At 68.0% G+C, this 55850-nt stretch carries 56 protein-coding genes (2 of these 56 cut by a window edge); 26 read left to right on the forward strand and 30 right to left on the reverse strand.

The window, feature by feature from the left end; genetic code table 11:
* Positions 1-1369: the beginning of a LuxR C-terminal-related transcriptional regulator gene (locus AB0F51_RS18180; protein WP_360281195.1), read on the reverse strand. 1409 nt of this gene lie to the left of the window's left edge; 1369 of the gene's 2778 nt are visible here — the first part of the coding sequence; the start codon lies at positions 1367-1369; its stop codon lies beyond the left edge, outside the window.
* Between the two features lie 183 nt (positions 1370-1552).
* Here AB0F51_RS18180 and AB0F51_RS18185 point away from each other — a divergent pair, with 183 nt between their 5' ends.
* From AB0F51_RS18185 to AB0F51_RS18195, 3 genes are read left to right on the forward strand one after another with little or no spacing between them, the layout of a single operon-like run.
* On the forward strand, positions 1553-1924 hold the full coding sequence (locus AB0F51_RS18185) for a VOC family protein (protein WP_360281197.1): 372 nt from the start codon (positions 1553-1555) through the stop codon (positions 1922-1924).
* A 46-nt stretch (positions 1925-1970) separates the two neighbouring features.
* Entirely contained in the window at positions 1971-2582 is a 612-nt protein-coding gene (locus AB0F51_RS18190) for a glyoxalase (protein ID WP_360281199.1), read from the forward strand.
* A 50-nt stretch (positions 2583-2632) separates the two neighbouring features.
* Positions 2633-3085, forward strand: a complete 453-nt coding sequence (locus AB0F51_RS18195) for a DUF1801 domain-containing protein (protein WP_360281201.1) — start codon at positions 2633-2635, stop codon at positions 3083-3085.
* 28 nt (positions 3086-3113) lie between these two features.
* Here the strand turns inward: AB0F51_RS18195 and AB0F51_RS18200 are convergent, their stop codons facing one another.
* Positions 3114-3812, reverse strand: coding sequence for a hypothetical protein (locus AB0F51_RS18200; protein ID WP_360281203.1), 699 nt, complete (start codon positions 3810-3812; stop codon positions 3114-3116).
* 162 nt (positions 3813-3974) lie between these two features.
* Here AB0F51_RS18200 and AB0F51_RS18205 point away from each other — a divergent pair, with 162 nt between their 5' ends.
* The 3 genes from AB0F51_RS18205 (at position 3975) to AB0F51_RS18215 (ending at position 7627) form a co-directional block, all read left to right on the forward strand.
* Entirely contained in the window at positions 3975-4511 is a 537-nt protein-coding gene (locus AB0F51_RS18205) for a PEP/pyruvate-binding domain-containing protein (RefSeq protein WP_360281205.1), read from the forward strand.
* A gap of 46 nt (positions 4512-4557) precedes the next feature.
* Positions 4558-4848, forward strand: a complete 291-nt coding sequence (locus tag AB0F51_RS18210) for a glutaredoxin domain-containing protein (RefSeq protein WP_360281207.1) — start codon at positions 4558-4560, stop codon at positions 4846-4848.
* Positions 4849-5113: 265 nt separating this feature from the next.
* A complete protein-coding gene (locus tag AB0F51_RS18215; protein ID WP_360281209.1) occupies positions 5114-7627 on the forward strand; it encodes a X2-like carbohydrate binding domain-containing protein in 2514 nt (837 codons plus the stop codon).
* Here AB0F51_RS18215 and AB0F51_RS18220 read toward each other — a convergent pair.
* Genes AB0F51_RS18220 through AB0F51_RS18240 form a run of 5 tightly spaced genes read right to left on the reverse strand, consistent with a single transcriptional unit; the run spans position 7592 to position 13874 of the window.
* Complete coding sequence (locus tag AB0F51_RS18220) at positions 7592-8662, reverse strand: ABC transporter ATP-binding protein (protein WP_360281211.1); 1071 nt, start codon at positions 8660-8662, stop codon at positions 7592-7594. The two genes, AB0F51_RS18215 and AB0F51_RS18220, sit on opposite strands and share 36 nt — an antisense overlap.
* Positions 8659-10254, reverse strand: a complete 1596-nt coding sequence (locus tag AB0F51_RS18225; RefSeq protein WP_360281213.1) for an iron ABC transporter permease — start codon at positions 10252-10254, stop codon at positions 8659-8661. Before AB0F51_RS18225 ends, AB0F51_RS18220 begins: the two co-directional genes overlap by 4 nt.
* Positions 10238-11266: an iron ABC transporter substrate-binding protein gene (locus AB0F51_RS18230; protein WP_360281215.1), complete on the reverse strand. Its 1029-nt coding sequence runs from the start codon at positions 11264-11266 to the stop codon at positions 10238-10240. Before AB0F51_RS18230 ends, AB0F51_RS18225 begins: the two co-directional genes overlap by 17 nt.
* Positions 11245-12171 carry a hypothetical protein gene (locus AB0F51_RS18235; protein WP_360281217.1) on the reverse strand — a complete coding sequence of 309 codons (927 nt, stop codon included), beginning with the start codon at positions 12169-12171 and terminating at the stop codon, positions 11245-11247. The genes AB0F51_RS18230 and AB0F51_RS18235 overlap by 22 nt, the downstream gene beginning before the upstream one ends.
* A 20-nt stretch (positions 12172-12191) precedes the next feature.
* Positions 12192-13874, reverse strand: coding sequence for an AMP-binding protein (locus AB0F51_RS18240; protein ID WP_360281219.1), 1683 nt, complete (start codon positions 13872-13874; stop codon positions 12192-12194).
* A 210-nt stretch (positions 13875-14084) separates the two neighbouring features.
* On the opposite strand from AB0F51_RS18240, the gene AB0F51_RS18245 reads away from it, so the two are divergent.
* Positions 14085-18149, forward strand: a complete 4065-nt coding sequence (locus tag AB0F51_RS18245; RefSeq protein WP_360281221.1) for a family 43 glycosylhydrolase — start codon at positions 14085-14087, stop codon at positions 18147-18149.
* Between the two features lie 64 nt (positions 18150-18213).
* Here the strand turns inward: AB0F51_RS18245 and AB0F51_RS18250 are convergent, their stop codons facing one another.
* Both AB0F51_RS18250 and AB0F51_RS18255 read right to left on the reverse strand, forming a co-directional pair.
* The gene (locus AB0F51_RS18250; protein ID WP_360281223.1) at positions 18214-19614 is read right to left on the reverse strand and encodes a BNR repeat-containing protein; all 1401 of its coding nucleotides are present in this window, start codon (positions 19612-19614) and stop codon (positions 18214-18216) included.
* Complete coding sequence (locus AB0F51_RS18255) at positions 19611-21086, reverse strand: glycoside hydrolase (protein WP_360281225.1); 1476 nt, start codon at positions 21084-21086, stop codon at positions 19611-19613. The genes AB0F51_RS18250 and AB0F51_RS18255 overlap by 4 nt, the downstream gene beginning before the upstream one ends.
* 195 nt (positions 21087-21281) lie before the next feature.
* Between AB0F51_RS18255 and AB0F51_RS18260 the strand changes: the two genes are divergently transcribed.
* The gene (locus AB0F51_RS18260) at positions 21282-21827 is read left to right on the forward strand and encodes a sugar O-acetyltransferase (RefSeq protein WP_360281227.1); all 546 of its coding nucleotides are present in this window, start codon (positions 21282-21284) and stop codon (positions 21825-21827) included.
* 77 nt (positions 21828-21904) lie between these two features.
* Positions 21905-22897: a winged helix-turn-helix domain-containing protein gene (locus tag AB0F51_RS18265; RefSeq protein ID WP_360281229.1), complete on the forward strand. Its 993-nt coding sequence runs from the start codon at positions 21905-21907 to the stop codon at positions 22895-22897.
* On the opposite strand, the gene AB0F51_RS18270 is transcribed toward AB0F51_RS18265, so the two are convergent.
* Positions 22861-23865 (reverse strand): ABC transporter permease, encoded by a 1005-nt coding sequence (locus AB0F51_RS18270; RefSeq protein ID WP_360281231.1) that lies wholly within the window; start codon positions 23863-23865, stop codon positions 22861-22863. The two genes, AB0F51_RS18265 and AB0F51_RS18270, sit on opposite strands and share 37 nt — an antisense overlap.
* A 175-nt stretch (positions 23866-24040) precedes the next feature.
* On the opposite strand from AB0F51_RS18270, the gene AB0F51_RS18275 reads away from it, so the two are divergent.
* A complete protein-coding gene (locus tag AB0F51_RS18275) occupies positions 24041-24574 on the forward strand; it encodes an EF-hand domain-containing protein (RefSeq protein WP_360281233.1) in 534 nt (177 codons plus the stop codon).
* Between the two features lie 47 nt (positions 24575-24621).
* Here the strand turns inward: AB0F51_RS18275 and AB0F51_RS18280 are convergent, their stop codons facing one another.
* Positions 24622-26220, reverse strand: coding sequence for a DHA2 family efflux MFS transporter permease subunit (locus AB0F51_RS18280; protein ID WP_360281235.1), 1599 nt, complete (start codon positions 26218-26220; stop codon positions 24622-24624).
* Positions 26221-26536: 316 nt separating this feature from the next.
* On the opposite strand from AB0F51_RS18280, the gene AB0F51_RS18285 reads away from it, so the two are divergent.
* Complete coding sequence (locus AB0F51_RS18285) at positions 26537-27298, forward strand: hypothetical protein (RefSeq protein WP_360281237.1); 762 nt, start codon at positions 26537-26539, stop codon at positions 27296-27298.
* A 10-nt stretch (positions 27299-27308) separates the two neighbouring features.
* Positions 27309-27761 (forward strand): cupin domain-containing protein, encoded by a 453-nt coding sequence (locus AB0F51_RS18290; protein ID WP_360281239.1) that lies wholly within the window; start codon positions 27309-27311, stop codon positions 27759-27761.
* On the opposite strand, the gene AB0F51_RS18295 is transcribed toward AB0F51_RS18290, so the two are convergent.
* Positions 27758-27880 (reverse strand): hypothetical protein, encoded by a 123-nt coding sequence (locus AB0F51_RS18295; RefSeq protein ID WP_360281241.1) that lies wholly within the window; start codon positions 27878-27880, stop codon positions 27758-27760. The genes AB0F51_RS18290 and AB0F51_RS18295 overlap by 4 nt on opposite strands.
* Before the next feature lie 145 nt (positions 27881-28025).
* Here AB0F51_RS18295 and AB0F51_RS18300 point away from each other — a divergent pair, with 145 nt between their 5' ends.
* A complete protein-coding gene (locus AB0F51_RS18300) occupies positions 28026-28985 on the forward strand; it encodes an RNA polymerase subunit sigma-70 (RefSeq protein ID WP_360281243.1) in 960 nt (319 codons plus the stop codon).
* On the opposite strand, the gene AB0F51_RS18305 is transcribed toward AB0F51_RS18300, so the two are convergent.
* The 6 genes from AB0F51_RS18305 to AB0F51_RS18330 all read right to left on the reverse strand — a co-directional run bounded on the left by AB0F51_RS18305 (position 28982) and on the right by AB0F51_RS18330 (position 33736).
* Entirely contained in the window at positions 28982-29923 is a 942-nt protein-coding gene (locus AB0F51_RS18305) for a TIGR03560 family F420-dependent LLM class oxidoreductase (RefSeq protein ID WP_360281245.1), read from the reverse strand. The genes AB0F51_RS18300 and AB0F51_RS18305 overlap by 4 nt on opposite strands.
* 117 nt (positions 29924-30040) lie before the next feature.
* A complete protein-coding gene (gene infA, locus AB0F51_RS18310; protein ID WP_360281247.1) occupies positions 30041-30265 on the reverse strand; it encodes a translation initiation factor IF-1 in 225 nt (74 codons plus the stop codon).
* Positions 30266-30267: 2 nt separating this feature from the next.
* Complete coding sequence (locus AB0F51_RS18315; protein WP_360281249.1) at positions 30268-31065, reverse strand: GNAT family N-acetyltransferase; 798 nt, start codon at positions 31063-31065, stop codon at positions 30268-30270.
* 221 nt (positions 31066-31286) lie between these two features.
* Positions 31287-31886 (reverse strand): hypothetical protein, encoded by a 600-nt coding sequence (locus tag AB0F51_RS18320; RefSeq protein ID WP_360281251.1) that lies wholly within the window; start codon positions 31884-31886, stop codon positions 31287-31289.
* 45 nt (positions 31887-31931) lie between these two features.
* Entirely contained in the window at positions 31932-32975 is a 1044-nt protein-coding gene (locus AB0F51_RS18325) for a YihY/virulence factor BrkB family protein (RefSeq protein WP_360281253.1), read from the reverse strand.
* Between the two features lie 119 nt (positions 32976-33094).
* Positions 33095-33736, reverse strand: a complete 642-nt coding sequence (locus AB0F51_RS18330) for a dihydrofolate reductase family protein (protein ID WP_360281255.1) — start codon at positions 33734-33736, stop codon at positions 33095-33097.
* Positions 33737-33825: 89 nt separating this feature from the next.
* Here AB0F51_RS18330 and AB0F51_RS18335 point away from each other — a divergent pair, with 89 nt between their 5' ends.
* Both AB0F51_RS18335 and AB0F51_RS18340 read left to right on the forward strand, forming a co-directional pair.
* Positions 33826-34611: an alpha/beta hydrolase gene (locus AB0F51_RS18335; RefSeq protein ID WP_360281257.1), complete on the forward strand. Its 786-nt coding sequence runs from the start codon at positions 33826-33828 to the stop codon at positions 34609-34611.
* A gap of 305 nt (positions 34612-34916) precedes the next feature.
* Positions 34917-35549, forward strand: a complete 633-nt coding sequence (locus AB0F51_RS18340) for a DUF2461 family protein (protein ID WP_360281259.1) — start codon at positions 34917-34919, stop codon at positions 35547-35549.
* Here AB0F51_RS18340 and AB0F51_RS18345 read toward each other — a convergent pair.
* A complete protein-coding gene (locus tag AB0F51_RS18345) occupies positions 35538-35906 on the reverse strand; it encodes a MerR family transcriptional regulator (RefSeq protein WP_360281261.1) in 369 nt (122 codons plus the stop codon). The genes AB0F51_RS18340 and AB0F51_RS18345 overlap by 12 nt on opposite strands.
* Positions 35907-35964: 58 nt before the next feature.
* Here AB0F51_RS18345 and AB0F51_RS18350 point away from each other — a divergent pair, with 58 nt between their 5' ends.
* The gene (locus AB0F51_RS18350; protein WP_360281263.1) at positions 35965-36816 is read left to right on the forward strand and encodes a polysaccharide deacetylase family protein; all 852 of its coding nucleotides are present in this window, start codon (positions 35965-35967) and stop codon (positions 36814-36816) included.
* Here AB0F51_RS18350 and AB0F51_RS18355 read toward each other — a convergent pair.
* The 3 genes from AB0F51_RS18355 to AB0F51_RS18365 form a co-directional block, all read right to left on the reverse strand.
* Positions 36803-37897, reverse strand: a complete 1095-nt coding sequence (locus AB0F51_RS18355; protein ID WP_360281265.1) for a winged helix DNA-binding domain-containing protein — start codon at positions 37895-37897, stop codon at positions 36803-36805. The two genes, AB0F51_RS18350 and AB0F51_RS18355, sit on opposite strands and share 14 nt — an antisense overlap.
* Positions 37898-37941: 44 nt before the next feature.
* Positions 37942-38184 (reverse strand): response regulator transcription factor, encoded by a 243-nt coding sequence (locus AB0F51_RS18360; RefSeq protein ID WP_360281267.1) that lies wholly within the window; start codon positions 38182-38184, stop codon positions 37942-37944.
* A gap of 206 nt (positions 38185-38390) precedes the next feature.
* On the reverse strand, positions 38391-41720 hold the full coding sequence (locus AB0F51_RS18365; RefSeq protein ID WP_360281269.1) for a S8 family serine peptidase: 3330 nt from the start codon (positions 41718-41720) through the stop codon (positions 38391-38393).
* 323 nt (positions 41721-42043) lie between these two features.
* Between AB0F51_RS18365 and AB0F51_RS18370 the strand changes: the two genes are divergently transcribed.
* The 5 genes from AB0F51_RS18370 to AB0F51_RS18390 all read left to right on the forward strand — a co-directional run bounded on the left by AB0F51_RS18370 (position 42044) and on the right by AB0F51_RS18390 (position 44534).
* Complete coding sequence (locus tag AB0F51_RS18370) at positions 42044-42523, forward strand: HNH endonuclease domain-containing protein (RefSeq protein WP_360281271.1); 480 nt, start codon at positions 42044-42046, stop codon at positions 42521-42523.
* 3 nt (positions 42524-42526) lie between these two features.
* On the forward strand, positions 42527-42778 hold the full coding sequence (locus AB0F51_RS18375) for a DUF1524 domain-containing protein (protein ID WP_360281273.1): 252 nt from the start codon (positions 42527-42529) through the stop codon (positions 42776-42778).
* Between the two features lie 29 nt (positions 42779-42807).
* Positions 42808-43287, forward strand: a complete 480-nt coding sequence (locus AB0F51_RS18380) for a ribonuclease H (protein WP_360281275.1) — start codon at positions 42808-42810, stop codon at positions 43285-43287.
* Positions 43288-43400: 113 nt separating this feature from the next.
* On the forward strand, positions 43401-44132 hold the full coding sequence (locus tag AB0F51_RS18385) for an FHA domain-containing protein (protein WP_360281277.1): 732 nt from the start codon (positions 43401-43403) through the stop codon (positions 44130-44132).
* 6 nt (positions 44133-44138) lie between these two features.
* A complete protein-coding gene (locus AB0F51_RS18390; RefSeq protein WP_360281279.1) occupies positions 44139-44534 on the forward strand; it encodes a hypothetical protein in 396 nt (131 codons plus the stop codon).
* A 22-nt stretch (positions 44535-44556) separates the two neighbouring features.
* Here the strand turns inward: AB0F51_RS18390 and AB0F51_RS18395 are convergent, their stop codons facing one another.
* Together AB0F51_RS18395 and AB0F51_RS18400 are read right to left on the reverse strand one after the other, a co-directional pair.
* Entirely contained in the window at positions 44557-45465 is a 909-nt protein-coding gene (locus AB0F51_RS18395; protein WP_360281281.1) for a pseudouridine-5'-phosphate glycosidase, read from the reverse strand.
* Complete coding sequence (locus AB0F51_RS18400; protein WP_360281283.1) at positions 45455-46351, reverse strand: carbohydrate kinase family protein; 897 nt, start codon at positions 46349-46351, stop codon at positions 45455-45457. The genes AB0F51_RS18395 and AB0F51_RS18400 overlap by 11 nt, the downstream gene beginning before the upstream one ends.
* A 47-nt stretch (positions 46352-46398) precedes the next feature.
* Here AB0F51_RS18400 and AB0F51_RS18405 point away from each other — a divergent pair, with 47 nt between their 5' ends.
* The 5 genes from AB0F51_RS18405 to AB0F51_RS18425 all read left to right on the forward strand — a co-directional run bounded on the left by AB0F51_RS18405 (position 46399) and on the right by AB0F51_RS18425 (position 51284).
* Complete coding sequence (locus AB0F51_RS18405) at positions 46399-46770, forward strand: VOC family protein (protein WP_360281285.1); 372 nt, start codon at positions 46399-46401, stop codon at positions 46768-46770.
* 101 nt (positions 46771-46871) lie between these two features.
* Complete coding sequence (locus tag AB0F51_RS18410) at positions 46872-47558, forward strand: CatB-related O-acetyltransferase (protein ID WP_360281287.1); 687 nt, start codon at positions 46872-46874, stop codon at positions 47556-47558.
* A gap of 5 nt (positions 47559-47563) precedes the next feature.
* A complete protein-coding gene (locus tag AB0F51_RS18415) occupies positions 47564-48313 on the forward strand; it encodes an SRPBCC family protein (protein WP_360281566.1) in 750 nt (249 codons plus the stop codon).
* A gap of 74 nt (positions 48314-48387) precedes the next feature.
* A complete protein-coding gene (locus AB0F51_RS18420) occupies positions 48388-50556 on the forward strand; it encodes an MMPL family transporter (protein ID WP_360281289.1) in 2169 nt (722 codons plus the stop codon).
* Positions 50553-51284: a GDSL-type esterase/lipase family protein gene (locus AB0F51_RS18425; RefSeq protein ID WP_360281291.1), complete on the forward strand. Its 732-nt coding sequence runs from the start codon at positions 50553-50555 to the stop codon at positions 51282-51284. Before AB0F51_RS18420 ends, AB0F51_RS18425 begins: the two co-directional genes overlap by 4 nt.
* Here the strand turns inward: AB0F51_RS18425 and AB0F51_RS18430 are convergent.
* The 6 genes in view from AB0F51_RS18430 to AB0F51_RS18455 are tightly spaced (at most 53 nt apart) and all read right to left on the reverse strand, a layout consistent with a single transcriptional unit that may run on beyond the window.
* Complete coding sequence (locus AB0F51_RS18430) at positions 51281-51814, reverse strand: PadR family transcriptional regulator (protein ID WP_360281293.1); 534 nt, start codon at positions 51812-51814, stop codon at positions 51281-51283. The genes AB0F51_RS18425 and AB0F51_RS18430 overlap by 4 nt on opposite strands.
* Positions 51815-51827: 13 nt before the next feature.
* Positions 51828-52256 (reverse strand): hypothetical protein, encoded by a 429-nt coding sequence (locus AB0F51_RS18435; RefSeq protein WP_360281295.1) that lies wholly within the window; start codon positions 52254-52256, stop codon positions 51828-51830.
* A gap of 53 nt (positions 52257-52309) precedes the next feature.
* Positions 52310-52996 (reverse strand): type 1 glutamine amidotransferase domain-containing protein, encoded by a 687-nt coding sequence (locus AB0F51_RS18440; protein WP_360281297.1) that lies wholly within the window; start codon positions 52994-52996, stop codon positions 52310-52312.
* Complete coding sequence (locus AB0F51_RS18445; protein ID WP_360281299.1) at positions 52993-53427, reverse strand: SRPBCC family protein; 435 nt, start codon at positions 53425-53427, stop codon at positions 52993-52995. Before AB0F51_RS18445 ends, AB0F51_RS18440 begins: the two co-directional genes overlap by 4 nt.
* Positions 53428-53430: 3 nt before the next feature.
* Positions 53431-54765: a cytochrome P450 gene (locus tag AB0F51_RS18450; protein WP_360281301.1), complete on the reverse strand. Its 1335-nt coding sequence runs from the start codon at positions 54763-54765 to the stop codon at positions 53431-53433.
* Positions 54762-55850: the 3' portion of an FAD-binding oxidoreductase gene (locus tag AB0F51_RS18455; RefSeq protein ID WP_360281303.1), read on the reverse strand. Its footprint extends 318 nt past the window's final position; 1089 of the gene's 1407 nt are visible here — the last part of the coding sequence; its start codon lies off the right edge, out of view; the stop codon is at positions 54762-54764. Before AB0F51_RS18455 ends, AB0F51_RS18450 begins: the two co-directional genes overlap by 4 nt.

Consider the following 55850-nt stretch of genomic DNA (forward strand, 5'->3'; position numbering starts at 1 on the left):
CCGGCTCCTGCGCTGCCCAGGCTAAGGCGGCTCGCAGGTCGTCGGCGATCGCGTCGAACGCGGCCCGCCAGTCCCGGCGTACAGCTTCAAGACCGGCGGCCTTGGCCAGGCACCATTGAACGTGCAGGGCCCGTACTGCGGCCAGCTCACCTGCCTCGGTCAGCTGCTCGGTCCCGTACTGGCGAATGGTCTCCAGAGCCCGGTACTCCGTTCCGCCTGGCGCAGATGTCACTACGAGCAGGCTCTGGTCGGCCAGCCGGGACAGGCCGTCGGCAACCAGGTACTCCTCAGACTCAGCGATCTCCGCCGCCGCAGCCGCCGTGAACGGCGCCACGAACACCGAGACCCGGCGCAGCAACTCCCGATCGGCCGGCTCCAGCAGTGCATGGCTCCAGTCGAGCGCTGCCCGCACCGAGCGGTGGCGCTCATCGGCACGGAAGCCGCCGGTGAGCATGCGCAGCGGGTGAGACAGAGCCGCCGTGATGCCATCCAGCCCGAGCGTGTGATACCTGGCGGCGGCCAACTCGATCGCCAGCGCCATGCCGTCCAGCCGCTCACAGATGGCGGCGATCTGGTCGCGCCGCGGCGAATCCAGCGGCCGCCCGACCGCGGCTGCCCGCTCCAGGAACAGCGCGACCGCGTCAGACTCGCCGCCGGCGGGCAGCGACAGCGGCGGCACTGGGTAGACCTGCTCGAACGGCACCATCAGCCGCGCCCGGCTGGTCGCCAGCACGCCTACCCGGGGACAGGCCGCGAGCAGCCGCTCGATGAACAGTGCGACCGCGTCCAGTACCTGCTCGCAGTTGTCCAGGACGAGCAGGGCGTGCCGGTCGGCCAGTGCGGCGACCACGGACTCGGTCATGTCGCGCCCAGGCTGCTCACCGAGGCCGAGGGTCCCCGCGACGGCGGTCGCGATCATGCCCGGGTCGGTCACCGGTACGAGGTCGACGAACCAGACGCCATCGGAGTACTCGCTGACCGCCTCGGCGGCCACCGCCAACGCGAGCCGGGTCTTGCCCACCCCGCCGGGACCGACGGCCGTCACCTCGCGGTGCGCCTTGATCAACGCGGTCAGCTCGGCCTGCTCGGTCGCCCGGCCGACGAACGAGGTCAGCGGGGCCGGCAGAACGGTGACGGGGTGAGACGGATCGGCTCCGGCCGGTTCCGGTGCACGCTGGGCGAGCGCCCGCCGATCCGGTACCTCGAGCTTGCGCAGCAGTGAGGAGACGTGGCTCTCCACGGTCCGCACGGAGATGTGCAGCCGGGCCGCGATCTCGGCGTTGCTGAACCGCGCACCGACCAGTTCCAGTACGTCGCGTTCGCGCGGCGAGATCTCGACTGCTGCTATCACCGCACCATCTTCCCTCATGCCTCCGTACTGACGCCGGGACGGCCACTGAGCGGCCTCGGTGCCTGGTCCGTGCCGGCGATCAGTGGAGCGGCCACGTACTGAAGTTCCGTGGTTTGCACGGATGTGGGCCGGACGGGTCCGGCGACAAGCTGTGACTACGCAAACAGCGCAACGCAAAACACCGAGACCACAGGAGCGACCGTGACCAGCCCAGAGGGAACGACCACCGTCACCGAGGGAATCAAGACCGTCCTGCACCCGGTGTCCGACCTGGCGAAAGCCAAGGCGGTCTACGCGGCCCTGCTCGGGGTCCCGCCGCAGACCGATTCGCCGTACTACGTCGGCTTCGTGGCCGAGGGGCAGCACATCGGTCTGGTACCGGACGGAGGCCCGCAAGGCATGACGTCGCCGGTCGCCTACTGGCACGTGCCGGACATCGAGGCGAAGGTCGCAGAGCTGACCGCCGCCGGCGCCACCGTGAAGGAGGCCCCGCACGAGGTCGGCGGCGGCCGCCAGGTGGCCACCGTCGTCGATCCCGACGGCAACGTCCTCGGCCTCATCCAGGACCGCTGAACCACCCGCCCATCCCACCGAACCGCAACTGTGAAAGGACCCCGTCATGACCTCCTTCGAATCCCTCACCCTGGAAGTTTCCGACCTCGAAACCGCCGGCACCTTCTACCAGGCCGTCGGCCTGAGCCCCTACCTGAACCTCCGCGCCACCGACGCGACGACGACCGGCTTCCGCGGCTTCGCGCTCTCCCTGGTGGTGTCCCAGCCGGGTGACGTCGACGCGATCATCAGCGCCGGGCTCGAGGCCGGCGGCACCACCCTCAAGGCGGCCGAGAAGAGCTTCTGGGGGTACGGCGGCGTCGTGCTCGCCCCGGACGGAACGATCATCAAGGTCGCGACCTCGAAGAAGAAGGACAGCGGCCCGGTCAGCAAGAACATCGACCAGGTCGCCCTCCTGCTGGGCGTCGCGGACGTCAAGGCGAGCAAGCGGTTCTACGTCGCGCGCGGCCTGACCGTGGCGAAGAGCTTCGGCGGCAAGTACGTCGAGTTCGCGACGCCCGCGTCGGCCGTCACGCTCGCGCTCTACCCGCGCCGTGCCCTGGCCAAGGACACCGGCCTCCCCGAGGAAGGCACCGGCTCCCGCCGGATCGTGATCGGCAGCGACGCCGGTTCGCTGACCGACCCCGACGGGTTCGTCTGGGAGACCGCGGCCGCCTGACCCCGCAGTACCGGCAGATCCATCCATTCAGAGTTTGAAGGAGAACTGACATGAGCACCACGTACGAGGGATTCACCGCCGAAGAGCGCGCCGCGATGAAGGAGCACGCCCAGGACCAGAAGAAGGCAGCGCGTCGCGCGGGCAAGGCGGACAAGGCAGCCGAGGCGGCGCGGGACGTGATCGCGAAGATCGCCGAGATGAAGGACTCGGACCGGGTGATGGCCGAGCGGGTCCACGCCGTCATCACCACCAGCGTGCCGGCCATCGCGCCGAAGCTCTGGTACGGGATGCCCGCCTACTCGCTGGACGGCAAGATGATCTGCTACTTCCAGAGCGCGGAGAAGTTCAAGGCGCGCTACGCGACGCTCGGCTTCAGCGACGCGGCGGCACTGGACGACGGCGCGATGTGGCCGGCCTCCTTCGCCCTGACCGAGGTGACGCCTCAGGTGGAGGCCCGGATCGTCGCCCTGGTCCAGCAGGCGGTCGGCGCGGGCGGCTCCTGAACGAGTCGTCGGGAGCAGGGCCTCCGGCTCAGCGGATCGCCTGACCGAAATCCTCGAGGACGAAGCGGGGGATCAGGTCGGCGATACCGCTGAGGACCGGGAGCGTGGCGAGGGCCTGCCGCACGGTCCAGGGCGTGGGGGAGTAGGTGACGAGCAGGCTGCCGGAGATCCGGAAGTTCAGCTCATGAGCGAGCAGCCACTCCATCATCCGGGGATGCACCATCGCCGAGCAGAAGCGCTGGTTGTCGCAGGCCACGGTGTACTTCTCGTTGAAGACTCCGCTCTCGGCGTCGAACCTGTACATCGGGTCGAACAGGACTTCTCGGCTGACCACCAGGTCGGGCAGGCGAACGGGCAGCTCGATCGCGATCAGGTGGTTGACGCTCGTCGACGGCAGTTTCTCCCGGGTGAGGTAGAGGAACTCGGCCATCCGGATCCGGCGGCCAAGGTGCTCGCCGACCATGATCAGGCGCAGGTCCCCGCGATGGCCGAAGCACTGGTACCCGGCGGTGGCCAGCGTCCCGTCGGTGTCGGCCCCTGGCAGCCAGCCGTACCGCTCGGCGCCGGCCTGTTCGCGGGCCAGCTGAGCCTCGGCCCGGTCCACCGACGGCCCGCCCACGTGGAGAATGAACCACCCGAGGAGCGCGGCGCCACCGAGGAAGAGACCCGCTCCGAGCTGCATCCCGACCAGGGCGTCCAGCCAGCGCGGCACCTCGAGACCGATCACCCCCGCAACCTAACGGACCGAACGGCCAACCAGCCGGAGGATCACGGAAAGACCCGGGGTGGTGGGGACCTTTGGCCCTGCCCGGGACGGTCCGTGCCGCGATGGAATGGCAGCAGTGGAGCCGGCTTGTTGCCTAGAGCATCGGATAGGGGTGAGGGCGTCATGGAGGGTTCGCCGTATGTCTGCTGGTCGCCGGATGGAAGCAGCTTCGGTACTACGCCCGCGGCTTACCGGGAGTTTGTCCGGGCGGCCCGGCTGCGCCCGATGCTCGGGACGAAACTCCGCGAGTTCCGGCGCGGCGCCGACCTGCTCGCCGTGGGTGCGTCCATCCGGAACGCGTACTTCTGGGCAGACCTGCCGCCGGACGTGGCGGAGGCGATCTCCGCTGCCTACGAGCGGCTCGGCGGTGCCACGGCCGAGTTGGTCGTCGCAGGCGAGCCGGCCGCTGAACCGATCGTCGAGTTCCTCACCGGACCGCACGAGGTGTTCGATCAGGTCAACGGACTCCCAGCGCTCCTCGCGGCCTGCAAACGGTGCTGGACTTCGCTGTTCACCGATCGCGCGATCATGTACCGCGAGGTGCGCGGCATCGACCATCTGTCGGCTGAACTGTCCGTCCTGGTCCAACCTGCAAGAACCCCGCTGCCCCTGCTGATTTCTGGAGAGCAGCGCGTTAGACTTTTGTCAATGACTCGTTGACACCATTGGCGACAACGGACTCCTACGGTTGAAGGAGGCGATAGTCATGTCTGGGGTTTCTCCGAACGACCGTCCGGCGATCACGCCGGTTGTCGTCTACGGCCGCCCGAGCTGCGAGCTGAGCGACGGCGTACGCCGGTATCTGGAGAGCACCGAGACCCCGTACCACTGGGTCGACCTGGACTCGAATCCCGAGGATGCGGCCCGGCTCGCCTGGGTCACCGGGGGCCGGGTTCACAGCCCAGTGGTGTCGGTCGGTGGCGAGGTGCTTGTCCAGCCGACCATCGGTGAGCTCGACTGGGCGCTGACCAGGGCACGGAGACCAGTGCCGGTGTGACCGCGACGCCCGGGCTCGCGACGCCTGCTCCGCTGCGCTACGCCGGCTGCATCGCCGGTGAGTGCAGGCGCTGACGCGCGACCCCGCGGGTGGCGGGCCAAGTGCGTGAAGCAGGTAGGTGGATCTGTCCGGCCGAACGGACCTCTATATCTTGACAGCGTGAAGTAAGTGTTCCAATATCCTATCGGATCCGTGTTCCTGGAGACGTGGATGAGTGCGAACACCAGGGATCGCGGCTGTCAGATGATCAGAGAGGTCGCCGCTCATGACCAGATCCCTTCGACACAAGGCGATACGAGGCGCGGTCGCGCTCGTTGCCGTTGCCGCGCTGCTCCCCGCGAGCGCGGCGACGTCGTCCGGCGTACCGCTCGCGAGTGGACCGCCGCCGGGGCCGCAGGGCTCCGCCACGACCAAGAAAGCTCCCAGCGCGGCCAGCATCAGCAGCCCCGCGACCGTCACCGCGGCCTCCGGTACGCCGCGGGGCCCGGCCGGCGATGCGGCGCTGAAGCCCTACATGGGCTGGAGCAGCTACAGCATGCAGGTCTACTCGAACGACGGCGGCAACTGGATCTCGGCCGCGCAGATCATCGCCCAGTCGGATGCGATGCGGAAGAAGCTCCAGCCGTACGGGTACAAGTACATCAACATCGACGCCGCGTGGAACGGCGGTATCGACGCCTACGGCCGGCCCGTGCCGAGCAAGAAGCTGTACCCGAACGGTCTGCCGGCCGTGATCGACCACATCCACGCGAACGGCCAGAAGGTTGGGCTCTACGCCATCCCGGGTATCTCGAAGGCGGTGCTGGACGCCAACCTGCCCGTCTACGGCAAGCCGGGATGTACGACGGGGAACCTGGCCAAGCAGCCCCTGCAGCAAGGGGACTACTGGGGCTTCGGCTACCGCGTCGACATGACGAACCCGTGCGCCCAGGCGTACATCGACTCGATCGTCGATCAGCTCGCCTCCTGGGGCGTCGACTTCCTGAAGTTCGACAGCGTGACGCCGGGCTCGGGCAAGAACGACCTGTCCCTCGATGCCCGCGACGAGGTCAAGGGCTGGTCGCAAGCGCTGGCTCGGCACAAGATCTGGCTCGAACTGTCCTGGGCTCTCGACATCAACTACGCGGAGTACTGGAAGCAGTGGGCGAACGGCTGGCGGGTCGACTGGGATGTGGAGTGCTACTGCCCTGGTGAGGCACTCACGGCCTGGCCGAACATCTCGCGGCTGTTCCCGAAGGTGGCCGACTGGTGGCGCCATGGCGGGCCGGGCGGCTGGAACGACCTCGACTCGCTGAATGTCGGCAACGGCACGATGGACGGGCTGACCAAGGACGAACGCCGTACGGCGGCGACGCTGTGGGCCGTCTCGGCAGCGCCGTTCTACGTCGGCAACGACCTCACCAAGCTCGACTCCTACGGACTGGAACTGCTCACCAACCCCGAGGTGATCGCGGTCAACCAGGCCGGCCGTCCCGCGCAGCCGGTGTCCACCAAGAGCAACCGCCAGGTCTGGTACTCGCTCAACGCGGACAACTCCTACACGGTCGCGCTGTTCAACCTCGGCACCACGGAGGCGAACATGACGGCGAACTGGGCAGACCTTGGTCTGACCGGCGCGGCAACGGTCCGCGACCTGTGGGCGAAGAAGGATCTCGGCCAGTACGCGACCGGCTACACCGCCGCGACCGTGCCCCCGCACGGTGCCCGGCTGTTCAAGGTCACGCCGCAGAAGGGCTCGGTGATCCGCGTCAACGACGACGATCTGCGGGTCGGGTACGACGGCGCCTGGCAGCGCAACGGCAACCGCGAGGTCCCGGCCGTGTCGGAGCCGCTGACCGTCACGGTCACCGATTCGGGGCAGACCGGCACGACGGCGGCCAGCACCTCCGGCGTACGGACTGTCGAGTTGAACAACGACGATCCGGGCATCGTCTACACGGGTTCGTGGAGTCGCAGCACGGGTCGTGGGCTGGGTGACTACCAGGACGACGTGCACTACACCGAGGCCAACGGCGACGCGTTCTCCTACACCTTCGTCGGCAATGGTGTCGACTACGTGACGGAGAAGGACCCCTCCCAGGGCGAGGTCGAGATCTACGTCGACGGTGCCTTGAAGGCGACCGTGGACACCCACGCGGACAGTCGTTCCACGCAGCAGGTGGTGTTCAGCATCTCGGACCTGCCGAACGGCAGCCACACGATCCGTGGGGTGAAGAAGTCGGGACAGTTCATGCTGGTCGACAAACTGGTCGTCCGCCAGGAGAGCCTGCTGAATCCCGGTACTGCGTCCTTCGACAAGGCAGCCGGCGCCGACGTGACGACCGAGATCGGCCGTGATCCCGGCGAACTGCTCGCGATCGCCAACGGCAGCACGATCCTTGCCAAGGGCACCGACTACACCATCGACGGCAAGGTCGTCACGATCAAGAAGGAGTACCTGGCGACCCAGTCGACCGGGACGACGAAGCTGGAGTTCCGGTTCCGCGGTGACCACCGGGACGATGTCCACGCCACCACGGCGAACGGCGCGGCGATCGAGTTCGCGTTCCAGGGGACCGGCGTCAGTTGGGTGACGGCGCTGGGGCCGGATCAAGGCGAGGCGGAGATCTCCATCGACGGCAAGGTCGTCGGCCGGGTGCATCTCTTCAACGAGGCTCGCGTCACGACCCGGCAGGTGTTCACCCTGCCTGGTCTGAAGGCTGGGCAGCACACGCTGCGGATCGTGAAGCTCTCCGGCGAGGTACTACGAAACGACGTGATCCGCTACACGACTGGTTGACGGGAACGCGTGGGTCGGGCCTGGTACGACGACGTTGACCAGGTCGCCGGGTCGAGGTGCGCCTTGACCCGGCACCCGCGCGACCAGCCGGGTGTTGGTGTCGGTGAGGTCGAGCCGGACCATCGCGTCCGGGCCGTGGTACGCGATCGAAACCACCCGGGCGGTCAGACCAGACTGCTGCCCAAGCGCCCCGAGCACGACCTGCTCGGGCCGCACCATCACCATCACCTCGCCGGATGCCGGTTCGGCGAGCTCGAGAGTCCCCAGGACACAGTCCACGACCCGCCCGTCGGCCAGCCCCGGCAGCAGCATCGTGTCGCCGAGGAACCTTCCGACCTCGGGTGTGGCGGGGACGTCGTACACCTGTGCAGGGCTGCCGACCTGGGCGAACCGGCCGTCGAGCATCACCGCGACCTGGTCGGCGAACGAGAGCGCCTCAGTCTGGTCATGAGTGACCAGCACGGTGGTGGCGCCGCGTTCGCGCAGTGCGGTCAAAGTGGCCTCGCGGGTGGAGGCACGCAAGGCGGTGTCGAGGGACGAGAACGGCTCGTCGAGCAGTACGACGGCAGGCTCGCGAGCCAGCGCCCGCGCGAGGGCGACCCGCTGCTGCTGGCCGCCGGACAGCTGGTCCGGTCGGCGTCGAGCGAGGTCGGGGGACAGTCCGACGAGTTCGAGCAGCGCGCCGACCTGGGTGGCTCGGCGGCGTTCGGCCCGGGGGAGTCCGAACAGGATGTTGCCGGTGACATCGAGATGCGGGAAGAGCGCGCCGTCCTGGCGGACGTAGCCGATCCCGCGGCGCTCCGGAGCGACCAGCACCTTCCCGTCGGTGAGGACCTTCCCACCGATCTCGATCTGGCCGTGCGACGGCCGGACGAACCCGGCGAGCGCCCGCAGGAGGGTGGTCTTGCCGCTGCCGGACGGACCGAGTACGGCGGTGGTGCCGCCCGGGCGTACTTCCAGGCTGACGTGGTCGAGCACCGCCGGACCGCCGTACCCGACGGTCAGGCCGCTGATCTTGATCCCCGCGCTCGTCATCGCCGGTCCAGGATCTGCCGGCGCAGCAGCACGGTGAGTGGGGCGGACAGGGCGATCATCGCCGCGGCGTACGGCGCACTGGCCTGGTAGTCGAGCTCGTCACTCGCCGACCAGAACGCGGTCGCCAGCGTCTCGGTCCCGGTCGGGGCGAGCAGCAAGGTCGCGGTCAGCTCGGTCACCGTCGCCAGGAAGACCAGGACGAAGCCGGTCAGCGCGGAGGGGAGGACGAGCGGGAGCACCACGCGGGCAAAGGTACCCGGCCCGGACACCCCGAGCGAACGCGATGCCTCGATCAGCTCGGTCGGCGCCGCGGCCAGACCGGATCGCCAGGCCACCATGGCCCGGGGCAGGAACAGGATCGTGTACGCCGCCACAGCGAGTGCCGCGGTCTGGTACACCGGCCTGGCCCACTGCACGGCCAGCGTCACCAGCGCCAGACCGATCACCACGCCGGGTAGGGCGCTCGCGACGTAGGTGACTCGCTCCAGGCCGACGGCCAGACGCGATGGGTACCGGTGCAGCAGCCAGGCTCCGGGCAGCGCGGCGAGAGTCGCGGCCAGTCCGGCGAGGACCGCCAGGCCGACCGTGGAAGCGGTTGCTGAGAGCAACGGTCCGGCGGTCACCGCGCCGGCGTTGATCGCCCGCAGTAGCCAGCGCAGCACGATTCCCCCAGGCACCATCACTGCCAGCCCGACCAGGATGGTCAGCGCGGCCAGAGCGGGCACCGTCCAGAGCCCGAGGCGGTGGGCGACGGGTGGCTGCCGGGTTCCGGTGCCGAGCCTGGCGATCCGGGCGCGGCCGCGCAGAAGCACCTCGACGGCCAGCAGGCCGAGGCACAGCACCACGAGCGTCGCTGCGAGCAGGCTGCCGGCGGCGTTGCTGAACCCAACCGCGAACTGCTGCAGGATCGCCGTGGTGAACGTGGGGAAGCGCATCATCTGCAACACGCCGAACTCGGCGAGGAGGTGCAGCGCCACCAGCAACGCCCCGCCGGCAACGGCGGGTCGCAACTGCGGCGCGACCACCCGGAGTACGGCGCCGAGGCCGGAGGCTCCGAGTGAGCGGGCGGCGTCGAGGTGCCCCTGGTCGAGCGCACGCATCAGGGCGGCCGCTGGCAGGAAGACGAACGGGTAGTAGGCCAAAGAAGTGACCAACACCGCACCGCCGAGGCCCTGGACGGACGGCAGCACCGAGGTCCAGGCGTAGCTGCTCACGAACGCGGGAATGGCGAGCGGGGTCAGCAGCAACGTGCGCCAGACGCCCGCAGCAGGCAGCGTTGTCCGCTCCACCAGCCAGGCCGCGGCACACCCGAGCACCACCGTGATGGGGACGGTGAGCGCCACCAGCACCAGGGTGTTGCGGAGCAGCTCGACGGTTCTCGGCCGGAACAGCAGCCTCGACGCCTCGTCGGCACCACCCGCCGCTGCCTGACCGAACACCACCAGCACCGGAGCCAGCATCAGTACGGCGACCAGCACGGCGGCGACCACGACGAGCCAGGGCGTCAGCGCGGACCGGCGGACCTGGACCGCTGACGCCTCGGGGCCGTCGTACGGAAGGACGGCGCCGGGCGGCTCAGAGAATGCCGGCATCTGTCATCAGCGCGCTGACCTTGTCGGAGTTCAATGCGAAGGGGTCGACCGGCGGCGCCTGCAAGGTGCTGAGCGGCGGTAGCGCCGGCGCGGAGGGCACTCCGACCCCGACCGCGTACTCCATCGAGTTGGAGTCGACGAGCACCTTCTGGCCGGCCGGGCTGGTGACGAAGGCCAGGAACTTGCGCGCCTCCGCGGGCTTCTTCGAGCCGGCCAGCACCGCACCACCCGACAGCGACACGAACGCGCCCGGGTCCCGGTTGCGGAAGTAGTGCAGCGCGGTGTTGCCGCTGCCTTCCTTGGTGCCGGCCTGGTCGCGGTACCAGTAGTAGTGGTAGATCACGCCGCACGGGATCTCGCCGGCGTTCACCGACTTCATCGTGGCGATGTTGTTCTGCAGCGCCCGGGCGTTGTTCTTCAGGCCTTTCAGCCACTCGGTCGTCTTCTGTTCACCCTGCCCGGCGAGCATGCCGGCGACGATGGCCTGGAAGTCGGCGCCACCGGGCGCGCAACCCCAGCGGTCCTTCCACTCCGGCCCGGCGAGGTCCATCAGGGATTTCGGCAGCTCTGCCTTCGGCAGCTTCTCCGGGTTGTAGACCAGGACCGTGGACCGGGCGGCGATCGAGGTCCAGGCCTTCGACGACGGGGTCAGGTTGGCCGGCACCTGCCGCCGGGTCGCCTCCTCCAGCGGCGCGAGCAGGTTGCTCCGCTCGACCAGCGTCATCGCCGGGCTGTTCTCGGTGAGGAACACGTCGGCGGGCGACGAGGAGCCTTCGGCAACGATCTGGTGACCCATCGAGGAGTCGGAGCCCTTGCGGACCTGCACCTTGATCCCGGTCGACGCGGTGAACGCCTCGGCCCACGCCTTGGTGACGTTCTCGTGCTGCGAGGAGTAGACCTGAAGCGAGCCCGGGTCGGCCTTGTACTCGTCCTTGGACTTGTCCGACCCGCATCCCACCAGGCCCACCGTGCCAATGGCTCCCAGGCCGGTCAGAAACGTGCGTCGACGCATCGTCGATCCTCTCTCACAGAATTCAGCGCCGTCTCGAGACGGCGGATCAGGGTCCCACGAGCCGGACCCGGCAACGGCACCCGGCGGAACGCGAAGGTGCAGACCGCGCAGTACGCGAGGCCTGCCGCGATCGAGACGAGGAACTGGACGATCGGGGCGTCGAAGAACGCGAACACCTGGAACTGCACCAAATAGATGTGCAGCGACGCAGCGGCCAGTACGCCGAGCGGCCGGACCAGCAAGCCCGGTACCGGCACGGTCGGCAGCAACGTCAACAGCACCAGCCCGGCCAGGATGATCAGGTTGCGTTCCCACTCCGGGAAAAAGCCGACGGTCGCGGCGGCCGCGACGATGGCGGTGACCACCCGGCGCCGCCCGGTGTCCGCGACCGCCATCGCGATCCCGGCGACGAAGAGCCAGGCCACCGTGCCCGGAAGGCCTCGCACCGGCCCTTCGACCAAGGCGAGCACGAGATAGCGCGGTACCAGCAGGACGGCGAACGCGGCCATCGCGGTGCGCCACGGATCGGCGGCGTACGCCCTCCGCATGAGCGGCAGGGCGAGCACCGCCGTCGTCAGCACCGACAACATCAGCAGGGCTTCGACGAACCAGAAGATGTTGATGTCCCGCGGTCGCACGAGCCAGTGCAGCAGCGCCAGATTCGACCAGTGGATCGATTTGGAGACGAACACCATCACAGCAGCCACCACGAGAGCCGGTACTGCGATGCCGATCACGGTTCGAGCGGTCCGCCGGACCCGATCGGCCGTTTCCCGGGCGGTGAGGACGTACCTGGCGAACAGGAATCCGGCCACCGCGAGCAGGATGTGCGCACCGCCCGCCAGCCGGAAGAGTCCGACGTGACTGCCGCAGATCGTGACGACGGCTACGCCACGCAGGAGCACGGTGGTCTCGACTCGCTGCGTCAGAGCACGGCGTACCGGACGCTTCTGGCGACGTTGATCGTTCGTACGGCGAGGTCGCGGATCGGTCGGTGATGCCAGTCGGGCGGCAGTTCGCCGATCAGCCGGGTCAGCCGGAGCGAGGCCATCACATGGTTGAACGAGTCGCCGCCGAGCTCCGCGAACGAGCGGCCCGGGTCGGTGACGCCGCCGCGGAGCAGCGGTGCAAGGACCGCGACGACCGCCGCGAGCGAACCGTCCACGCCGATCGCCGTCTCCTGCGGTACGTCATTCGTCGGCGGGGTGGCCGTCGTGTGCAGCGCGGCGCAGGCGCGGCGATCCGGCTTGCCATTGGGCAGGATCGGCAGCTCGGCGACCTCTTGGGCTGACACCACGGACTCACCAAGGCCGGCAGCCGAGGCCGCCTGATCGCGGACGGCTGCGGGCTCGTGTCCGCACGGTTGATAGGTGACCTGGAGTTGGTCGTCGGTTCCGGTGACGCAGCACGGAACCCCGTTGGCGCGCAGCGCCCGCTCGACCTGGCCGAGATCGATCCGGATGCCCATGATCTTCACGTGATCGGACCGCCGGCCGACGATCCGGACCAGCCCGTCGGCGTCGATCCTGGCCAGATCCCCAGTCCGCAGCTCGATCTGCACCCGGCCCAGCGCGAGGTCGTCGGGGTGCTCGGCGTACCCGAGCATGACGCCGGGACCGGTGAAGACAAGCTCGCCGACCGGGCCGTCCACCGAATCGACTGGCTGCTCAACACCTTCCGGGTCCAGCCGGAACGCGGAACCCGCGATCGGCCAGCCCACCGCGTCCGGGTACTGACCGGTCAGCTCTGGTGGCAGCACAGCCATCCGGGCGGTCGCCTCGGTCTGCCCGTACATGACCGCCAGGCCCCAGCCGCCCACGCGACCGCGCGCGTCCAGTTCCTTGACCCGTACTGCGGGCAGCGCACCGCCGGCTTGGGCCAGCAGCCGCAGCGAGGGGAGGTCGTCCAGAACCCCTTGGACGTCGAGCAAATCGACCACATGAGGTGTCGCAGGCAACAAACTGACCTTGTTCCGGCGCAGTTCGCCAGCGAAGGTGGGGTCGGTCACCGACCCATGCCACAGCACCGCGGTCGCGCCGGCCCGGAGCTGGGCGTGGAGCACCGACAGCCCGAAGCAGTAGTGCAACGGCAGCGAGGTGATGGCCCGATCGTCAGGGCTGATCGACAACGCCGCCGCAATCGCATCCGCGTTGCTGACGAGGTTCGTGCGGCTGAGTCGCACCAGCTTCGGTGAACCGGTGCTCCCCGACGTGCTCATCAGGACTGCGAGCTCCGGGTGGAGTTCGTACTGCGGGTCAATACCGTCGTCCAACGCGCCGGCGAACGTGCCGTCGTCGTGGAGCCACAAATCCGGTGGGTAGGTGGTCGTGATCGATGCGTGCTCAGGTGGTGTGATCAACGCGACATGCCCGGCCTTGAGGACGGCGAGGTAGCCAACCACCAGTTCCCGCTCGGCCGTCAGCGGGACGTGCACCAGCCGGCGCCCGGTGTGAACCCCCGGGAGCTCGGCGGCGAGCGCTTCCACCCGTTCGATCAGCGTTCCATAGGGCAGCGTGCCGGCTGCGTCGACGAGGACGGGACGGTTGAGATCGGCCGTGCTGGACCACAGGACAGCGCCGGCGGTCAGCCGGGCTTGGGGCTGGAACACGGAGGTGAGGCTAACCTAAGAGTTGATGCCTCCTCAACAACATGGTTGGCGGCGGTTTTCACCGCTGGCCAAGGGGTTCGGCGTTAATCAGTGGCGAATCGACAGCCCGTAGCCGGCCCGGGTCGAAGGCGTGAGGTCTTGACGAAGCGGTGCGGGCTCAGCGAGAGTACGTCGGACTGTTAGCGCTAACACACCCTCAGTGAGGTCTCCATGCAGATCGGCACGCGCTCTTCCCGGTGGGCAGCAACCGCGGTTCTCGCCCTCCTCGGCGGCCAGCTCCTGCTGCCTGCGACCACTGCGGGCGCCGCGCCGGAGGACGTGACCGCGGGACTGGTACTGCGCTACGACCTCGCGCAGACCTCCGGTACGACGGTGACCGACAGCTCTGGCAACGGCCGCAACGGGACCCTGGTCGGCGGTGCCACCTGGTCCGGCTCGGACCTGACCCTCGATGGCACCGACGACTACGTGAAGCTGCCCGACAACCTGATGACCGGGCTGGACTCGATCACCGTGTCCACCGATGTGTTCGTCGCGACGGACCAGGCCACGCCGTTCTTCCTCTGGGGTCTCGGCAACACCGCCTCGTCGAGTACCGGCACCGGCTATCTGTTTGCCAGCGGCAACAGCTTCCGCGCCGGCATCACCACCACCAACTGGTCCGGCGAGAAGGTCACCGCGAAGACACCGGCAGGCAACCTCGCGCGAGGTGTCTGGAAGACCGTCACCTACACCCAGACCGGCACCACCGGCACCCTCTACGAGGACGGCGTGCAGGTCGGTCAGAACACCGCGGTCAGCGTCTTGCCGAGCCAGGTCGGCAGCGGCGTGACCACGAACAACCTGCTGGGCAAGTCGAACTACGGCACCGACCGCACCCTGAAGGGCAAGGTCCGGAACTTCCGTGTCTACAACCGCGCACTCAGCGCGGAGGAGGTCGCGTTGATCGCACTGACCGACCAGGCGAAGGCCGACGGTGCGGCCGCGGCGCTCGACGTCGTCCACGCCGACGACGTCCGCGGCAATCTCACTCTGCCGGCAACGGCCGAGTACGGCGCATCGGTCACGTGGGTCTCATCGGACCCGGCCGTCGTGGACAGCAGCGGCATAGTCCACCGGCCCGCGCACGGCGCCGGCGATGCCCAGGTCACGCTGACCGCGACCACCAAGGTCGGAACGGCCACTTCCACCCGGCAGATCGCTCTGACAGTTCGCGAGCTCAAGGCAGCCGCGCCGTACACCGGCTATGCGTTCAGCTACTTCACCGGCAACTCGATCGCGGGGGAGAAGATCTACTTCGCCGCCAGCCGGGGCAACACCGCACTCAAGTGGGACGAGCTCAACAACGGCCAGCCGGTCCTCGAGTCGACCAAGGGCACTCTCGGTCTGCGTGACCCCTTCCTCATCCGCTCTCCCGAAGGCGACAGGTTCTTCCTGATCGCGACCGACCTGTCCATCGGCCGCAACGGCGACTGGGATGCCGCGCAGCGCCGGGGGAGTCGCTATCTGGAGGTCTGGGAGTCCACCGACCTCGTCACCTGGTCGGAGCAGCGGCACGTCCTGGTCTCGCCGGAGACAGCCGGAAACACCTGGGCGCCGGAGGCGTACTGGGACCAGGAACTCCAGTCGTACGTCGTCTTCTGGGCCTCGAAGCTGTACGCCGCCGACGACCCCGGCCACACCGGTTCGACGTACAACCGGATGCTCTATGCAACGACTCGCGACTTCCGCACCTTCAGCAAGCCGGAGATCTGGCAGGACCGGGGTGAGTCCCGGATCGACTCGACGGTGATCAGGGAGAGCGGCACGTACTACCGCTTCACCAAGGACGAGGGCGGTGGCGGTACCGGCTGCTCGGACATCATCCAGGAGAAGTCCTCCTCGCTGACCGCGGTCGACCTGCCCGGCAAGCCCGCCTGGGCGATGCAGGACTCGTGCATCGGTCGCGACGCCGGTACGTCGGCCGTCGAAGGCCCGACCGTGTTCAAGGCCAACCCGGGTGACACCTCAGGCTCGCAGTACTACCTGTTCGTCGACGAGTACGGCGGCCGCGGCTACATCCCGCTCGGGACGAACGACCTCGAGGCCCCGGACTGGAAGGTCCCGTCGACGTACTCGCTGCCGGCCAGTCCACGGCACGGCACCGTGCTGCCCGTGACACAGGCCGAGCTCGATCGGTTGCGTGACGGCCTGGTCCTGCCGGAGCCGGTGAAGGCGGATGCGAACGGACTCGTCGCGCACTACCCACTGGACGGTACCGCGAACGACGTGACCGGGCACGGGTACGACGGTGTCGTCACGGGTGATGCGACCTGGGCCGATGGCGCGCTCAACCTCGGCGGCATCAACGGGCACGTGAAGCTCCCCGACAACATGATGACCGGGCTCGAGGCGATCACCGTCTCGACCAAGGTCTGGATCGACGCCGGCCAGGCGACGCCGTACTTCATCTGGGGTCTCGGCAACACCGCGGGCGACACCGGCAACGGCTACCTGTTCACCACCGGCAACAACTACCGGACTTCCATTGCCTCCGGCAACTGGTCGACCGAGCAGACCGCCACCGCCTCCGGCGCCGTACCGCGGGGTGTCTGGAAGGCGCTGACCTACACCCTCACCCCGGACGGCATCGCCACCATCTATCTCGACGGTGTCCAGGTCGGCCGGAAGACCGGCGTCACCATTGCGCCGGGCGACATCGGCGGCGGCCGGACGACGGCCAACTACATCGGGCGTTCCGTCTACACCTCCGACAAATATCTCAAGGGCAAAGTGCGCGACTTCCGCTTGTACGACCGGGCCTTGTCGGCCGCCGAGGTCAGCGACCTGGACGCCGATCCGCGAGCGATCATCGGCGCCGAGCTGGCCAGTCTCAAGGTGCCCGCGATCATCGACGACGCGTCGTCGACCGTCACACTGCCGGTTGTCCCCGGCACGGACCTGACCAAACTGGCACCGACTCTGAAGGTGGTCTCGACCTCGACGATTTCGCCGACCGGCACGGTCGACCTCTCGACGCCGAAGACCTTCACGGTGACGGCCAAGGACGGCACCACGCGGGCGTGGACGGTGAAGGCTCTCGTGATGCGCTCGCCCGTGCTGCCGGGGTACAACGCGGATCCGAACATCGCCCGCTTCGGCGACACCTACTACCTCTACGTGACGACCGACGGAGTCGCCGGCTGGGGCGGCAAGGACTTCTACGTCTGGAAGTCGAAGAACCTGGTGGACTGGCAGCGATCGGCGCAACCGTTCCTGACCCTCAACGGTGCCGACGGCAACGTTCCGTGGGCGAGTGGCAATGCCTGGGCTCCGACGATCATCGAGCGCGGTGGCAAGTACTACTTCTACTTCTCGGGCCACAACCCGACGTACAACCGTAAGACGATCGGCGTCGCGGTGGCCGACAGCCCGGAGGGTCCGTTCACCGCTCAGCCGGCCGCGACGATCCTCAACAACGAGGCGGTCACCTCCGGTCAGGCGATCGACCCGGCCGCGTTCCAGGATCCCGTGACCGGCCGGTACTACCTGTTCTGGGGCAACGGTTCACCGGTGTACGCCGAGCTGAGCGACGACATGCTGGCCATCAAGCCGGAGACCCTCCAGCGGATCAGCGGTCTGACGGACTTCCGCGAGGGGACCTTCGTCAACTACCGCAAGGGGACGTACCACCTGACGTACTCGATCGACGACACCGGTTCGCCCAACTACCGGGTGGGCTACGCGACCGCGACGAGCGTCGACGGACCGTGGACCTATCGCGGCGTCATCCTCGAGAAGGACTCGGCCCAGGGCATTCTCGGGACCGGCCACCACTCGATCGTCCAGGTGCCGGGCACGGACGAGTGGTACATCGCCTACCACCGCTTCGGGATGCCGGGTGGTGACGGGACGCATCGGGAGACCACGATCGACCGGCTGACCTTCGGTGCGGACGGGAGGATCGCGAAGGTCGTTCCGACGCTGACCAGTGTCGAGCCCGTCGTCCCGCTGACGCCGGCACCGAAGCTGGTGAAAGCACCCAGAGCGGAGGGCAAGACCGTCGCCGGATACAACCTGACGGCCACGCCTGGCGCGTGGAACCAGACCGGCCTGAGCTTCGAGTACCAATGGCTGCGGGACGGCGTATGGGTGCCGGGTGCGACGGGCAAGCTGTACCGCCTCACGCAGGCGGACGTCGGTCACCGGCTGGCTGTGCGGGTGACCGCGTCGCGGCCCGGTGGCGCACCCGCGATCGCCCACTCGATCGCCACCGCCGCGGTGACCCCCGGATAGGTCTGGCCCCGTCCAGCCCACCTGAGCGGGTTGGACGGGGTTCGACCGTACTTCGTTCGCTTCGTCAGCCGAGGCGGACGTCGAGCACGCGGATCGGCGACGGGGTGGTGCCGCTGGAACGTTGCTGGTACTGGAACGACAGGACGCCGTCGACCGCCATTCTCGACGCGTCGACGTTGACCTCGCCGAACGCGTTCAGCGACCGGTCGAAGACCAGGGTCCAGTCCGTCCACCCGCTCGCCTTGCTCGCCGAGACGATCCGGCCACGCGGCATCACCAGATACGCGTTGTCGTTGCGGTCGAAGACCAGCTTGGTCCGTTGCGTGCTTCCCGGTGCGACCGGGACCTCGCGTTTGGTCCAGGTGCCGTTCGCGTTCCGCACGACGTGGAAGGTCCGGCCGTACTGCGTGCGCTGCTGGGCATAGTTGGAGACGCACTGAGTGAAACGCCCTGGCACGTAGCTGATCACGACGTGCGGTGTGCCGGTGGAGTCCGCGCCCTGGCCTTCCTGGTTCATCAGGCCGTGGTTGGGATCCAACGCGTCGGCGACCAGGCCCGGCGAGTTGATCGAGACCCGGGTACCACCGGTGGTCCCGACGACTGTGCCCGCGCCATTGCGCCAGGTCCGGCCGCGGTCGTCGCTGTAGACGTAGCCGGTGTCGTGGTTGGTCAGGCCGCCGGAGTTGCACAGCACGCGGGAGTTGCCCTCGCGCCAGGTGAAGGCCGCGTGCAGGCGCCCCCGCTGGTCATAGGTGAGGCCGTGGAGATACATGTTCCGCGTCGTGGAGACGACACCGTTCGGCCCGGTGTAGTTCCCGGTCGCGGACGACCACACGCCCAGCTTCCGCCAGGCACCGTTGGAGTACTCGGCCAGTTCGTTCACGCCGTTGCCCGACCCGCCGGTCCGGTAGCTGAACTGCAGCGCACCTTCGGGTGTCACGACGAACTGCGGATAGGTCATGTTGCCCAGTTCGACACCTCCGAGAGTCCGTTGCTCCGGACCGAAAACTGATGCGGACCACTGGTGTGAGCCGGGCTGGGTGGCGAGTCCCGCGACCGACTTCACGTAGTACAGGCGGGTGTTGTGGGTGTCCATGCCGACGTGCAGGGTGCCGTCGCGTGGCGAGATGCCGAGCGAGATGACGTTGTGCGAGTCGTTGATGCTCAGGCGATGGGGGAGGACCGCCTTCTGCCAGGTGCTGCTGCCCAAGGCGCGCCGTGCGATGACGGCGTTGCGAGTGGAGGTGTACCACGCGGCGTACTGGTAGCCGTTGTAGGTGACCAGGGCGTCCTGGAAAGCGTTGTTGTTGACCAGGCCGTCGTACGACACGAAGTACAGGGCGGACTGGTCCAGCACGGTGTCTGACAGCACGGTGACGCCCGGGCCCGCGTTTGCGACGGTGGGCTGGACGATCGACTGGACCAGGCAGGTGGCGAGCGCAATCGCCGCTACTGCCCGCCTCATCGGGCCACCCCGTCGATCTGAATCGTCTGTACTGCGCCAGCCGCGAACGGGACCCGGACCGACTTGCCGGTCACTGTGAGGTCCTGGCGCCTCGTGTAGCGGTCGCCGGATCCGGAGGTCAGCGTGGACCAGCGAGTCGCCGTGCTGTTCGGAACCGTGGCGAAGGGCGACAGGTCGAAGGTCAGGTTCTGCGCCGCACCGTTGTTCGCGGCAACGATCACCAGTCGCTGCGCGGTCGGGTCGTGGGCCGCTACCGCGTAATCCACGCCGGTGTTGATGATCCGCATACCCGGCCTGATGTGCCGGGTGAACTGGGCCAGCACATAGAGCTTCGGCTCCACGGTGCCGGCCTGGCCCGTGTTGCCGTCGTACCGGATCGCGCCCCAGCCGGCGGTGGGGTCCATCACCTGCCAGTAGGCCCACGCGGTCGGCTTGAGCCAGCGGAAGTCCATCAGCAGGCAGCGGGCTGTCATCATTCCGCTGCCGTCGCTGTCGCCGTGCTCGGAGTTCCACAGCACCTTGCCCGAGGCACGCACATCGTTGCCGAGCAGATCACGACGCCCGCTCAGGCCCTGGTAGCCGTGCACGTTGACCTGACGTACCCGGCCCTTGGTGGTCGAGTCGAAGCTGTTCCACGTCGTCCGGGCGAGGTCGTAGTTGGTCTCGTCGGAGGCCGAGACCCCCACGCCGGTCAGGCCCAGCCGGTCCAGTTCGGTGCGCATGTGGCCGATGACGCTGCGCTGGGTGGCGGCGGGGATGTTGCAACCCTCTTGCTTGCCGTCGGCCCGCCACCAGTTCGACGACGGTTCGTTGAACGGGTCGACCGTCCGGAAGTTCACGCCCCACTGGTCACGGGCGCGGCGAGCGGTGACGGCCAGGTGCAGGGCGTGCTGGCGGTGGTTCCACGACTGGAGGTTGGGGCCGCCGTCCGCGGCGCCGGACGGGTTGTGGTTCGAGCACATCCACCACATCGGCGAGTTGGCGAACAGTTCGCTGATCGCGCCGCGCTGGGTCGCCTTGACCAGCATCGCGCGCTGCTTGGCGTCGGCGTTCCAGTTCCAGGCCGAGGAGGCCGGGTCCTCGTTGCCCCAGTCCTGCCAGAATCCCTCGATCTGCTTGAACCGCGGGATGTTGGGCGAGGCAACCATGCGGGCGCTGCCGACCGCGTTCCAGCTGCACGCGCCGAGGTTGTAGCGGGCGATGTTCATCCCGAGGCCGGGCAGCGAGGCTCCGTTGTAGCTGACCGTCCTGGTGGTGAAGAACAGGTCGGCGAAATCGTCCCGGTCGCCGAACACGTTGGCCCACCAGGCGAGTGAGGTGCCCCAGCCTTCCCACCCGCCCTGGTCGGCGGCCGGGTCGACGCGCACGGTCGCGTCGGCGTGCGCAGTACCGGTACTGAGTACGCCGGTCGCGACCGTGACGCCGGCCGCGGCGAGCAGAGTTCGGCGATTGAGTTTTGCTGGTGAGTCCATGGGGCGGTCTCCTCACTGAAGGGCGGAGGACCATCGCAGTGGCTGGTCTGGTCCGCGGTCAACGTTCCGAACACGAACGATCACGGTCGACCAAACACAACCAGCAGTTGTGGCGCGCCGACGCCGCTGTTGTTGGTGCGCCATGGCCGGTCCCTGGTTACATCGGCGACCTTCCGGCCGATCAGAGGAGCAGCAATGGCGGACTACCAGATCCCGGCGGATTTCCGGGAACGCGTCGAGCGGGCGATCCGGGTGACCGAGCAGCTCAACAAACTCCGGTACGACGAACTGGAGGCGATCCGCGCGACCTGGGCCGAGCTGACCGGGCAACCCGTCGACGAGACGTTCATCCTCATCCCGCCGGTGTACTCCGACCACGGCATCAACCTCCGGCTCGGGCGCAACGTGTTCGTCAACCAGGGCTGCCGTTTCAACGACATCGGCGGGATCGAGATCGGCGACGAGGTGATGATCGGCCCGGACGTCAGCCTGATCACGTCCGGCCATCCGCTCGACCCGGCGACGCGTCGCTCGGGGATCACCGCGGACCCGATCACGATCGGGCGCAACGTCTGGATCGGCGCCTCGGCGATGATCCTGCAGGGCGTGACGGTCGGAGCCGACGCGGTGATCGGCGCCGGGGCGATCGTCACGCACGACGTCCCACCCGCGACGCTGGCCGTCGGCGTACCGGCCAAGGTCATCCGAAACCTCGGTACGCCGTCAGCCGCCACCGCGTGACCTGGTCGGTGCGCGGCCGGCGATGACCCTGTGCGTCGGGTTCACTGGTTGATCTGCACAGGCACCCGGGAGGTCGAATGCTCACCTTGCGGTTGAACGGGGTGGATCTGAGCCGGACGGTGGTGCGGTCGGCGCCGTCAGCGATGTCGGAGCTTGCCGCCGCCGGCGACCGGATCATGCGGTCTCTGCCCGTGCCGCCGCATCTGGCCACCTGGGCGGCTCGTACCCGGGCCGCCATCAGGCCCGTGATGGCGCCGTACCTGGAGCTGTGCCGGGTGCCGCGCTGGAGACCCGACTTCATCACCCCGGTCTCGAGCGACGGCGACTTCGCGAGCGGGCTCGAACAGATGCTCGCCACCCCGCCCGAGTCGATGCTCGCCGAGCTGCGGCCGCGGATCGAGAGTGGTGAACTGCCGGAGCGGACCGCTCTGCCGGGGAGCGGTGACCCCGCTGCGCTTCGACGGCTCCGGGCGGCTGCCGAAGCCTTTCACGCGGTCGCGGTGGCCCCTTACTGGACGGAGATCGTCGCTTCGGTGCACGCCGATCGGGCAGCGCGCGGCCTCACCCTCGTCGACCAGGGGATCGACCGGGTGCTGCACACGCTCAGCCCTCAGCTGCGCTGGCAGGCCTCGACCCTGTCGTACGAATGCCCGGGCGGCGCCGACATGGTGATCACGCCGGGCGGACGAGGAGTCACCCTCGTTCCGTCGTACCTGGTGCCGACTCCGAACTTCGTGGATGTCGGTACGTCGCCGGTGATCCTGACCTACCCGATCAGCCACCGGCCGGACGAGTTGAGCTTCACCGAACCGCTCGGCGACCTGCTCGGACGGACCAGGGCGGCAGTACTCGCGGCGGTGGTCGGCGGACGCAGTACCAGTGAGGTGGCCGAGGTCGTCGGGATCTCGGCCGGCTCGGCCAGCCAGCACGCTTCCGTACTCCGTTCGGCGGGACTGATCACCACCCACCGGACCGGCTCTTCGGTCCGTCACCTGGTCACGCCGCTCGGCACCGATCTGCTGCGTCACGCGGTTCACGACGGCCGGACGCGCGGATCGATGAAGGCGTAGGCGATGTCGACGAGTGCGTTGGCGACGACGACGAAGACGGTCACCACCAGGACGACGGCCATGATGACGGCCAGGTCGACGCCCAGCACCGCGTCGACCGTCAGCCGGCCCATACCGTAGATGCTGAAGATCTGCTCGGTGATGATGGCGCCACCGAGCAGGCTGCCCAGGTCGAGGCCGAAGAGGGTGACGATCGGTGCCAGTACGGCGCGGAGCCCGTGCCGGTAGACGACTCGTGTCTCGCTGAGGCCTTTGGCCCGGGCCGTGACGATGAAGTCCTCGTTCATCACGTCGATCATGGTGGCTCGCGTCATCCGGGTGTACAGCGCCGCGTAGACCATGGCCAGTGTGATCCACGGAAGGGTGTACGACTTGAGCCACGCTCCCAGCCCTGCCTCCGACAGGCTGAAGGTCGCCGTGTCGGGATGTGGAAAGAGCTGGAGCTTGACCACGAAGGTCAGGTAGAGCAGGTTGCCGATCACCAGCGTCGGCATCGATGCACCGACCAGAGCCAGGCCGACAGCTGCCTTGTCGACCCACTCGCCCCTGCGGAGCGCGGCGGTGACGCCCAGCAGCACTCCACTGGTCAGCCAGAGAACGGCACCGCCCGCCGCAAGCCAGAAGGTCGGCCAGAAGGCCTCGGTGATCGAGCCCCAGACCTGGACGCCGGTGTGGATGGACCGGTCGAAGCACGGCCAGTCGCACTGCTCCTTCGTTCCTTCGGTGCCCAGCTGTCTGCCGTTGGGGTTGATCAGCCCACTCATGTAGGTGCCGTACTGAACGATCAGCGGTTTGTCGAAGCCGTAGGTCCGGTCGATCTCGGCGAACCGCGCGGTGGTGCAGTTGTAGTTGCAGATCTCCCTGGCAGGCCGGGCGGACGACGTCCAGAACAAGGCGAAGGTGATGACGCTGATCAGCCAGGCGGTCAGCACCATCTGCAGCACCCTGCGGACGACGAAGGAGATCATGGCCCCGAGCGTGAGCCGCTGGACAACCTGAGCCCACCCCCTTCGGCCCTGCCCAAAAGGGTGAACGCTGTGGAGTCGACTGGTGACAAAGCGCGACAGTGGTCACATACTGAAGTCGGTCACTGTCAGTGTCCGGAATCGACCGGACTCGAGCGATCTGCTCTGGGGAGGGCGTATGGCCAGTGAGTTTCAGCGGCGCAAGGTGGCCGCGGTGTTCCGGGCGATGGATGCGGACGGTAGCGGCTATCTGGAGGAGTCCGACTTCGAGGCGCTGACCGAGCGCTGGGTGGGCCTGCGCGACTGGGAGCCGGGCACCGCGGAGTACGAGCGGATGCGGGCGATCATGATGGGCTGGTGGTCGGCGCTCGTGACGCTGTCGGACGGCGGCCAGGACGGCAAGGTGTCGCTCGACGAACTGATGACGGTCGTCGACCAGTTGCCGGCGATGGACGACGCGGTGTACGCGACGGCGGACGCGATGTTCGATGCGATCGACCAGAACGGTGACGACCGCATCGCGCTGGCGGAGCACAAGCAGGTCGTCTATGCCTGGAAGGGTTCCGACGACGGTATCGAGGACGTCTTCGGCAAGCTCGACGGCGACGGCGACGGTCAGCTGTCGCGGACCGAGTTCCGCGACCTGTGGTCAGGATTCTGGCGCGGCGACGACCCGAAGTCCCCGTCGCAGTGGGTCTTCGGGCCGTACTGACCGGCAACCGCCGCGCCGTACGCCGGGAGGCGTACGGCGCAGCGAGGTCACGCGCCGACGACTGGGGTGGTGGTTTCGCCGGCGGGTTTGGGCTGCTGGTGTTTGCGGGGGAGCATCAGGGCCGGGATCAAGGTGAGGACGACCAGGACCCAGGCGACCCAGTAGGTGTGGGAGAACGCGGCGGCGGCGTCCGTCAGGCCACGAGAGATGGCACCCGGGTCGAGGTGGAGTGGGCCGAGATTCTCCGGCCGGGTGTTGGACAGAATGGCCGCCTGAGTCTCGCGCAGCCCCCCGCCCAGCCCCGGGATGTTCTGCGTCCCTGGAATGATCGGCGAGTCGTTGAGCCGGTTGGTGAGGATGACCGACATCGTCGCCACCCCGACGGACGAAGCGATCTGCTGGCTGATGTTGAGCAGCGTCGAGCCGCGAGCGACCTGGCTTCCTCTCAGCGTCCGCAGGGCGGTCGTGAACAACGGCATCATGGTGGCGCCCATTCCGAAACCCATCACGACCAGCATCGCGATGATCAGCGGGTACGACGTCGTGGCGGTGATCTGGGTCAGGCCGAACATGCCCACCACGATCAGCGCGAGCCCGACCGGCACGATCCGGCCCACCGGAATCTTGTCGACCAGCCGGCCGGCGATCGGCATGGTCACCATCGCGCCGAGACCCTGCGGTGCCACCAGGAGGCCTGCCTGCAGGGTGGACTCGCCACGGATCTGCTGGAAGTAGGTCGGTACCAGCAGCAAGCCGCCGAAGAACGCGGCCGCGAACAGGAACATCGTGATGATCGAGATGGTGAGGTTCCGGTCGCGGAACAACCGCAGGTCGAGCAGCGGGTGCTCCGGCCGGAAGGAGTGCCAGACGAAGGCCCCCATCAGCACCACCCCGACCAGCATCGAGACCCACACCCGCGGGGCGCCGAAGTCACCACCCTCGGCGGGGAGCGAGGAGACGCCGAAGAGGAACAGCGCGAGCCCGGGGGACATCAGTGCCACGCCGAGGAAGTCGAACGACTCCGACCGCTCCGCGTGGTCCGGGGCCAGCGCGAACCAGGCGTAGACCAGCGCGATCGCGCCGAGCGGCACGTTGATGAGGAAGATCCAGTGCCAGCTCGCCACCTGGATCAGCCAGCCACCCAGGATCGGGCCGAGAATCGGGCCGAGCAGCATCGGTACGCCGAGAATGGCCATCAGCCGGCCCATCCGGTGCGGACCCGCGGCCCGGGTCATGATCGTCATGCCCAGCGGCATCAGCATGCCGCCGCCCAGACCCTGCAGGACCCGGAAGCCGATCAGCATGTCGATACTCGACGCGGTCGCGCACAGGGCCGATCCGGCGGTGAAGAGGAAGATCGCGGCCATGTAGAGCCGCTTCGTCCCGAACCGGTCGGCCGCCCAGCCGGTCAGCGGAATCACGGTGGCCAGCGCCAGCGTGTACGCCGTCACGGTCCAGGCGACGTGGGAGTAGGCGACCGGGCTGTCGGGCGAGCCGAACTCGTCCTGGAAGGTCGGCAGCGCGACGTTGACCACGGTGATGTCGAGAATCGACATGATGGCCCCGAGCACCACGACGCCGGCGATCTTCAGCACGGCCGCATCGATGTTGTCAGGGTAGTCCGGCTCGGCAGTTGACTGGCTCACGATTCTCCCCTCGGATTTTCGACCCTGCCGACGTTACGCGCCCGCCCCCGCCCAGCACGAGCACTTTCTCGCAAGTCGGGTGCCCACGGCATCGGTACGTGACGTCCTGTAGCGCGGCGACAGCACGGTGCGACGTCGTACTGCGAGTTTCTCCTTCGGCTTTCCCGGTTGAATTACCGTGCGGCGCATTTCGGCGTTATCCGAAGTGTTCACTCGGGTGGGGATTTCCGGAGCCGGAACTCCGGCTCCGGAAAGTCGTTTCGATGCTGATTGATTTCCGGCCATCAATGAATCCCTCGCCTGTTAACTTGCGTTCATGTCGGATCAGCCAGCTCCCCACGCCTTCATCGATCCCGCCGCTGAAGAGGGCGAGGTCAGGCTTGCGACCGGCCGGATCCTGTTCTCGATCTGCGCGGGAATCATGGCCCTGCACGTCATTTCCGTGGTGACGCGCAGCCTGGTCAAGCCGGGTGAGGGAGCCTTCGACGACGTGCTGGCATTGCTCAACGCCGCGCAGGAACGCTCGCTGGCGGGCTGGTGGACCGGTGCGTTGTTGATGACCTGCTCCCTCGCAGCCCTCGCCGCTTTCCGGTTGGCGGGCGGCTCTGGTACTACGGCCGATTCCCGCCGGGTCGCTTGGCCTTGGCTGGTCCTCGCCGTGGTTTTCGCGCTGCTGTCCATGGACGAGATCGTTTCCCTGCACGAACGCGGAGCCCGATGGACCGCGGCCGTGGTCGACAGCAGTTCACCACTGGCACGGCTGGGGTGGACAATCCCGGCGGGCGCGATCCTGGTGGCCTCGCTGGCCATTCTGATTCCCGCCTTCCGAGCCATTCCGGCGCGCGCCCGCAGCCTTGTCCTGATCGGCCTCGGCACGTCAATTGCCGCAGCGCTGGGCATGGAGGTCGTCAACGTAGTCCTGAGCTCAGCCGGTGCGCCGTACGCGTCCCGCCTGGTCGCAATGGCCATCGAAGAGGCCGCCGAGATGACCGGCGTGGTCATCGTCCTGCTCGGCGTACTGACTGCTGTCCGAGTGCGTTGGACCAACCACCAACTGACCTTGGCCTACGCCGACTAGGCTCTGCGAAATGGAGAACGGCAAAGCTTTGATCCGCCTGCCCGGTGAAGGCGAACTCGTCCCGGTCGGCGGCGTGGACCACCTCTTCCTGCTGACGGCCGGCGAAACGGAAGGCCGGTTCGCCTTCGAGGAGTTCACCCTCGCCCCGGGCGTCCTCGGAGCCCGCCCGCACGTCCACGCCGAGCACGACGAGTACTTCTACGTCCTCGACGGCACCCTCACCATCCACACCGGCGAGGCAGAAGTAGACCTAGAACCCGGCTCCCTGGCGGCCGCCGTACGCGGCACCCCCCACGGCTTCCGCAACGCCACCAACAAAACCGTGCGAGCCCTCTGCCTCTACACCCCCGCCGGCTACGAAAACTACTTCCGAGACGTCCACGCCGCCGTATCCGCCGGCACCCCCCTCACCGATGACCTACTAACCACCCACCGAGCCCGCTACAACACCACCCCGTACTAGCCAGCAGGCCAGAAGAAGTAGCCGTACTCCGTGGCGCGGGTCAGGCCCACGAACCTGAGGTACCGGCCGCGCGCCGACAAACCGCCGAGCGAACTGCTCTCGACACTGGAGGTCGTCACCGGCTGTACCGACGCCCCGCGCCCAGGCAACCGTTCTGACCTAGAGTGATGACCGATTCCTTTGGCGGTTGCGTGACGTCTGTACCTGGTCACCCCTGTGTGCCCGGCGCTGCCTGCGCGGGGTCTCTGCAGTGAAGGAGTAGTCATGCCCGACGAGGAAGTCCTGCTGCGTGAGCTGGAGCGCTTCCGTCATGAGTTGGTCGCCCACTGCTATCGCATGATGGGCTCCGTCGACGAGGCGGAGGACCTGGTCCAGGAGACGTACCTGAACGCCTGGAAGGGCTACCGGAACTTCGACGGCCGCGCGTCGCTCCGCGTGTGGCTCTACCGGATCGCGACCAACGCCTGTCTGACCGCGCTCAGGCACCGCAGCCGGCGGGTCCTGCCGTCCGGACTCGGCGCTCCGTCGGACGACCCTGACGCGCCGATCCGGGAACTCGACGGTGAGGTCGCCATGCTGCAGCCGATGCCACATGCGCTCCTCGACCCGGCGACGATCGTCGGCTCCCGGGAGACGCTGCGGCTCGGGATCATCGCGAGCCTGCAGCATCTCCCGGTCAGCCAACGGGCGGTCCTGCTCCTGCGGGACGTGCTCTCCTTCTCGGCGGCCGACACGGCGAAGGTGCTGAACACGACCTCCACCGCGGTGAAGAGCAGCCTGCAGCGGGCTCGCGGCAAGATGGCCGAGGTGACGCCGCAGCTCGAGGAGATCGCGGAACCGGCGGACCCGGAGCTCAACGCACTGCTCAACCGGTACATCTCCGCGATCGAAACGAGTGATGCCACGGCGCTGGCGGAGGTACTCCGCGACGATGCCACCTTGCAGCAGGCCGGATCGCGGACCTGGTTCTCCGGGAGCAAGTACTGCCTTCCCTTCCTGGTCAACCATGTCGTCGGCGCCCCGGGCAGTTGGCGGATGCTTCCGACCGCGGCCAACGGCCAGCTGGCCGCAGCCGGATACCAGCTCCAGGCAGACGGCACGTACGCCGCGTACGGGCTGGTCGTCCTCGAGCTGACCAAGACGGGGATCGCGGCCATCACGTCGTTCGGCGATCCCCGGCTGGTGGCAAAGTGCGGTCTGCCGCTGGTACTCGAGGGCGCCTAGAGCCCGACGACCTCGGCGAACTCCCGGATCGCGTCCGGTTCGGTGGCGTGGTGGAAGCCGACGACCAGTTCGTCGACGCCGGCCTTCTCGTAGGCTTTCACCCGCGCCTGGACGGTCTCGGGCGTTCCGTAGAGCAGGTACGAAGCGAAGTCACCGGCGTAGAAAGCACCCATGCTCGGATGCAGCAGCGCCTGCGCCTCCTCGTCGGTCCCCGACAAGAGAGCGGCGGTCGTCGCGGTCACCCGGATCGTCGAGACGTCCCGGCCGACCTCCTCGGCGTGCCGGCGCAGGATCTGCAGCTTGCGGTCGATCTCAGCCGGCGAGGTCATCAGGTTGCAGGCATCGGCGTACTCGGCGACGATCCGCAACGTCACCTTCTCGCCGCCGCCGGCGATCATCATCGGGATCCGCGGTTGCTGGACTCCCTTGGGTTCGCCGTACGCGTTCTTCAGCGTGTAGAACTCACCGCTGAAGTTGGTGACTTCGTCGGTCCACAGCGACTGGATCACCTGGACCGCCTCGCGCAGCTCCCGGAGCCGCTGACCCGCGCCCGGGAACTCGTACCCGAAGGCGTCGTAGTCGGCCTGGTACCAACCGGCGCCGATCCCGAAGGTCAGGCGTCCGGCGGACAAGGCGTCCAGGGTGGACGCCATCTTGGCCTGGAGTGCCGGATTCCGGTAACCGTTGCCGGTGACCAGCTGGCCGACCCGGATCGTGCTGGTCTCCCGGGCGACTGCAGTCAGCAAGGTCCACGCCTCGAAGACGGGCGCGGCCGACGGCGGGATGGTCTGCAGATGGTCAGGCAGCCACACCTCGGAGAACCCAACGGCTTCGGCGGTCTTCGCCAACTGGATCACCCGCTCGGCAGCCTCCGCAGGGTCACTGAAGGATGCGAGTTCGCCGCCGAATCCGGTGGGAAGGAAGAGGTTGAACTTCATGAAGCACTCCTGCGTCGTCTGGTCGCTGTTACCAGGTACAGACGCAGTCCGGCAACGGAAGGAATCGCCGCGGCCGTGCTCGGCAGCACCCCCGCTGCCGAGCACGGTCGTCGGAGGTCAGTTGCGGTAGCGGAAGATGATCCGGCCCCGGTTCAGGTCATACGGGCTCAGCTCCACCAGCACGCGATCCTCCTGGAGGATCTTGATGTAGTTCTTCCGGATCTTGCCGCTGATGTGGGCGAGGACCAGATGGCCGTTGCTGAGCTCGACCCGGAAGTTGGCGTTCCGGAGGCACTCGACGACAGTGCCCTCGACTTCGATACCGCCTGCGGTTCTGGGCATCGTCAGGCCTTTCCCTGCTGGTGAACCAGTTCCAGATTGCCGCCGGTCCGGCGAGCGCCGATCCGCTGGAACAGTGCCATCGCGGCCTCGTTGGTGTCGTCGACCTCGGCCGTGACCGCCTCGACTCCGGAGCGGTGCAGGTCGGCCAGGACGTGACTCAGGAGAGCCCGGGCAACGCCGCGACGCCGTTCACCCGCCCGTACTGCGATCAGCCCGATGCGCGGCTGACGAGTCATGGTGGCCAGCCGCACCAAACCGACGTACTGATCGTCCCGCACCGCGACCGTGTACTTCGAGGGGTCGATCGGCGTCGTCCCGCCTTGCCAGGGCAGCACCTCAGCCGGCATCCTCTGCCAGCCGACCGTGGACCGGACCTCGCTGCGGATCGCGTGATCCAGTTCGCGAAGCGGCCCTTCGGCAGCCTCTCCGATGATTACCCCCGGCGGCGGCGCCGCGTTGAGGCCGGTGATCCGCGGATCGGTCGGTACGACGAATTCGTGCTCGCGGCGCCAACTCGTGAAGCCGGCCCGTTCCCAGCCGGCCGCCACGTCACGGTCGGTCTCGTCGACCACCGTGTACAGCGGTGCCGTCTGGTCGGTCAGCATCGCGCGGGCGAGCCGGTCGAAGACGGGACCGCGCCAGGTGTCGATGCTCAGAAAGGTCCGGCCGTCGAGCCGGCGCGAAGCGTAGCCGCGCCCGACGACGAGATCGTTCTCGACCGCGTGCCACTGGTTGTCCGCGACCTGGACGACGCTGACCGCTTGGTCGCCGAGATCTGGACTGAAAAGCAAAGAGTTCATAGGTGTTCCCTTCGGGAGTGCCGAATTTCTCGGGGGCACTCCCGGCGACACCTATGTCAATCGCCCGCCCGTGACCACGAGAGGGGGAGCACCCACTGCGCTACAGCGTTCATGGGGCCTCACCTCCAGGTGTGATGTCACGGACCACGGCACGGTACCAACCCGGCCGGTACTCCGGCCAGCCAGTTTCCCGCCGTCGCCCGATGCGCGGGCGGTCGCGGTCAGTCGCAGGTGTCGCAGATCCCGTTCGCCGGGGTCTGCAGGTTGCAGTGCGGGCACTTGTTGATCGGGCGCTCGGCGATCGCGGCCTTGCGGGCGCGGGCCCGGGCGGCGCCGAGCTTCGGCGGGATCATCGCGTTGCCGCCGTCGGCGGGCAGGCCGGCCGCCTCGAAGTGCCGGTACGCCGCGAGGCGGGCGTGCGAGGCGTGCACATCCGGGTCCGGGGGAGTCGTGCCGGTGGCCGCGCCGACGATCGCGGCGTACCCGTCGAAGACGCTCTCGTCGGGGTTGACGCAGAGCGCCGACAGCATCGGCTCGCCGCGCCGCAGGCTCTCCGCGGACACCTCGGCGAGCACGCCGCCGATCCAGTGCCGGGTCGGCTGCTTGGTGCGGATGCCGGTCAGCTCCTGGACACCGGTGGCGATGTCCTTGTGCTGCACCACCGCCTGGTACTTCTTGGCGGCGACGAGCAGCATCTCGCGCGCGGCGCCGGCCCACTCGACCCGTGCGGCGGCGACGCCGACATCGGATACGTCGCGCCAGGCGCGTTCCGCTACGTCCGGGAGTTCGTGGTCAGGTGCGGCGACATCGAAGGAGGACACCGGGAGACCCTAACCGGGCCACCGGCAATCAGCGAAAACCGCGCCTCAGGAAGAGGCGCTCCGCTCGCCTGGTGGTTGCTCGCCGCGCCGGGTCTCGGCCGGCGACGCCGGAGTTTCAGGATCGTCCGGTTGGTGGGGTTCGAAGGTGACCTCGATCGTTTCGGCGGCCTTGTGGCGCTGTGCCTGCGCGTACATGGCGTACGCGCGGTGGTCGGCCGGTGTCAGATCGGTGGCGGAGTCGGTGAACAGCGCGAGCAGGGAGCGCGGGTACAGGCGATGGGCGATCACCGAGTTGAGTTCGGCGCCGATGACGGCGATCACCGACGCGGCGTAGATGAGGCCGATCAGACCCAGGGTGAGCGCGAAGACGCCGTTCACCTCACTGGTCTTGGCCAGTACGTCGTTGACGTAGATTCCGCCGAGGCGCTCGAGCAGGTGCCAGCCGAGAGCGGTGAGGAAGGCTCCCGGGATGATCTTGCGGAAGGCCGGCCGGGGACTCGTGCCCGGGCGCAGGCACAGGGTCAGCATGGCGGTGAGCACCAGGACCGAGCCGATGTCGACCAGCCAGCCCGTCGCGAAGTCGCCGGCTCGGCTGCCGACCAGGAGAGTCAGGGTGGCGAAGGTGAGGACGGTGAGACCGGCCAGCGACAGCAACGCGCCGGACCGCAACCGTCCGTGGAACGGGTTCGGGCGCCGATTGCGGGGCACTCCCCAGGTCACGTTGACCGCGTTCTGGACCGCCTGCCCGAGCCCGATCACGCCGTACACGGCGGCGAGCGTACCGACGACGACGGCCGGGGTGCTGCCTTGCAGACCCTGCGGCGTCGCCAGCTGGGTGCCGACGATCGGAAACTCCTGGAGTGCCGACTGCAGGACGGCCTTCTGCAGGTCCTCGTTGCCCTGCAGAAGGAAGCCGAGCACGGAAGAGGAGATCAGCAGCATCGGGAAGATCGCCGCGAAGGCGTAGTACGTGATGATGACCGCGAGATAGCTGCCCTGGTCGTCGAAGAACTTGTACACCACGGCCAGCGGAAACCCGAGCCGCCGACGCCGCCGCTGCGCAGCGTCCAGCCGCCCCAAGGTACTCACGCCCCCAACCGTACGATCCCCACCCCGATTCCCCCCGCCACGACCCACGTCAGCCTGTCAGAACCCGGTACCTCAGATGTCCAGGCTCATCGACATGTACAGCCGAATCGGTGAGGTCGTCACGGGTGCCGCACCTCGTAGCGCAGGTGGAGGACGCCGGGTGCCTCGAGCGTCCGGACCAGGTCGAGTTCGATGTGCTCGGGCGGGAGTCCGTCGAACAGCAGGCGGCCCTGGCCGAGGAGAACCGGTCTGAGCTGAATCTCGATGACATCGAGCAGCCCGGCCTTGAGGCATTCCTGAGCGGTGTAGGCGCCGTGCAGGAGGATGTCGCGGTCACCGGCTGCTGCCTTGGCCTGCTCGACGCATGCCTCGATGCCGTCGGTCACGTAGTGGACCCGTTCGTGCGGGTTCTCGGCCGGCGGTCGGTGCGTCGGAACGAAAATCGGTACGCCGTCGTGGTGGTCGCCGCCCCAGTAGCCGGCAAAGTCCCCGGTCCGTTTCCCGGTGATGACTGCGCCGGTGGCCAGCGCCTCGTCGTAGACGATCCGGCTGTTCGGAGCGCTGGGCCGATACGCATCGACCCGGTCGCCATCGCTGGTGCCGTCGCCGTCGCCATCGCCGCCGTCGTTACCGCTGCCGTCGTTGCCGAGCCAGTCCATCAGCCGCATCCCGTTGATCCCGGCCGGGTTCTGCGCGTCGTCGTGCGGACCGGTGATGAACCCGTCGAGGGACATCGCCATGTACAAGGTCACTCGAGACATGCCGTTCCTTTCCGTGGTTCTCCCTCTTGCGCCGCTCATAGTACCCCCCTAGGGTATGCATGGCCAGCTTGTGAAGGAGGAAGCAGGAGATGTCCACAGACAGCTACTTCGAGCGGGACGGCGCCACGATCGCCTACCAGTACTCCGGTACGGGGGAGCCCCTGGCCTATGCGCACGGTGTGCCGTTGAGTCGCGCGGCCGTACGACGACTCGGGCTACTGGATCTTGATGCTCTGGCCAAGGGCAGACGCATGCTGACCTATGACGCGCGCGGCCACGGCGAGTCCACTGGCCGGCCGGTCGCCGACGACTACACCTTCGACAACTTCGGCCGCGACCTGCTCGCCCTAATTGATGCCCTGGGCATCGATCAGCCGATCGACTTCACCGGCTCGTCGCTAGGCGCGGACACCGCACTACGAGCCGCAATCGCCGCACCGGAACGCTTCCGCCGCCTCGTCCTGATGATCCCACCGGCGGCCTGGGACGATGCGCCGTTCGCGCAGAACCTGTACTCCGAGATCGCTACGGTGATCGAGACGGAGGGCGCCGACGCGTGGCGAGATCAGTGGGCCACCACCGACCCACTGCCCATCTTCGCCGACTATCCCGCGTTCGACCTCACTCCAGCTGTCTCCGACGACCTGCTGGGCGCCGTCTTCGCAGGCATCAGCCGAAGCGACCTACCTGCTCCGGACCAGATCGCGACGATCACCCAACAAACCCTGATCCTCGCCTGGGACACCGACCCACTGCATCCGGTCTCCACCGCGCAAAAGCTGCAGGACCTGCTACCCAACGCCGACCTCCACATCTCCCGCACCGCCGCCGACGTAAAGACTTGGACCAACCGAATCACCGATTTCCTGACCTAACGGCGGCGTCGACGAAGACCGGGTTGGCTTTCCAGCTGAGCTTCCTGCCAACGACCCGCCTCTCCGGCCTGTCCAGCCCGTCCATGCGGGCCACCCGCCCACCCACTCGGCCACCGATCCCGACCGAGGTGTTCTGGACGACGGCGATTGGGCCCAGCACCGCTGCGGTCAATCCGCGCGACGCAGGAGCGCCAAGGGGGTGGGTGGGAGCGGCCGAACGAGCACGCGACGGAGGAGCGGGCGTCGGAGGTTGCGTGGGGTCTCGGGGCCTAATTCGTGTCGGATGTCGTGGTTAGGCTGTCGGCGTGACCGAGGATTTCGTGGGTTGGCCGCGGGGTGCCTTCGACGTGCTGCTGCAGCTCGAGGGGGAGCCGTCCGCCGAGGTCAGGCGGCAGTGCAGGCGCGACCGCGAGGAGCTGGTGCGCCGGCCGATGATCGAGTTGCTCAACGCGGTGGCGGACGCCGATCCGGCGTATGAGGACTTCTCTGTCTGGGGTTACGGCGAGGTCCTGCTGCAGGCGTGGCAGCGGCAGAGTGCGATCGTGCGGCTCGGGCGGAACGTCGAGTTGGGTGTCCGATTCGACCTCGACGGGCTGGAGGTCGTCTTGGCATGGTGGTACGCGCCGACGGTCCAGATCGAGCGGTATCGGGCCGCCGTGGCGGATTCGGCTTCCGGCCGACGGCTGACCGGCATCATCCGGAAGCTCGAGGGGGAGGGCGTCGCGATCTCGGGTGACCTGTTGAAACGGCCGCTGCGCGGGTATCCGGCCGACCATCCGCGGGCGCAGTTGCTGAGGCACCGCTCGCTCATCGCCACCCGGCCGCTCGGCTGCGAGGACTGGATTCACACACCCGCCGCGGCCGACCGAGTCGTTGCCGCTTTCACCCAGTTGCGGCCGCTGTCGCGGTGGCTCGTGGAGAACGTGTCACGGGCGTAGCTCCTGGGCGGCGGTCGAGATGACATCGTCGAGTACTGCGCGGGAGGTGGCCAGGTCTGCCATCAGCTGGTCGATGCGGTCGCGTTCAGCCGTCAGCTCGCGGAGCAGCGCTGGGGTGGCGCGTTCGTTGGGCGCACCGTCCGGGTCGCGCATGCAGGGGAGGATGCGGGCGATCTTCTTGCTGTGCAGGCCGGCCGCGAGGAGCTCCTGGATGAGGATCACCCGGTCGACGGCTCGCTCGGGGTAGTCCCGATGACCGCCGGGTGTCCGGTCGGAGACGAGCATGCCCTGCTGTTCGTAGTACCGCAGAGAGCGTTCGCTGACGCCCGTCCGCCGGCCCAGTTCGCCGATCCGCACCGCTGACCCTCCTCGGGGACTTGAATCTGACACTGATGTCAGATTTTACCGTGGTCGCATGACAACAGAACTCTTCGACTACAGCCCCATCGTCGAACGCCCGCGACTGAGCTGGCCGGACGGCAAGCGGGTCGCCTTCTACGTCGGCCTGAACGTCGAGACCTTCCTGCCCGACCGGCCGTCGACGAGTATCTGGCCGCTCGAGCTGTCACCCGATCCGCTGAACGCCGGCTGGCGCGACTACGGGGCGCGGGTGGGGATCTGGCGCACGATCGACATCCTCGACAAGTACGGCGTACGCGCCAGCACGTTGCTCAACTCGCTCGTCGCCGAGAAGAACCCGCAGATCATCAAGGCCGGGGTGGAACGCGACTGGGCCTGGCTCGCCCACGGCAGCACGAACTCCATCCTCCACACGGGTCTGGAGCCCGCAGAGGAGCGTGAGGTCCTGGCCGAGATCGTCAACACGATCGAGTCCGCAACCGGTCGGCGCCCGAAGGGCTGGATGGGACCGGCCCTGACCGAGACGGCGAACACGCCCGCGTTGCTGGCCGAACTCGGGCTCAGCTACGTGCTCGACTGGACGAACGACGACCAGCCCTATCACCTCAACGTCCCCGGCATGCTCAGCGTCCCGTACACCGTCGAGCTCAACGACCTCGGTCTGTTCCTCCGCGGTCTCACCGGCCCGGACTTCCTGCAGATGGTCAAGGACCAGTACGACGTACTGCGTGCCGACGCCGAGCACAACGGCCGGGTGATGGCCCTGGCGCTGCACCCGTTCGTCATCGGCCAGCCGTTCCGGGCGAAGTACCTGGACCTGGCGTTGGAGTACATCACCTCGCAGCCCGACGTCTGGCTGACCACCAGCGACGAGATCGCGGACCACTACCGAGCTAGCCGAAGGTGATAGTTGCCTCCGGCATGTTGTCGGTGATGAAGGGAAGGAGAAGCTCAGCCTCTGCCAGTACTGCGGAAGCCTCGCCTCGCGACAGTGCCCGGAACGGGACGATGGTGAGGGTCGAGTTCTTCAGCGACCAGGAGCCTCGGACGAAACCGTCGACGAGGAAGGTGGGTTCGACCCATGCCTGACCAGGGCAGACCCGCTTGCGATCTTCGTCGCTGACGATGCGACTGCGGTCGGCATGGCCGAGGACGACGTTGTCGAACGCCGGCAGGAAGCGTACGGGTGCAGGGATGTCGTCGTCGGCCGGGGACGTGTCGCGCAGATCGAACAGTTCCGTGCCCTGGTCGGTCCGGAACACTTGCAGCGTGGGTCGCAGACCATCGACGATTTCGCGCAGCCGGGTGAGTCCGGACCAGGCCTGCATGTCCCGCACGCTCGCGGGACCGAACGCGGCCAGGTAGCGGCGGATCATCAGTTCGAGCTGTCGTTCCGTCGCCAGCGGTTGCCCGATCCACGAGTCGGCGAACGCTACGGTGACCGAGGCCGGGGTGCCCCAGCGACCCCAGGCGCTGTCGGGCGGCGGGTGCACCATCGGATCCTTGAGCTCTACCGCGGAGGCCAGCCTGCCGCCGTGGCGGTCGGGGTAGCGTTCGACGAACAGGCGACCGAGTTCGCGGCGGGTGAGAGTGCCGTCGGCCAGGAACTCGCGACCTGCCGCGACGAGTTCGTCGAGATCGAGCCCGCTGGTCTTCTCCGTGAAGTACGGGCTCCGCAGCGCGCTGTCCAGACTCGGCTGGATGGTCGGCCGCAACCAGCGGAAGTCCTTGCTGCTGGCAAGGTGTTGGGTACGGCGCAGCGACGTCGAGCGGACCACGGACCGGTCGTGCAGCAGCGAGGTCAGATCGTCATGCCGGAAGCCGGTGACTCTGGTCCACAGCCCGATGTACGGCCAGTTCGGCTCCTGCGCCTGCATCGCGACGAGACGTTCGATGACCTCGACCACCGGCCGCGAGGTGCGGTCGGTCAGGAACTGCCGTGCCAGCAGGGTCCGGTTGAGGGTGCGCCGGGAGAGGAGACGAGTCACGGCATGAACGCTAGAGGGCGTAGAGGCCAGGTCCTGTCCCATATTCAGGTGAGGAGGTTGAGCGTGTGGGCGTGGGCGGTGGCTTCGGTGCGGGTGGTGGCGTGGAGTTTGGTGAGGATGCGCGAGACGTGGACGCCGACCGTGCCGGGGGAGATGTAGAGCTCGGCGGCGATCTGACGGTTCGGCAGCCCACGGGCCAGCAGGCGCAGTACGTCGTACTCGCGGGGTGTCAGGCCTGTTGGGTCGGTACCGATCGTGGGTGGTTCGAGGCGAGCCCTTTGACCCAAGGTGGCGATGCGATCGAGGTAGACCGAGGCGCGAAGCGGAGTGGCCAGGTCGCGGGCCTCTTCGAGACGGCGCCGAGCACCGGCCCGGTTGCTGCCGGCAGGACGCCCCCGACCTCCTGGTAGGCGACTTGCGGTCCTTCTTCCGTACCTTGGGCGGCTGACCGAGTGCCGGCCGGATCCGTGGGATCCGGCCGGCATCACGGCAACTAGTTGACGATGATCCTGTCGACCTCGATGGTGAGGCCCTTGACGAGTGGCGTGGACGTCCCGGTGGTGACCGTACCGGTGCCGCTCTGCACACCCTTGATGTTCATCGAGTACGTCATCGAGCCGCCAGGCGCACCCGGCGTACTCGTGATCCGGTAGTCCTCGGTCGGAGCCCCGGTGATCTGGCTACCGGCCGTCCCCTCGAAGTTCTCAGCGCCCACAGTCAGGCCGTACGCCGGACCTGGGTCACCGGGCAGGTTGTCCGGATCGTAGGCGTAGGTGATGTCCTCGGCGCCGTTGAGACCGATCCACTGCTGGAACACCTTCTGACTGGTCGTACCGAACAGGTTCACCCGCCATTCGAGGACGAGCCAGTTGCTCACCCCGTCGGTCAGCGTGCCGGCGAAGACACCCGGCGCCGCGGTCCCGTCGAGATCGGTCCAGTAGGACGCGAGCACGTTGTTCGGACGCGCGGGGTCGGGCAGGTTCTCTGGCGTGAACTGGATGTCGTCCGACCCCGACGAGCCGCCGGCGACCGTGTAGCCGTTGGAGACCACACCGATGCTGGTGTAGGTCTGGCCGGCGAACACGTAGGGCGGAACGTTGAAGTTCAGTGCCTGCTCGTCACCGATCGGGGTCGGTGTGAAGCCGAAAGCGTCCAACGGGAGGTAGCCGGCCAACGACCCCGGCCCGATCACCGGCCGGTCGGGTTCGCGCCCGGCCAGGGTCGCGGTCTTGGTGGCGACCTGGCTGCCGATCTTGGTCGCACCCGTCACACTGTTCAGCCGCAGGTTCGGGCTCAGCGTGCTGACCGCCGTCACGTCCGTGGTCTGCAGGCTGTTGTTCTGCACGGTCACCGTGCAGGTCGACTCGCCCGTGTTCCGCGCGATCGTGCTCGGAGCGCAGGTCTGGTCGATCGGCACGATGCCCTCTTGCCGGAAGAAGGCGACCGGCAGGTGCAGGGCCCGGTTGCCACCGATCTGCTTGAGGTTGACCTGACCGAAGTACTGGCCGTCGGGCAGGTCGGGTGCGGTGATCGCGATCGTCAGCTTCTGCGACTGGCCGGGAGCCACCTCGAAGGCAGGCGGCAGGACCGTGATGTTGGCGCCGTTGACGGTGCTACCGCTCGCGGTGAAGCGGAGCTTGGTGTTGGTGACGTTCTTGACGACGCGAGTAGCCGTGACCGCGCCCGGCATGGTCGGTGCGTTCACCGACGGCAGGTTGAGGTCGATCCGGTTCAGCGCGCTGGCGGCCGAGGCCGCGTAGTTCGCCGCCGTCTCGTCCAGGGTCAGCCCCGGGTCGCCGGCCTTCGTCAGGTCGATGCGGCCGCCGCCGAGGTCGAACGGGTCGGCCTGGGTGACCCGGTCAGGCTTCTTGACCGTGGTCTTGGCCGTCGTCTCCAGCGCGGACTTGACCTGGCCCGGCGTCCACGAAGGATGCAGGGCGAAGAGCAGTGCGGCAGCTCCGGCGACGTGCGGTGACGACATCGACGTACCGGCGATGGCCTGGTACAGGTTTCCGGGTGGGCCTTCGGACGGCGACTCGGGGGTCGGCGTCGTACCGGCGAGGATGTGCAGGCCGGGTGCGGTGACGTCCGGCTTGAGGAAGTCACCACCGGGACCGCGGGACGAGAACGACGTCATCACGTCGCCCTGCCAGGTGGTCTTGGTGCCCTGCGTCATCGTCGCGGTCGTGCTCGGGTGCGCCGCGAGGAACGCGAGCAGCACGTCGGCGTCGGCCTTCTCGAGCTGCGCGGCCGGCAGCCAGTGGTTGTCGGTGAAGACGTCGGACGGGAAGGTGGTGTTGTACATCAGCATGCCGACAGCGCCACCCTGCTTGACGTTGAAGCCCTTCATCACCCGGCCGGGCGTGAACTGACAGGCGACGATCTTGCCGGTCAGCGTGCCCGCGGGCGCCGGAGTGTTACAGGTCGCGTCGGTGTATCCCGGCGTCGTGGAACCAGCCCGTACGACGGACGTCGGCGTACTGATGCCAGGGGTGACAGACGCACCGGTGACGGTGGCAGTCGCGCCATCGCCGGACAGCGTGATGGTGGAGCGGAAGGTTCGGCTCTGGGTGGAAGCCGCCACCGTGGTGACCCACGGGCTGCGGTGGTCGGTGGTGTTCGCGCCCGGGCCTGAGTTGCCGGCCGAGGCGGCCACGAACACACCCGCGGCGTACGCGTCCAGGAAGGCGAGCTCGACCGGGTCGCTGTACGGGTCGCTGCCGCCGGAGATCGAGAAGTTGATCACCCGGACGCCGTCGAGGATGGCGCGCGCGACTGCGGCCGCCGAGTCGGACGGGAAGCAGCCCTCCGCGCCGCAGACCTTGTAGACGGAGACTGCCGCCGCCGGGGCGATACCGCGGATCGGTCCGCGGCTGATGCCGAGTGTGTTCGCGTTCGCGACCTGGCCGCCGGCCGAGGTCGTCGACGTGTGCGTGCCGTGCCCGTTCGAGTCACGCGCGGAGTCGGGGTAGATGTCGCCGCCGATCACCGCGTTGTAGGTGTCGAGGAACGGCCGACCGCCGATCAGTTTGTTGTTGCAGACAAACGGGTCGCTCGCCGGAGTCAGCGGGTTGTCGCCGAAGTCGCACACTCGCGGGGTTGCGTCAGCGGTTGGCGGTGGCGCCGGGAGTGTGCCGGGATCGGCGTACGACGGGTGTTCCGGCCATGAGCCACTGTCGAGGATGCCGACGATCACGCCTTTGCCGGACGATGCCGAACCGCCGAGTTTGCTGTAGATCGTCGGGGCGCCGATGAAGTCGCCGCTCGAGTCGGTCAGCAACTTCTGTGGGTTGTCCTGCTGGACCGCGGCGACGCCGGGAAGCTTGAGCAGGTCGCGGGCCTGGTTCGCCGGGACGCTGAGCGCGACGCCGCCGTACACGGTGCGCAGTTTCTGTCCCGCCCGGGCGCTCGGCACTCTGGTCTGCAACGCGGAGAGGAAGCGGTTCTCCAGCGCGGTCACGTGCTTCAGGTACTTGCCGGCGTTGGCGCTCCTGGGGTCGAGCCGCTTACCGGTGACCGAGGGGCTGGTACCGGGGAGACCCTTGATGCCACCGCGGTACGCGGCGAGCGAGTCGTAGTCGAGCTTGACGACCACCCGGACCTGCTTGGCCGACGTACTGTTGATCAGCGCCGGGTCGCTCTTGGCGAGCTGACCACTGGGCGACTTCGCGCCGTTGACGATACTGGCGACGGTGAGCGGTGTAGCCGTCCACTCCCGGCCACTCGGGCCGACCGGCGACGGGTCCGCGGCAACCGCGCCCGTCGGGGTGAGGGTGGCGGTCAGCAGCAGACCGGCGGACAGCCCGGCCGTGGTGATACCCATGGTTCGTCGGTGAATCGGTGACCTCATGCGTTGGCCTCCCGTGAAGGCAGATGACGCCGTCACCGCGAGAAGTCAGCCGTAGAAACTCAGAGTTCATCCCCCAGGTGACGCAGCAACCCTTCAGCCCCTGTGACCGACCGATCCCCCCCGGGTACCGGCGTACCGGCCGGCACCCCCACGGCGCCCGCCTGAGCCGAGGCTAAGCCCAAACCGCCACCACGACCAGACCTCGCTCGGGCCAAGGAAACAGCTCGCTGAAAAGGAGGGTCGTTCTCGGCGCGGGCTGGCGGGTGTGGGGTGGTGGCGGCGGTACTGTCCGGGCAGTGAAATCCCGCCTTCTTGCTGTCGTCGTACTTGTCCCTGTGATGCTGAGTGGTTGTTCCTTTCCCCAAGCGGGGGCCGATCCGGGGTCGGCGACACCCTCGGCTGGGCGGCCGACGAAGCCGCCGGCGGTGCCGCCCTCGAGCGGGGTGGTCACCGGTACGGCGAAGGCGATCGTCGGCGAGTTGGGTCGGGCGCGGGTCGTGGCGGCGCGGCCCGAGGTACCGGGGTACAAGCGTGATCAGTTCGGGCAGGCCTGGTCGGACAATCACTCCGGGCTGGGCGGCCACAACGGTTGTGACACTCGCAACGACGTCCTCGCGGCCCAGTTGGAGGCGCGCAAGTATCGCGGGAAGTCCCGTTGTGTGGTGATCGCCGGCACCTTGCGCGTCGAGCCCTACACGGGGAAGCGGATCGAGTTCCGCAAGGAAGCCGCGTCCGCGATCCAGATCGACCACATCTACCCGCTGTCGCGGGCCTAGGACATGGGTGCCGCGAAATGGTCCCAGCAGCGCCGCGTCGACTTCGCCAATGACGAGGCGATGAACCTGATCGCCGCCGACGGACCGGCCAACGCGTCGAAGGGCGACTCCGGGCCGGGGGAGTGGATGCCGATCAACCGCGCGTACCGCTGCACCTACGTCCTGCGCTACTTGCAGGTCGCCCGCAAGTGGTCCCTCCCCATCACCGCCGCCGACCGCGACTCGGCTAGGACCATCACCCACATCTGCCCGTAGTGGTGGCCGCCGCGGAGTAGTGTTTCGGGGTGACACCTTCAGTTCGTACTCGTCGTCCTCGGCCGGCCGACATGACCGTGCCCGTCGGAGCGCGCTCCGTCTTCACCGACGGGGCCTGCTCGCGCAACCCCGGACCCGGCGGCTGGGCCTGGGCGCTGTCGACGACCGAGTACGCCGCCGGGCACGAGGCAGTCTCGACGAATCAGCGGATGGAGATCCGCGCCGCCCTCGAGGCGGTGCAGGCGAATGCGGGCCCGCTGCTGGTCGTCTCGGACTCGACGTACGTCGTCAACTGCTTCCGCGACGGGTGGCACCGCGGCTGGCTCGAGCGCGGCTGGCTCACCTCGGCCAAGAAGCCGGTCGCCAACCGGGACCTCTGGGAACCCCTGGTGGAGTTGGTGGTCGAGCGCGGGGATGTCGCCTTCCAGTGGGTGAAGGGGCACTCCGGTCACGAGATGAACGACTTCGTCGACGGCCTGGCCGTCGCCGCCTGCTTCCCTCAGCACTGACCTGGCTCGAAGACGCCGACGGTTGCGTCTTGTGACGGTCCGTCGCGAGTGCTTTTCTGGTCGTGGGGGTGCGGTGAGGACGGGTGAGGTGCCCGCGATCGCCGCAACAGACCATGAGCAATGGACCGAGTACGCCGTACCTCGTGGTGGAAACCGGAGCGCACGAGGGGCAGCGGATCAATCTCACCGGCGCGCGCCTGACGGTCGGCCGGTTACCGAGTTGCGAGGTCCGGTTCGACAACCCGTACCTCAGCCGCCAGCATGCGGCGCTGTGGCAGCAGGACGGCGGGGACTACATCGAAGATCTGGGCTCAGCCGGCGGCACCTTCGTGAACGGCCAGGCGGTCACGTCGCCGCGGCGGTTGTACCCGGGGGACCGCGTCGCGTTCGCTGACCTGCGGCTTCGGTACGCCGCGGCCGAGGGTGCGCCGACAGCGGTTCGCTATGACATCGGCGACCAGCGGGCTCGCACGATCAACAATGTCGGCCGGGATCAGTACGTCCAGCAGGTGATCCAGCAACGGGAGAACTTCTTCCGCGAGATCGCCGCGACGAGGACGAAGGCCCGTGGGCTGATCTGGACCGGTGTGGTGGTGTTCCTGGTCGGACTCGCCATCGCCGCCGTCGGCTGGTACCAGTACTTCGGTCAGATCATGGACCTCTCGTCCGCCTCCGGCATGCCCACGCGAGACGACTTCAGCGGGTTCCTGGTGTTCGCGCTCGGCGGGCTGGTCAACGTGGTCGGCGTCCTGCTGATCATCGCCGGGATCGTCCTGCACATCGTCGCCACCGCGCGCCGGCGGCGGGTCGATCGGGAACTACCGCCACCCCAGCACGGGAGATGAGTCGCGATGACCTTCAACATCGGCAACCAGAACGCCGGCAACATCAACAACGTCGGTCGCGACCAGCACGTCACGGGCGGGCAGACCGGCATCGTGGTGACCTCGGAGCAGGCGCTGCAGGCGCTCGCGGAACTGCGCGCGGGCGTCAAGACCACCCGGCTCGACCCGGTGTCGTCGATTGCTGCGGAGAAGGAGCTCCGCGAGATCGAGACAGACATGCGCCAGCCGAAGCCGGATCGGACCCGGATTGCTCCGAAGGTCGAGCGGCTGACCCGCATCCTCCTCGCCGCGGGGTCGCTGGTCTCGGCCGGCTCGGCGCTGGTCGGACCCCTCGGCATGCTCGCGCACTGGCTGGGAGCCCTCGGAGCGCCGATCCTCAACTTGCTGCCGGCCATGCTGTGACTCGTCGTACCGTGGCAGGGATCTACTTGGTCATTGCGACGGCGATCCGGGCTGCGATGACGGCGTTGTTCCGGGCGAGGGCGAGGTTGGCCGGGATGCTCTCGCCGTCGGTCTCCCTCTCGATCCTTCCGAGCACGTACGGCGTGACGGCGGGGCCGGTGACTCCTGCGCCGGCGCTCGCATCCAGGGCAGCGGCGAGTACGGCGCTGATGCGCGACTCGGGGATTTCGTCGGCTTCGGGGATCGGGACGGTGAGCAGTACGCCGGTGTTCGGCCGCGCGCGATATCGCAGTACGTCGCAGACTGTCTGTTCGTCCTGGACTCGGTGCGGGACCGGCAAGCCGCTCGAGCGCGTGTAGAAGGCAGGGAACCAGTCGTGCTGCCAGCCCAGGACTGGGACGCCGGCGGTTTCGAGGTACTCGAGGGTCCGTGGCAGGTCGAGGAAGGCCTTGGCGCCGGCGGAGACGGTGATGACCGGGTGGTTGGCGATCGCGTCGAGGTCGGCCGAAATGTCTCCGGTGACTTCGGATCCGCGGTGGACGCCACCGATGCCGCCGGTGGCGAAGACCGAGATGCCGGCTGCGTGGGCGAGGGCAACCGTCGCTGAGACTGTGGTGACGCCGACCTCCCACTTCTGTGCGCGGGCCACCGACAGATCGCGCTCGGCAACCTTTCGCGTGCCCTGCAGGACTCGCTTCTCTTCGTCCGGCGTGAGCCCGAGATGAGGCCGGCCGTCGAGGATCGCCGCCACCGCCGGTGTGGCGCCCTGATCGAGAACTGCTTGCTTGCAGACCGCGAGTGCGTTGGCGTTCGCGGGGGCGGGCAGGCCGAGGGTCGAGAAGATGGTCGACTCCAGCGCGACGACCGCGCGCCCTTCAGCCAAGGCCTGCGCTACCTCATCGGACAGGACGAACTCGGCGTTATCGGTCACGAACAACTCCCTGCTCATCAGTGGTCAGAACGGCGCCAGGTTGAGTGAGAACTCTCCTGGCAAGGTTGTGGCCTGCGGCAACCGCCTCGACCGGCTCGGCGTTGTCCAGTACTGCGGCCAGAAAACCGGACGCAAACGCATCACCGGCACCGGTCGTGTCCCGCACGTCGTCGACCGGATCGGGTCGGATGGTGGCAGTCTTGTTGCCATCGGCATGGATCTCGGTGGGCTCTGCGCCGTTCTTGACCACGAGCGTCGTACCGGGACCGACGAGGTTTTGCAGGGAGCCGGTGGCGGCTTCGGCTGCGTTCGCGAAGATGTACGTCGGCTGCAGGGTGCTGATCATGGCGCGGAAAGCCGCGGGTCCGACAGAGTCCATGAGCGCGACGGATGCCGCGTCGATGGTGAGGATCGCTTGGTTGGCCTGAGCGATCTCGGAGGCCCGGCGAAGTACCGGCCAGGACGGGCCGGTCAACGAGTACGCCGAGAGGTTGTACGCCTCGAAGCCGGAGATCCACGAGTCAGGGACCTCGGCCAGCTCGGCCGCGGCGGCTCGGTCCGGGAACATCGTGCGCTCCCCGGACCCATCCACCAAGATGACGATGGCCCCGGTCCGCCCCTGCCGCTGAACCTTCGGCTCAACGCCCGCCCGAACCAGTTCCCCCACCAACGCCTCGCCGGCCAGATCGTCCCCGACCCGTCCGACGAACCGCACCGAAGTACCAAGACTGCTGGCGAAAACCGCCACGCTGGCCGCCGCGCCACCACGCACCCGCTGAATCCGTGCCGGATTATCCGTCCCACCCCGCGTCACGCCACCCACCCACACGACCACGTCCTCCACCAGATCCCCAATACAGACAAGGCTGCGGCGCGGTCGACTCATGGCACCACCCTATGGCGGACAGCGCCCTGACGAGGTGAGATAGGAAGATGGTCCAGCTCAATCACACCATCGTGCATTCCCGGGACAAGGTCGAGTCCGCCCGGTTCCTGGCGGAGATCCTCGGAGTCGCCGACCCCACGCCGTACGGGCCGTTTCTGGTCGTGCAGGTGGGCGAGGTGTCCCTGGACTTCGCCGACGAAGGCGGTCCGATCACCCCACAGCACTACGCGTTCCTGGTCGACGAACCGGAGTTCGACGTGATCTTCGGCCGCATCCAAGACCGCGCCTTGAACTACTGGGCCGATCCCTTCCGGCGACGACCGGGCGAGATCAACACCAACGACGGCGGCCGCGGCGTCTACTGGCAAGACCCCAACGGCCACATCCTAGAAATCATCACCCGCCCCTACGGCGGCTGATCTCACCCCCCGAGCTTGCTGGCAAGTCCTTGTCATTTGAATCCGGGCTTGGGTGCTGGAAGGTGAGAGGGGAGTGATGGGCCTGCCTGGAGGAGGTTGGGTTGTCTGCACCGGATGCGACGCGGCTGTATCCCGATGCCTATGGGCCGAATGCGGGGTTGATTCGGGGGGATCCGCAGGTGGTGTTTCTGCGGTCGCTGGTGCAGTCGCCGTTGACCTCGGTGGGGGAGTACAGCTATTACGCCGATCCGGTTGACCCGACCGGGTTCGAGCGGCACAACGTGCTTTTTCACTACGGGCCGGATCGGCTTGTCATCGGCAAGTTCTGTGCGCTGGCCAGGGGCGTCCGGTTCATCATGGGCGCGGCCAACCATCGGCGGGCCGGCGTTTCGACGTTTCCGTTTCCTATGTTCGGCGGCGACTGGTTGGAGCACATGCCGTTGTTCGCGGAGCGGGACTTCCCCGGCGACACCGTGGTCGGCAACGACGTCTGGCTGGGCTACGAGGCGACCGTGATGCCGGGTGTCCGGATCGGTGACGGCGCGATCATCGCGGCCAAGTCCGTAGTGACGTCGGACGTACCGGCGTACGCGGTGGCCGGGGGTAATCCGGCCCGGGTCATCCGGTACCGGTTCGAGCCGGACGAGATCGAGCGGCTGGTCCGGCTGGCCTGGTGGAACTGGCCGATCGACGTGGTGTCCAAGCACGTCGCCGAAATCATGAGCGGCGGTGTGGCCGAGCTGGAGGCGGTGGCCCGCAAACACGGTCTGGAGGAGGACCCGCAGTGATCTTCATGCTGCTGTTCTACAGCGACGAGAAGGCGATCGCCGCGATGTCGCAAGCCGAACGCAACCGCCTGGTCGAGGCCCACGTCGCGTACAACTTCGAGTTCCTGAGCAAGCGCTGCACAGTTCTGGCCAGCCGCGCATTGATGCCGACGGCAACAGCCATGACCGTGTGGCCGGACAACGTGACGCCTGGGCCGGCCGTCGTCAGCGACCCACCCTTGACCGGCTTCTACCTCATCGACTGCGCCGACCAGGCCGAGGCGGTCGAGCTCGCCCGTGGCTACCCGATGCCCGCGGACCTCGGCAGGATCGAGGTGCGAGCCGTCATCCAGGAGTGGGACTACGCGCCGAGCGTGGAGACCACCGCCTCACCGGAAGCGGTCTGGAGCCAGTACGCCGACGTGGCGAGCTGGCCCGAGTGGAAACACCAGGTCGAACGGGTCGACCTGGACGGAACGCTCAGCACAGGCGTCACCGGCCGCATCGTCATCGAGGGCCGGCCCCCGATGCCGTACCGCATCGTCTCCGCCAACCCCGGTCGGGGATACGTCTCGGAGACGGAGCTGGGCGACGGCGTCGTACTGCGAATCGAGCACGTGCTGACCGAGCTGCCCGGTGGTGGCACCCGGATCACCCATCGGGTGAACGTCCCTCGCGCAGCGCTCGACCTGTTGGGGCACGAGTTCAGCCCAGCGTTGAACGAGGGAATGCGCCGGACCCTGCAGGCCTTGGCGGAGCGCGTCGCATCCGATTGACACTCCAATGTGGGAGATCTAACATTCCACATTGGAAGGTCTGACCTGCTGAGTCCCCGGACCGGAAGGAATGGATGACCATGTCTGCCACCGGCTCGCAGCGTGTCCGTGTCGTGCGCTGGCTGGTTCCCTCCCTGCTGATCCTCGTCTGGCTCGGAGCCGGTGGCTCGCTCGGCGCGGTCGGCAGCAAGCTCGCCGAAGAGGTCTCCAGCGGCGCCGCGACCTACCTGCCCCGCAACGCCGAAGCCACCGAGGTCGCCGCGATGAACAAGCGTTTCGGCGAGGCTGAGACGTTGCCGGCGATCGTCGTGTACAGCCGTGACGCCGCCCTGACCGCTGCCGATCGCCGTACGATCGCTGACCAGACCGCGGCGATCAACCGCGACCTGGGCAGCAAGCTGGCAAGTCCAGCAACCGGTCCGCTGGTCGCCCCGGACGGACGCGCCGCCATGGTCGTCGTACCGTTCGCCGGGACCGACTCGGCCAAGATCGCCGAGCACGTGCCAACTGTGCGCGCTCTGGTCAACGGCAGCGAGGGGCTCGCCGTACACGTCACCGGACCAGCCGGCATCCAGGCGGACCTCAAGGAGGCGCTCGGCGCCATCGACCTGATGCTCGTCGCGGTGACGATGGCCGTCATCCTCGTCATCCTGATCGTGGTCTACCGCAGTCCACTGCTCCCGTTCCTGGTTCTGCTCGTCGCGGGTCTGGCCCTGGGCACCACCCAGGGCGTCATCTATCTGCTGGCCAAGCAGGACATCCTGTCCCTGGGCGCCGAAGTACAGGGCATTCTCAACGTCCTGGTGCTCGGTGCCGGTACCGACTACGCGCTCCTGCTCGTTTCCCGCTACCGGGAGGAGTTGCGCCGGCACCAGAGCCGCTTCGACGCGATGCGCGTTGCCTGGCGCAACTCGCTCGGCCCCATCGCGGCCAGCGGGGGGACGGTCGCGCTCGGTCTGCTGTGCTTGCTGATCAGCGATCTGAGCCTCAATCGCGACCTCGGTCCCGCCGGCGCGGTCGGTATTGGTTGCGCGCTGCTGGCGATGCTGACCCTGATGCCGGCCGTGCTGATGCTGCTCGGACGGGCCGCGTTCTGGCCGCGCCGCCCGGAGTACGGATCTGACCCTGCCGAGCTGGCCGGCGTGTGGTCGCGAGTGGCCCGGTTCGTCGATCGGCGGCCGCGGATCCTTTGGATCGGTACTGCGCTCGGACTGGTCGTGATGGCGCTGGGCGTGGTCCGCCTGGACGCGACCGGCCTTCCGCAGAACGAAATGATCATCTCGGACAGCGTCGAGTCGGTCGACGGCCAGCAGGAACTGACCCAGCACTTCCCTGGTGGCAGCGGAAGCCCGGCGATCGTGATCGCCAACGCGAGCAGGATCACCGACGTGGCCACCGCAGCCCGCCGGGTCGAGGGGGTTGCAGCCGTCACCCCGTACTCCGGTGCGCAGGCGGGCGGACCAACCCCAAACGCGCAACCCGTCGTCGTGGACGGACAAGCCCGGCTCGACGTCACCCTGACCGACCCGCCGGACAGCAAGGCAGCACTGGGCACCCTCGAGCGGCTGCGCGACGCGGTCGCCGCAGTACCGCAGGCGGACGCCAAGACCGGTGGCTACACGGCAGTCCTCGTGGACTTCAACGATGCGGCCGCCGCCGACCGCAAGGTCATGCCGCTACTCCTGCTCGTGGTGGGGCTCGTCGTCGGCTTGTTGCTGCGTTCGATCGTGGCCACCCTGCTGTTGCTCGCCACCGTCGTGCTGTCCTATCTCGCGGCGCTCGGGCTGTCCGCGTTGGTGTTCCGTGACGTGTTCGGCTTCTCCGCGGTGGATGCGACGTTCCCGTTGCACGCCTTCGTGTTCCTCGTTGCCCTGGGCATCGATTACAACATCTTCCTGATGACCCGGGTCCGGGAGGAGTCCGTGCGGGCCGGCACCCGGCGAGGCATGATCCTCGGCCTGACCGTCACCGGCGGAGTCATCACCTCGGCCGGGGTGGTGCTGGCCGCGACGTTCGCCGCCCTGGCGGTTATCCCGCTGGTGCTCCTGGTCCAGCTGGCGTTCACGGTCGCGTTCGGCGTACTGCTGGACACGTTCATCGTGCGCTCCGTGCTGGTGCCGGCGCTCGCTCTCGATGTCGGCCGGTGGATGTGGTGGCCAGGCCGGCTCAGCCGCGCGCCACAGCAGCCCGCAGTGAAGTCACCCGAGCCGGCAGTGCTGGAACACAGCGGGGCTGATTCGTGACAACCGACACGAGCCCGCGACGCAAGCGGCGACGCCGGACTGTCCTGCGGGTGATCGGGATCGGAGTCGGCCTACTGGTCCTGGCCGAGGTCATCGGACTCTTGCTGGTGCTGCGTCAGACCCGGAACTACCCGAAGTACTGGGCTGATCAGGCATCCCAGCCCGCGGCTCCGGAGGCCTTGCGGTTGATCGCTTTTGGCGACTCCGCCGGCGTAGGGATCGGCGCCTGGAAGTCGGAGGACAGCTTGGTCGGCCGGATCGCCCGCCATCTGCACGAGCGCACCGGGCGGCCTGTGCACATCGCCAACTACTCCTCGCTGCGCGGCGGCACCTTCGGCAGCATCCTCACCGACCAGTTGCACCGGGCCGACGTGGCGAATGCCGACGTCGTGGTGGTGGTCGCGGGCTCCAACGACACCGGCGGGAAGGTGCCGCTGGATACCTACCGGGCGAACGTCTCCAAGGTGCTCGAGGCGCTTCCTGCCGATCGGACCGTGCTTTCCGACGTACCGCTGCAGGGCGGGCGGGAGAACTACCAGCGGATCCTGGCGGAGGAGGCCGATGCTCGCGGGGTGCCTCACGCCGACTTCGCCGGCGCCTTCCGGGCGGCCCGCCGCCTGGACGTGTGGGCCCCGGACTTCACCCACGTCAACAGTGTTGGGTACCGGATCTGGTTCCAGGCGTTCCAGCCGCACCTCGACACGATCGCCGGCCGGCTGCAGCGCTAGTCCATCGCTCCCCGGATCACCGTCGGCAGCGCATCGAACCATTCCAGTACTGCGCGCTCGTACCGTACGCCGAAGTCGAGGGTCGCGGCCGCGTAAGGGTCAGGCTCGCCCGTCGGCGCCTCGGTGAGCTCCTTCTCGTACATGGCCAGGCGTTGCGCGTGGAGGTGCCGGTGCGTGGCGATCACCTCGGCGAGCCGGTCCGGCGGTACGTGGTGGCCGAACATCACCACGAGCAGGAGCGGGAACCGGATCAGCTCCTCGGTCACGTCGCCCTGCAGCCACTCGCCGAAGGCCTCCCGCCCGGCGTCCGTCAGCGCGTACGGGCGCCGGGCGCGAGGTCCGGGATCGCCTGCCTCGACCAGCCCCGCCTCGGCCATCGCGGTCAGCTCCCGGTAGACCTGGCTCTGGGTCAGCGACCAGAAGTCGCCGATGCGCTGCTGAGCGGTGGCGACCAGATCCCATCCGGTCAGCGGACCCTCGTGCAGGAAGCCGAGCAGCGACGCGGCGGTGGCGTTGAGCGTGCGGGTCATACGTCCCATTGTGTCAGGTCGCGGGCAGTTGGAGCCTGGGGAGGAGCAAACTCAGGCCCAGAGACACGACGCCCACCGCGAGACTGATGCCGCCGAGCCCGAGGATGACCACGAAGCCGTTCGGTCCGGTCGCGCCGTCGCCCAGCGCGGACACGAAGAAGCCGGTGGACATGAGCACGCCGGCCGCGGGAATGGCGAGCCGCGCCAGCCAGCCCACGGCACCCCAGGCCACCCTGGCACCGTCGGCCAGCAACACCGCGGTCAGGCTGAGGATGGTCAGCACTCCGGCGTGAGCATGGCCGGCGCGCCAGAACGAAGCCTGGAAATCCGTCGTCTCCACATTTCCGTTGACGACCTGCGTCATGAAGACTCCGCCGAACTCGACGGTGACAATGAGCAGCAGCAGAATCCCGGCGATCACCTGCGAGCGTCTGGTCAGCATCCGAACCCTTTCGCGCGACTTCACCCACACCAGTAGAACGCGGACAGCACGGCCTACGCAGTTTTCGCCGTGGCGACCGCGATCGCCTGCTCGGCCACGAGTTCGGTCGAGGCGGGATTCTGGCCCGTCACCAGCCGGCCGTCGACCACGACATGGGGCAGGAACGGTCCCACCGCGTCGTGCTGGGCGCCGCGTCTGACCAGTTCGTCGGCCAGCAGGAACGGCACCACCGAGGTCATCCCAACCGCGCGCTCCTCGTCGTTGGTGAAGCACGCGACCTTGCGGCCGGCCACCAGGTACTCGCCGTTCGACAAACGAGTGCCGAGGAACGCGGCAGGCCCGTGGCAGACCGCGGCGATCACCGCGTCGTTCTCGTACGCATCGCGCAGCAGGCCGGCCAGAGCTTCGTCGTACGGAAGGTCCCAGATCGCGCCGTGCCCGCCCGCGGTGAAGACGATCCCGTACGCCGCGGGGTCCACCTCCCGCACCGGTCGGGTAGACGCCATCGCCGCGGTCATCGCCTCGTCGGCGAAGAGCGCCTGTTGCGCCGGATCCCCGGTGTCGACCGCCTCGAGCGGTGGCCGCCCGCCCTGGATCGAGGCCACGTCGACCCGGTATCCGGCCGTCGCGAAGGTTCGCCACGACTCGGCCACCTCGGACGCGTAGGCGCCGGTCGACCGGCCAGTGTTTCCGAGGACGCTATTGCTGGTCAGCACCAGCAGCGCGGCTCTGCCAGTCACTGCCGGCCAGCCAGCTCTTCGGCCCGCCGGGCGAGCGTCTCGACCGTCTTCGGCACGCCCGCCTTCACTTGCGGACCGAAGCTCTTGCCGAAGTGCTCGGCCGCGGGACCGACCAGGTCGACCCGCAGCTCGATCCGGGTCCGGCCGTCCGGTAGCGGGGTCAGCCGGTTGGTGGACCGCAACGTGACGGTCTCGGCGATCTCGGTCTCGGAGACGTAGCCGGAGTTCTCGGTCGCTTCGACGATCGTGAACGGGAGTGGTCCGGCTCCCGGCGGCGTCAGCCGGCCCGTCGTACCGGCGGCGAACGGGCCGTCGAGTTCGATGTTGCTCACAGCAACGTTCCAGTCAGGCCAGCTGGCGACGTCCTGGTAGCAGCTCCAGATGGCGTCTGACGTCGCGGCGGCTTCCGCGCTGTGCTCGTACGTCCACATTTCTCAGATCTCCGGTGTCGTCCAGCGGATCGGCAGGTGCTTGATGCCGTTCTGGAAGTTGGACCGCAACCGCTCGGGCGGGCCGTCGGCCGCCACCTCGCCGAGCACTTCCAGTACTGCGCCGAACAGCGCCCGCATCTGCACCCGGGCCAGCTGAGCCGCGATGCAGAAGTGTGGCCCGTGCCCGAACGCGATGTGGGGGTTGGGATTGCGGGTGATGTCGAAGGAGTCCGGATCGGAGAACACGGTCTCGTCCCGGTTCGCCGAAGCGAAGTACACGACGACCTTGTCGCCCTCGCGGATCTCCACGCCGGCCAGGGTGGTGTCCCGCGCCGCCGTACGACGGAACTGCGTCACCGGGCTCCACCAGCGCAGCATCTCCTCTACCGCGGAGTTGAGGAGCAAGCGGTCGGCGCGCAGCTTCGCGTACTGATCGGGGTGGCTGAGCAGCGCGTACATGCCGCCCGGCAGCGCGTTGCGGACGGTCTCGTTCCCGGCGACCGAGAACAACCAGAACAGCTTCTCGAACTCGTCGTTGCTGACCCGGCCGCCCTCGCTGTCGACCTGCTGCATGAGCAGCGACATGATGTCGTTGCCAGGTTCCTTGCGACGGTACTGCGCCAGCTCGGCGGCGTAGGCGTAGAGGTCGGCCATGCCCGACGGCACCCGCGAGTCCGGCATCCGGCCGTTCTCGTCCGGATCGGGCCGCACCCGCAGAGCCCGGATCGCCATCTCGGTCGCGCCGCTGGTGTCGAACTCGCTGCTCGCCTGGTACTCCGCGTCCTGTACGCCGATGACCCGGTTGCTCCAGTCGAACATCAGCCACCGGTCGCTCTCCGGCACGCCGAGGATGTCGGACAGCGTCAGCAACGGGAGATCGGCGGCGAGGTCGCGGGCGAAGTCGCAGCTGCCGCGATCGACGATGGCGCTGACCAACTCGCGGGCATAACCGCCGATCCGCTCCTCAAGCTGCGCGACGGCGCGGGGCGCGAAGGCCTTGGTGAGCAGCCCGCGCAGCCGTGAGTGGTCCGGCGGGTCCATGTTGATCATCATCTTCCGCAGCGGCGGCAGCAGCGGTGGGGGAGCGTCGTAGATCTGCGTGAGGCCGCGGCTGGACGAGTAGACCTGCGGCGACCGCAGTACGGTCTCGACGTCGGCGTAGCGCAGCACGGCCCAGAATCCAGGTCCAGCCGGCCAGTTGTCGACAGCAGGCTCGGGCACCCACACGACACCGTGCTCGCGTCGTAGCTGTCCCATCAGCTCGTGCGGTACGCCGGTGACGTAGGTGTCCGGGTGGAACAGGGCCTCCGTGCCCTCGGTCTTCGTCGGCGCGCTCATGATCGGTCTCCGCTGGCGGGCTTGATGTTGTGGTTGAAGCGGAACGTGTTGCCGGGGTCGTACTCCGCCTTCACCGCGGCGAGCCGGCGCATCCGCGCGTCGTTCCAGAACGTGCTCACCCGGTCGACGTCTTCGTCGTCGGTCACCAGGTTGAGGTAGGTGTCACCCGACCCGACCGCGCGCAGGTCGGCACCGGCCTGCTTGGCCCAGGACCGGCAGCGGTCGGTGTCGGCCGGGTCGGTCCACTGGCCGAGGACGTGGATCAACCAGCTCTCCTGCCGGTGGCTGAAGGCGGTCGCGTCCGGCGCCACTCGGGTGACCGCGCCGTTGAACGGGATGACCTCGATGATCGAGTGCCGATCGGGCAGCGTGCTGCCGTACGTCGCCAGGGTCTCGATCTGCTTGCTGCCCAGCTCGGGGAGATACTCGCCGGTCCAGTAGTGCAGGTTGCCGTTCGGGTTCAGCGGGTCGAGCATCTGCTGGACCATCGTGTACGGCATCGGGTAGACGAAGTTGAGCACCGGCGATCCGAACTCCTGCACCGGCTTGACGACTTGCTGGCCCCGTTCGGGCGGACCGGCGTACCGGAGGAAGATCCCGATCAGCCGGCTGCCGCGGTGCTCCTCCGGGATCACGTCCAGCGGCGGGGCGAACTGGAAGATCGCGTCCGCGCTGAGCTCTTCCGGCGCATCGGCGATGAAGTCCCGCAGGAACGCGAGCACCTCGGGCGCCTGCTCGACGGGGTACGCGACCAGACCCGCCAGGATGATCGGTCCGACCGGGTGACAGCGGAACTCGAACGAGGTCACGACCCCAAAGTTGCCGCCACCACCGCGCAACGCCCAGAACAGCTCGGGGTGGCTGTCCGCGCTGGCGGTGATCAAGCTGCCGTCGGCGGTCACCACATCGGCCGACAGCAGGTTGTCGCAGGTCAACCCGTACTTACGCTGCAGCATCCCCATGCCGCCGTTGAGTGTGAGACCGGCGATCCCGGTCATCGAGACCTGACCGCTGGGAGTGGCCAGACCGAACAGTTGGGTGTCGCCGTCGAGGTCGGCGAGGGTAGCGCCGCCGGCGACCCGAAC

Origin of the sequence: Kribbella sp. NPDC023855, from assembly GCF_040639475.1 — a bacterium.
Taxonomy (GTDB): Bacteria; Actinomycetota; Actinomycetes; order Propionibacteriales; family Kribbellaceae; genus Kribbella.

Excerpts from the sequence above, each read along its gene's own strand:
- AB0F51_RS18190 (WP_360281199.1), top strand. The coding sequence starts at position 1,971 with ATGACCTCCTTCGAATCCCTCACCCTGGAAGTTTCCGACCTCGAAACC.
- AB0F51_RS18195 (WP_360281201.1), top strand. The coding sequence starts at position 2,633 with ATGAGCACCACGTACGAGGGATTCACCGCCGAAGAGCGCGCCGCGATG.
- AB0F51_RS18205 (WP_360281205.1), top strand. The coding sequence starts at position 3,975 with ATGGAGGGTTCGCCGTATGTCTGCTGGTCGCCGGATGGAAGCAGCTTC.
- AB0F51_RS18210 (WP_360281207.1), top strand. The coding sequence starts at position 4,558 with ATGTCTGGGGTTTCTCCGAACGACCGTCCGGCGATCACGCCGGTTGTC.
- AB0F51_RS18215 (WP_360281209.1), top strand. The coding sequence starts at position 5,114 with ATGACCAGATCCCTTCGACACAAGGCGATACGAGGCGCGGTCGCGCTC.
- AB0F51_RS18220 (WP_360281211.1), bottom strand. The coding sequence starts at position 8,662 with ATGACGAGCGCGGGGATCAAGATCAGCGGCCTGACCGTCGGGTACGGC.
- AB0F51_RS18225 (WP_360281213.1), bottom strand. The coding sequence starts at position 10,254 with ATGCCGGCATTCTCTGAGCCGCCCGGCGCCGTCCTTCCGTACGACGGC.
- AB0F51_RS18230 (WP_360281215.1), bottom strand. The coding sequence starts at position 11,266 with ATGCGTCGACGCACGTTTCTGACCGGCCTGGGAGCCATTGGCACGGTG.
- AB0F51_RS18245 (WP_360281221.1), top strand. The coding sequence starts at position 14,085 with ATGCAGATCGGCACGCGCTCTTCCCGGTGGGCAGCAACCGCGGTTCTC.
- AB0F51_RS18250 (WP_360281223.1), bottom strand. The coding sequence starts at position 19,614 with ATGAGGCGGGCAGTAGCGGCGATTGCGCTCGCCACCTGCCTGGTCCAG.
- AB0F51_RS18255 (WP_360281225.1), bottom strand. The coding sequence starts at position 21,086 with ATGGACTCACCAGCAAAACTCAATCGCCGAACTCTGCTCGCCGCGGCC.
- AB0F51_RS18260 (WP_360281227.1), top strand. The coding sequence starts at position 21,282 with ATGGCGGACTACCAGATCCCGGCGGATTTCCGGGAACGCGTCGAGCGG.
- AB0F51_RS18265 (WP_360281229.1), top strand. The coding sequence starts at position 21,905 with ATGCTCACCTTGCGGTTGAACGGGGTGGATCTGAGCCGGACGGTGGTG.
- AB0F51_RS18270 (WP_360281231.1), bottom strand. The coding sequence starts at position 23,865 with ATGATCTCCTTCGTCGTCCGCAGGGTGCTGCAGATGGTGCTGACCGCC.
- AB0F51_RS18275 (WP_360281233.1), top strand. The coding sequence starts at position 24,041 with ATGGCCAGTGAGTTTCAGCGGCGCAAGGTGGCCGCGGTGTTCCGGGCG.
- AB0F51_RS18285 (WP_360281237.1), top strand. The coding sequence starts at position 26,537 with ATGTCGGATCAGCCAGCTCCCCACGCCTTCATCGATCCCGCCGCTGAA.
- AB0F51_RS18290 (WP_360281239.1), top strand. The coding sequence starts at position 27,309 with ATGGAGAACGGCAAAGCTTTGATCCGCCTGCCCGGTGAAGGCGAACTC.
- AB0F51_RS18300 (WP_360281243.1), top strand. The coding sequence starts at position 28,026 with ATGCCCGACGAGGAAGTCCTGCTGCGTGAGCTGGAGCGCTTCCGTCAT.
- AB0F51_RS18305 (WP_360281245.1), bottom strand. The coding sequence starts at position 29,923 with ATGAAGTTCAACCTCTTCCTTCCCACCGGATTCGGCGGCGAACTCGCA.
- infA (WP_360281247.1), bottom strand. The coding sequence starts at position 30,265 with ATGCCCAGAACCGCAGGCGGTATCGAAGTCGAGGGCACTGTCGTCGAG.
- AB0F51_RS18315 (WP_360281249.1), bottom strand. The coding sequence starts at position 31,065 with ATGAACTCTTTGCTTTTCAGTCCAGATCTCGGCGACCAAGCGGTCAGC.
- AB0F51_RS18330 (WP_360281255.1), bottom strand. The coding sequence starts at position 33,736 with ATGTCTCGAGTGACCTTGTACATGGCGATGTCCCTCGACGGGTTCATC.
- AB0F51_RS18335 (WP_360281257.1), top strand. The coding sequence starts at position 33,826 with ATGTCCACAGACAGCTACTTCGAGCGGGACGGCGCCACGATCGCCTAC.
- AB0F51_RS18350 (WP_360281263.1), top strand. The coding sequence starts at position 35,965 with ATGACAACAGAACTCTTCGACTACAGCCCCATCGTCGAACGCCCGCGA.
- AB0F51_RS18365 (WP_360281269.1), bottom strand. The coding sequence starts at position 41,720 with ATGGGTATCACCACGGCCGGGCTGTCCGCCGGTCTGCTGCTGACCGCC.
- AB0F51_RS18375 (WP_360281273.1), top strand. The coding sequence starts at position 42,527 with ATGGGTGCCGCGAAATGGTCCCAGCAGCGCCGCGTCGACTTCGCCAAT.
- AB0F51_RS18385 (WP_360281277.1), top strand. The coding sequence starts at position 43,401 with ATGAGCAATGGACCGAGTACGCCGTACCTCGTGGTGGAAACCGGAGCG.
- AB0F51_RS18390 (WP_360281279.1), top strand. The coding sequence starts at position 44,139 with ATGACCTTCAACATCGGCAACCAGAACGCCGGCAACATCAACAACGTC.
- AB0F51_RS18400 (WP_360281283.1), bottom strand. The coding sequence starts at position 46,351 with ATGAGTCGACCGCGCCGCAGCCTTGTCTGTATTGGGGATCTGGTGGAG.
- AB0F51_RS18405 (WP_360281285.1), top strand. The coding sequence starts at position 46,399 with ATGGTCCAGCTCAATCACACCATCGTGCATTCCCGGGACAAGGTCGAG.
- AB0F51_RS18415 (WP_360281566.1), top strand. The coding sequence starts at position 47,564 with ATGCTGCTGTTCTACAGCGACGAGAAGGCGATCGCCGCGATGTCGCAA.
- AB0F51_RS18420 (WP_360281289.1), top strand. The coding sequence starts at position 48,388 with ATGACCATGTCTGCCACCGGCTCGCAGCGTGTCCGTGTCGTGCGCTGG.
- AB0F51_RS18430 (WP_360281293.1), bottom strand. The coding sequence starts at position 51,814 with ATGACCCGCACGCTCAACGCCACCGCCGCGTCGCTGCTCGGCTTCCTG.
- AB0F51_RS18435 (WP_360281295.1), bottom strand. The coding sequence starts at position 52,256 with ATGCTGACCAGACGCTCGCAGGTGATCGCCGGGATTCTGCTGCTGCTC.
- AB0F51_RS18445 (WP_360281299.1), bottom strand. The coding sequence starts at position 53,427 with ATGTGGACGTACGAGCACAGCGCGGAAGCCGCCGCGACGTCAGACGCC.
- AB0F51_RS18450 (WP_360281301.1), bottom strand. The coding sequence starts at position 54,765 with ATGAGCGCGCCGACGAAGACCGAGGGCACGGAGGCCCTGTTCCACCCG.